The sequence below is a fragment of the Gracilimonas sp. genome (assembly GCF_014762685.1).
Classification (GTDB): Bacteria; Bacteroidota; Rhodothermia; order Balneolales; family Balneolaceae; genus Gracilimonas.
Genome location: NZ_JABURM010000005.1, coordinates 1,326,442 through 1,384,112 on the forward strand (window position 1 = coordinate 1,326,442; position 57,671 = coordinate 1,384,112).

The following is a 57,671-nucleotide window of genomic DNA, read 5'->3' on the forward strand; positions in this document are numbered from 1 at the left end:
CTAATTTAAACGCCACTACTGCCGTTCTTCCATATAGTTTTACCTGAACCTCCTCTGCGTGATATCTGGTACCGGGTTCTTCACTTCGATCTGCCGCCTCACTCATTCCACCCATAATATCTGCCTTGGTGGTTCGACTGCCGCTAGAGCTGGTGTAAATCAGATCTTCCGCCCAAAACCGGTTATGTACTTCAGGATCGTTATAAGAAGCCCCTTCCATAAACTCGTCAAGCAAATTTCTCAACAATTGTTCATCATTTCCGGGTTGAGAAAAAACAAGCATTGGAATAATTAAGAAAATAGAAGAAAGGACAATCGTTCTCATAAAATTGGATTGAATTAAGTGTTAGCATGATTATAGGAAATTTGCCGGGAATAAATGAGGGTTAAAAAATCCTTTAATTCTTTAACTCACGAATTTTAGCTAACACCCTTGGATCCAATTCTTCGCTTAACCGGTTTTTAAGCATCGCCTGAGCATCCTCTTCAGATAAATATTTAACAGCTTGCAACGAAAAATAACGGACTCTTGGGTCACGATCTTCAAACAACATCTCTAATGTTTGCATCCAATAATCTTCGTTCTGCTCATGCTCCATCAATAAAGTCAGTGCTTCTTTTCGTACAGAATAAGGAAAACTTCCCAAGGCATACCGATCTGCGATTGTGATGGACTTGCGGGAAGTATCAGCCGGAGCGGCTATTAGCAGAATCTGGATGGCTTTTCTGCCTCCCCCCTCATTTTGTGAAAATCGCTCAGCTACGGTCACCAATTCATCCGCAGAGGCAATTTGACTATAAGTGTTCAATGCTGCATTAAAAACGGTATCTCGCTCGGCTCTGAGTAATGCGTTTTGTACCGCATACAGCACCCGGTCGTTCTCCGGATAGTTTGACAATGCACGAAGGCCCGATAATTTTACCGAAAGATTATCTGAGTTCAGGTTTTCAAGAAACGTCTCCTCAGTACCTGAAGCATTTTTGGTTAAAAGTGAAAGTGTCTCCATCATTGCAGCCCTTACATCAGGGTTTTCTTCTTCTCTTAACACATCACGAAGGGCAAGCTGTAAATCCGGGTTATCAATGTAGTTTTGAAGCCGTTGAGCAGCCTGAATTTGTTCCTGGGGCTCAGAACTTCGAAGCTGCTTGATCCAAAACATAAAAGGTTTTTCTTCCTCCAGGGTCACATCAATATCGGAAACCGGTGTCAGTGTCACGTAATCGATTCCGGGTGATATATTTAGGTCAACTGCGTCCGAAGCACCGGTAAAGGAAATTTCTGAGCGGGTCGTATCAGTGAAGCTATATTCTCTAACCTCTACGGTGACCAAAGATTGTATTGCTTGTCCCCGGGCTTCAAATTTCAGGGTTAATTTGCCAATCATTTCATCATATACATACTCTACATTGTACACATACGCTTCTTCAACCGGCTCCTCTTCTTCCCGGACCTTAAATTCCGGTAAAACTTCCCAATACATTCCGGTTCTTTCGTACCAAAAGTCAGCATAGTCGCTCCATCCGGTCACTCCTTCAAATCGCTGAACTAATTGCGGTAATGATCCCCGTATTACATCCTTTAAATGATCATTTTCCAAAAACTCAATTCCTTGCTCCCATAAATTCCAGCGGTGCACTGATTGCAACTCATCGGGATTTGATAACTGCTCCGTTCCCGAGGTTCCCGTCACCATCACTTTTAAAAATTCATATTTATTATCCGGTGCATTCAGGTATCGATGATAATTCCCAAACCATTGCTCAGCCAACCCTCTTCGTAATTGAGTAGAAAGCGATCCCAAATTCTGATACAAATAAATGATCCCGGCACCCGATTGTATTTCCTCCCAATGGTTGTCGGGCAGCACTACAATGTTCAGCGATTCGTAGGGAAATTCAAAAGATAGTTTCCGCTCATATTCTTTCAAACTTATCACTGCTATGGAAAGCAAATCATCCCTTACCTCAGGTAAAAGCACATTTTCTGACACATAAAAAGAAACTTCACGCACTCCTGACCGGGCATTTACTCTTGTAAAGTCTCCTGCCGCCAAACTGATCCCTGATACCGGGATTGGATTCTTTACCGTCCACTCCACAACTTTTTCCTCCGTTGAAACAATCTCGTCACTTTGCTTTATCCCATTGAAAACCAGTTCATGCTCAGCCGGGAGGGTAATGGATGCATCCAGTGTAGCTTCTACTTCGGGATGGTCAGGAACAGGAAGCCAGTGATGACGGGCTTTGGGGTTTAAAGAAGTCCATAGGTTTCCGTATGCATCTTTAAGAATTCCATACGGGGATGAACTTCTCCAGGTAATGGTCAATTCAGCGTTTTCTCCGGGAGCCAAATCATTTGCTAATTGAATAATGAGCGAATCCGATGAAACCCGGAATTCAACTCCATTTCCATCAATTGAAATTTCCTGTATCTCCAAATCTGATGTATTAAACACTATTTCGTTAAGTCCCGGGCGGCGAGAGGTAATCAAATACTTCCCCACACCTTCTATAAGCGGCACATCCTTATCGATGTTGAGATCCAGTACTATATGATTGAGAACAAAAGGCAGATCCGGATATGACTCATATTGCCATTCGTCAACGTTATGTTGTGCAATTGCTACACCGGAACTGATTAATAAAACAAGTAGTGTTAGGAATCCTTTCTTCATTTATTTGGTATGTGCGTCAAATATTTCTTTTACTTTCGGAAACAGTTTTTTAGTGGTTGAATATCCATTTCCGGAATGGATGGTTTTACGGCCTTTCATATCGCTAAATACTCCGCCCGCTTCCTGAATCACAGGTAATAACGCGGCCGCATCCCAAATATTCAGTTCGGGATCATACATCAGGTCGGCACGACCGGAGGCCACCATCATATGTCCGTAAGCATCGCCCCAGGTCCGATGAATTTTTGTCCGGCTCAACAATTCCTGAAATAGTTCCTGTTGCCCAAGCTGACGGAACCGATCAATTTCAGTAACTAAAAAAGTGGCTTCTTCCAGCTTATGTATATCCCTAACCTTGCACGGCTTTCCGTTTAATGTGGCACCGTAACCAATAGCCGCTGCACACAATTCCTCCAGGGCCGGAGCATATATTATTCCTATTTGCGGCTCATTGTCAATTAATATACCAATCAAAGTGGTGTAAAATGGGATGCCATGGATAAAAGATTTTGTTCCATCGATTGGATCAAGTACCCACTGAGTATTACTGCCTTCATTGGTTTTTCCATATTCTTCGCCAATAATCCCGTGTTCAGGATATCTTTTGAGTATTTCCTTGCGAATGATCTGTTCGGTTTCGCGATCAGCTATTGTAACAGGAGAGTCGTCTGCTTTTGATATTACTTCAACATCATCCTGTTTAAAATATTTAAGGGTATGGTCTCCGCCAATTTTAGCAATTTCAATTGCTGCATCTAATAATTCTTTTATCATTACCTTTGTATGTTCATCAAATATTTAAACTAATCACGTACCTTCTGCCAAAACTATGAGTATGAAAAATATCCTGCCAAAAATTTTAATACCTGCTTTGTGTGTCATGCCCATGCTTTCGCATGCTCAAAACGACACAGTCCGGCTTAGCAACGAAAGCAAGTTAAGCATTAAAGGAAAATCAAATGTAAATGAATTTCGATGTCAGGCAGAACACGATCTTCAGCAGGATTCTTTAAATTATTCCTATCAGGTAGAAGCAGATACAGTAACCGTTAACGGGGTTTTACTGGCTCTTGAAATCGATCAGTTTGACTGTGGGAAAAGAGCCATTAACCGAGATTTCCGAAGTACGCTCAAATATAAGGAATATCCGTTTATCGAAATCATACTTAATGAGCTGGTATTAGATGAGGCCACCGGTATTGTTCCTCAGGAAGCCAAAGTCACCATCAGAATTGCCGGGGTTGAAAGAAAATACACTGTACCCTTAAATACGTTTTCAAGCAGTGAAGAAGATTTTACCGTAGGCGGTAACAAAGTGCTCTACATGACCGATTTTGGCCTGACTCCCCCTTCCCCTATGCTGGGCCTCATAAAAGTAGAAGATGAACTGGATATTGAATTCGATCTGGTTATTCGGCGGCAGCCCTGATAATAAAACATAGTAAATCTATGTTTTTGCTCAACCCTGCCTAAATAATAAAATTCTGTCTCTCCACGAATTCGAAAAGTTTACACAAATAAAATAGCCGACTGAAAGGTGAGAAACTCATCCATTCCAATCGGCTATAATTTAATACCGGCCAAAAAAAGGGGCGAGCCTTTCACAGCGCACCCCCTTCCTATGAGGTCGGTATATTAGAAGCTAATCACAGCTTCTAACATGATTCCGCTAAATTCGGCTCCGGCATAGTCACCGGTGAAGCCATCATATGATTGTTTCACATATTCTAATTTGGTCATTACGTTTTCAGTCATGAACCAGCCACCGCCAATGTTGATTCTTGAAATATCAATTTCATCACCATTTGGTTCTTCACCAGATACAGTGTTGTAACGTGTACCAAGATAGAAATCTTCACCGGCGCCAAAACGGTAGAGCAATTCTGCACCTAATTGTGTGTATGAACGAGTGTCTTCACCGTTGTCGATAGCACCAGAAGTATTTTCAAATACCCCGTAGAACTCAAGACCCTGGAACTTCACAAATGGGTTGATCATAATAGCTGTCATTTCACCTGCAATTGGGCCACCCGGAGCGCGACTAGAAACGGCAAATGAAGGAGCAAATCGTCCTGATCGGAAGTTGCCTGGCTCAATTACGTTGTAGTAACGGCTACCGGCACGGTCTCCTGAGTACAGGTAAATAGAAGCGTTTTGAGAAACACGGAACATAGAACCGGTTAGTCGTATTCTTAAATCGTCATTTACCTGGCTGTCGTATCCTAATTTAGCTAGGAAAGAAGGCTTGGTATCTACGGCACCTTCAACAGTACTTTGGTTCAATTTACCATTGGTTAAACCAACCATTCCAAAGATGTCACCGGTGTAGTAATAAACTTCAGCACCAACTTCAGTGGTGAAGGAATCCATGATGTAGTTACCTACAAATGGGTTCAAGATGGCTGCACCGTTATCACTGCGACGGAAGTGGTTATCTCCGTAGTTATTTTCCATGTGACCTACTTTAATTCGGATATTGTCGCTGAGACTTGAAAGGAATCCTTCCTCAATAAAGTCAAAACTGTCGATTTGCAGGTATCCGCCTTTCACCCAAGCTTCAGCATGGTGTTGAGAAGAAAGGTAGGTACGTAAGTGCATTCTCATGCCCGGAGCCAATGCTACATCAAAGTCTAAATTTGATGTTGCCAGATTGAAATTAGACTCTAAATCATCCAGGCTGTTAGCATCATTTTCATGACTTAATCCCTGGAATTGCAGGGTATTTGAGCCTCCGATGCGGACATACACTCCGTCGAATTCTACATCAGTAGTAAAAGGGGCTTCAAACACATTCAATCCGGCCTGTGTAGGCGGGGTATAGTATTGTATGTTATTTCGCTCCTGAGCTTGCAAGGTGGTAGCAAAAGCGCCCACAATGAAAGTCATAAGCAGCATAGTGAAATATTTGGTTAGTGATTTCATGACCTTAAGGGTTTAGTATGTTGTTGGTTAGTTAGTTGGTTAAAAAGTGTTGTATTGTTATTGAGCGAATTTGGCGTCGAAAGTCACTTTTACGTCTTCGCCGGCTTTAATGGCTCCGAACATAGCTTTAGGGGGATCGACGTTATAATCCGTCATCTTAATAGGTTGAGTTCCTTTGAAGGAAATGGCGCCATCTGGCAAAACTTCATATTCCACTTCCATCTGGATGGTGTTAGTTACTCCCGAAATGGTAAGTTTACCATTAGCCATAAGAGTATTTGCTTGAATGTCGGTTACTTCGGAAAGCACAAATACGATATTTGGATACTTTTTCTTATTCAAAGCATCATAAGTTTTGCTATCCATGCCTCCTTTACCGCTTTTAATGCCATCTACTACTACATTGAATTCCAATTCTGAAATGGAAATCAACGAATCTTCTTCGATTTCGATGGTTGCTGTTCCTGAGAATTGTTCAGCTTTTGATTCCCAGTCATGAACATTAGATGTACCGTTTATTATAACCTGGCTTTCGTCTGCTACGGTGCTGTAATTTTGAGCATAAAGCACCATTGTACTTAGTGACAAGATTAGTGTGATTAAAATTCTATACATTTTCGACCTCATTTGTTTTCGTTTAATTTGAATTCTTGATTAATGAATTCATTGCTAAGATCCTCTATCTTCATGAAGAAATAATGAAGAAAAAAATAAAATTTTCTATCCTACAAAGTACTTTTTAATAAACACTTATAAAGACTTCTCTTTAATTCATTTGTGAAGAAATAATGAAGATTTACGAACTATTTTTTAACCATAGGTTTTATAAGAAAAGCATACCTATTCGATTCAATCGCTTAAATGAAAACACTGCTGACTTTGTTCCATTAATGAATGATTAATGATCACTTAACAGGCAATCCTTCCATTTCCATAATCTTAAGAGCATTTGTCGTGGGACAGGGACCGGGCTTTATTTTGTATTCGAAACTCATCTTACCCCCTTCTATGGTTTCAGAAAAATGCCAATTGCTGAGTTGAGGAATCTCTTTTTCCAGGGAGGCAAGTTCAAGGTCATGAGTAGATACCATTCCAATTCCATTCTTATCAGCTACGTATTTAAGGAAAGCAGTGCTGCCTCTGAATCGTTCTCGGTTATTGGTTCCTTTAAAAATCTCGTCTACAAAAAAGAACAATGGTAATTCATGTTCTTCCTCCAACTCATTCAGTAATCGGCGCAACCTTCTCACTTCTGCGTAAAAGTGGGAAAGTCCTCCTTCCAGAGAATCCTTTACATTAATACTGGTGAATAACCGGAACAGGTTGGTTTTTAAGGAAGCTGCATATACCGGAGCTCCGGAAAAAGTTAAAGCAAGATTAATGCCTACGGTTCGTAGAAAAGTGCTTTTACCTGCCATATTAGAGCCGGTTATTAAAAAAAGTCCCTTTCCTCTTTCAACCTCAAAATTATTTGTAACCCGCTCTTCATCAGGAATAAGAGGATGCCCCAGATCTTCTGCTTTAAACCAAATTTCTTGATCATTCGTGATCTTTGGAAATTTACATTCGGGATTCAGGTAAGCAAAATTTGCTATGGAATTCAGTGCTTCCAATTCATAAAAATCATCCAGCCATTGTGATAGCTTAGGTTCAAGTTCTGTTTTCAACTCTTCCATTTTCATCGAAAAGTACATATCCCATGGAATTACCATGTTCACAAGCGGCCATAATACCTGGTTGGTTTGAAGTGATGCTGCTCCGGCTAATTTTGCTACTTTCTTCAAATACAGTGAGGGCGATTCATCCGGATTTTTAAGGACTTTGAAAAAGTCTTTCAGCTTCGTCCCCTCCTGAAACTGATACTGTTCTATATATAACAGTATGGAGCCGAAATGACTCATCTGCTTTTCTATTTGATACCCCGCGTCAAATAAACCCGAAATTTTGTGACTGTTAAAATTATAGATTCCTAAATACGCAAGAAAAGTAATTAACACATAAGGCCCGGTGATACCTGCTATAGCAGTTATAAGTAATATGATGTTAGCCAAAGAAAGAGCAGAAAGAGTAATAAGCGTACCCTTAAACTTTACCTTGCGAGAAATTCGCATCCATTTCAGAAGCTGATCCATACTCCAATCTTTATCTGTAATCTGTTTTTTACTCATAAAAGCCTGTACCTGCAAGCGATCTCTAAACCCACCGAGGGGGATCAATTCCTGAACCAACTGCTGACGTTCTTCAATTTCATTTTTTTCAGGATATTCATTTAATAACCAGCCAGCCAAGCGTTTTGAACTTCCTTCATATATTGAAGTATCGAGTAAGTGATGAAGTGAATAATGGCCGTAAATATGAAGGTCTTCTGCAAAAGGATGATTTTTAAAATCTTCTTTGAAATTATAGGCCGGCAAATTTTCCCAGTCCAACTCCATTCGGGCTATATGTTGCTGCTTCTGTTGCTTTAAAAAAGAAAGGCGATCGCGATGATCCGTTACTTTCTTGTGCCGGGAAATCAGGTATATAAACCCCGTTAACAAGGCGAGTAAGGATGTAAAGAAAATTCCGTCGTTTCCGGTTCGGGAAATCAGATATAACACGGCAACTGCTACCATAAAATATCCCAACCGTATATAGGAAAACTGCGTACTTGCTTTACCCAGTCGAATAATCATCTCTCCTAAGCGGCTGACCTGATTATTTAACTGTTCTTTTAAACTTTGTTTTTTAGTATTGTTCATCACTTCGTTTATAGCTCATATTTTATGCCTTAAAGGATACTGAAATCAATAACCAGTTCACAGTAAACTGTTTACAGAATTATGTGTTTAAGTGATTTTTATAAAGACTGCTTCTGTCACTTTCACTCTACCTCAACATTCCCTAATATCCCATCGAACAAAAACAGGAGTTCATGGATTATTTTGCACACGAAACCGCCGTTATTGACCACGGAGCAAACATTGGGAAGGGAACCAAAATCTGGCATTTCACCCATGTGATGCCTGAATCAGAAATTGGAGAAAATTGTAACCTTGGCCAAAATGTAGTGATTTCTCCAAAAGTAAAACTGGGGCGTAATGTGAAAGTGCAGAACAACGTATCTGTTTACACAGGCGTTATTTGTGAAGATGATGTTTTTTTAGGTCCATCCATGGTGTTCACAAATATAGTTAATCCAAGAAGTGCTGTTGTTCGTCGGGATGAATATGTACAAACACTTGTTCGGAAAGGTGCAACAATCGGGGCCAACGCCACTATCATCTGCGGAAATGAATTAGGCAAATACTGCCTGATTGGAGCCGGATCTGTAGTCACAAAACCCGTTCCCTCCTATGCACTTATGGTTGGTAATCCTGCCAGGCAAATTGGCTGGGTAAGTGAATACGGGCATAGATTAGACTTTGATCAAAATGGAAAAGCTATTTGTCCGGAATCAAAGGAAGAATACAAACTCAACAACCAGAAAGTATCTAAACTTTCTTAAGCTCTGCCACGGTTGCTCCCCACCCACTTCTGTCACTGGCCAGACTGTAAGACTCTACATAAGGATTTTTCTCAAGCAAACTGTGAACCGTTCGGCGAAGCACTCCCTTTCCCTTTCCATGAATAATCCGAATGGATGTGATGTCTTTTTCAAGACAAGCTTCTATATAATCCGGAATCAAATCGCCTAATTCCTTAGGATTAAAAAGGTGAAGGTCTAAAACCCCATCAATTGGTATTTCCATCGGTTCCATCTCAGACATAGCGAATTTCCATAACTACTCACTGTTAACAAATCACTTAATATAATCCACAACCCGGCGTTCTTTCACTGCTTTCTTGATGAACGAGACTGCTTTCTGATGATCAGGATGAGCCGCATAAACTTGCAAATCTTTTTCTGATTCACAACTTACCGTCAGTACCACATCACAGATCGCATCACTATCCCCTTCTAAAATATTTATTCCAACTTCTGCTGATTTCAATTCCTCTATCTTTGACGGAAGATCTTCCAACATCTTTTTCATGATTTCTGCATTTTCAGCCTTGGTCTTACCCTCCGCCACATCCTTTAACTTCCACATTACTATGTGTTTGATCATTTTTCTGAGTTCTGAGTTCTGAGTTCTGAGAAATATCTCCAAAGTCATCGAAAATCCCAATCAATGACACTCAAATTTTCAATATCCCTTAATTCAACGTTCAAAGTTCTACCGCTGTCAATTAATCAAAGGAACCCTTAACTTTAGGGTTCTGTTTTAAAGGCACAGGTTAACCCTGTTCTCCATGAAAATAAACCCAGAAATATTAAAAAAATTGGATTTAGATAAAATCACTGCCGAAGAAATCGGCGAAGACCATATAGGTACAGCAGCAGATACTCCTTTGCGCGATGACGCTTTTGATAAAACAGATGAAGAAAAGATTGAAATCATCCAGGAGCATTTTGCCGAAATTATGCATGCATTAGGATTAGACCTGAACGATGACAGCCTGAAAGGAACCCCGCACCGGGTAGCTAAAATGTACGTAAAAGAAATTTTTGAGGGACTTAACCCTAAGAATAAACCTGTAGCTCGTCAGTTCAACAACAACTACGACTATAACGGCATGCTGATCGAAAAAAATATACAGGTAACTTCATTTTGTGAACACCATTTCCTGCCGTTTATTGGAAAGGCGCATGTAGCGTACATTCCGTCTGGGAAAAAAGTAATCGGCCTTTCCAAAATTAATCGAATCGTTGATTATTATTCTCGTCGCCCACAGGTACAAGAGCGTCTTACCCTCCAAATTGCAGACGAATTACAAGAAGCACTTGAAACTGAAGATGTTGCCGTTTTTATAGACAGCAAGCATTTATGTGTTTCCACCCGTGGAATTAAAGACATCAGCAGTACAACGATTACTGCGGAATACCGCGGAGCTTTTAAAGGTGAAGCTACCCAGCAAAAATTCATTGACTACATAAAAACCAACACCGAGATTCAATAATCGCTGTGGCTGATAAAAATAATCAACTTCACGTTTATAATACCCTATCCCGTAAAAAAGAACCCTTTGAGCCGCTTAATCCGCCGCATGTAGGGATGTATGTTTGCGGGCCTACTGTCTATGGAGATGCTCATCTCGGTCATGCCAAAAGCTATGTTTCCTTTGATGTAATCCTACGTTATTTGCGCTACCTTGATTATAAAGTCCGCTATGTTCAAAACATCACTGATGTAGGGCATTTGGTAGATGATGCAGAAGAAGGGGAAGATAAACTTAGCAAACAGGCTCGTATTGAAAAAGTACAGCCCATGGAAATAGCTGAAAAATATACCTATACCTATTTTCGTGACATGGACGCTCTGAATGTGCTTCGCCCGGATATAGCTCCCCGCGCTTCAGGACATATACCTGAACAAATTGCAATGGTCAAAAAATTGATCGAAAATGGCCATGCCTACGAAGTAAATGGCAATGTGTATTTTGATGTCTCTTCAGACCCTGAATATGGAAAGCTAAGCGGACGTAAAACCGAGGATGCTGAATCCGGAACGAGAGTTAAAACGGCCTCTGACAAACAAAATCCGGAAGATTTCGCCCTGTGGAAAAAAGCATCTGCAGAACACATTATGAAATGGGATTCGCCGTGGGGTGTCGGTTATCCCGGCTGGCATATTGAATGTTCAGCTATGAGTACCAAGTATTTGGGTGAAAGCTTTGATATTCACGGCGGTGGCTTGGAAAACCAGTTTCCTCACCACGAATGTGAGATTGCCCAGGCCGAATGTGCCCATGACAAGCAATTTGTGAAGTACTGGCTGCATAACAATATGGTGACGCTGGAAGGGCAGAAAATGGGAAAATCGCTCGGTAATGCGATCAACCTTCATGAGTTTTTTACCGGTGATCACAAGCTTCTGACACGGGCATGGCCTCCGGAAATAATCCGGTTTTTCTTACTTCAAAGTCATTACCGAAGTACCACCGATTTTTCCGAAGAAGCACTTGGAGGAGCAGAATCCGGTTTAAAAAACCTGCACTCCATGATAAATACTATTGAGAATGCGAAAGCCGGTTCCGGTAATACTTTTGATCTGAAAGGACTTAAAAGTGAAGTCGAAGCGGTCATGAATGATGATTTCAATTCAGCTCAGGCTATTGCCATATTATTTGACAAGCTGAAGGAAATCCGCAAACAGATCAACGACAAAAATGCCCCGGAAAACCTGGATGAGATTAAGTCTTTTTTGCATGATTTTGTAGATGGTGTGCTGGGAATTTGGCCCCGAGAAACAGCCGGTGGCAAGGAAGAACTCACAAAAGGATTGATTGAACTTTTGATTGAAATCAGAAAAGAAGCCCGCACCAGTAAAAATTTTGAACTTTCGGATAAAATCCGGGACGATCTTAAGGATTTGGGCGTTCAGCTCATGGATGGAAAAGAAGGTACCTCCTTCGAGATTGAGTAATGAGATGGATAAAAGTCATATTCAGCAAACTCATCATTGGCTTAGTAAAGTTTTACCAAGCTGCCATATCTCCATGGCTGGGTAAAAGTTGCCGATACACCCCTACCTGCTCACAATATATGATTGAAGCCGTGAACGAATGGGGACCATTAAAAGGCTTTTGGCTGGGCATCAAAAGGATCGGAAGTTGCCATCCATGGGGTGGTGAGGGTTACGACCCGGTACCAAGGAGAACATTGAACACGGAACATTCAATATCAAATGATGAACAGGAGACTTCTTCTGACGAATTGATACACGTTCCAAGAGATATTGAATAAAAAACTATAAACTAATTCAGTCATCCTGAGGCTACTGCCGAAGGACCTTCACAGGTAAAATACTTGAAGGTTCTTCGCTTTCGCTCAGAATGACCATATCATTTACAAAACATGTCTAAAATAGCATTCAAACAGAGACTCACCGTAGAACAAGTTGAAGAAGGAACCGACCTGGCTCCAAAATTTCAGAAAGACGGTCTCATTCCCGTTGTAACAACCGATTATGAATCCGGCGAACTTCTGATGCATGGCTACATGAATGAAGAAGCCTTAAAGAAAACCATCGAGATTGGAGAGGCCGTATATTATAGTCGCAGTCGCGAAACCTTATGGCATAAAGGCGCCACCAGCGGACTGGTTCAAACCGTAAAAGAAATGCGTATTGATGATGATCAGGATTGTGTATGGCTGCGGGTTGAAGTTCAGGGCAACGGTGCAAGCTGCCACGTAGGCTATCGCTCCTGCTTCTATCGCAGCGTGCCTGTGAAAGATGAATTTGAGAAAAAAGACGGTGAATTAAATTTCGAAGAAGACGAAAAAGTCTTTGATCCCAAAGAGGTTTATGGGGATGCACCAAATCCTACCAAGTTGTGAATCGCGGATTTAGTGGATTGCACGGATTCTTTTAATCCCGGCAATCCCAAAATCCTGTAAATCAAGGTTCAAAATTTCACGCCTTTCATATGTATCTTGTTCCGCATGCTCTGCGGAGGAAGCTTTTTTAATTACGCAATTCTAAGCCCTCCTTACATTTACAAAATTGGATCTTTAGTCTAAAGCACCTATAATCCCTGAAATTTTTATTCGGGTAATAATTAAAGCTACTTCTATGGATAAGTATAAAAATCTTCATCTGTGGCTGCTCATTCCTTTTTCAATCGCGGTACTGGGGTTTATGAGGAGTTACTATCTCAATTTTACGAACGCTTCCTGGGGAAATCACATTCATGGAATATCGGCGACTATTTGGTTTATGTTTGTGATCATTCAACCATACCTGGCAACCCATGGTCAGCTTAAAAGACACCGATTATATGGCAAGATCGGCATGTTTTTAGCCGGAGCCGTATTTGCTTCTGCCCTTGTAATGATCCCAGAAAACATCCGTTTTGCCCAAACGGATATTGATCCCTGGGTCGCACCAGACTATTTCCTTTATGGAGTCTCCTTCTTTGATTTTGTAGCCATTACCGGGTTCGGAGTAAGTGTCATTATGGCCATCATCAAGTCTAAACAAATAGATGAACACGCCATCTGGATGGTTTCAACGGTACTTTGGGCATTGATGCCGGCACTGGCCCGGTTTGGACTCGTCTTTGTTTTATGGTTTGGCGGGAGTCTGGGTTTTGCTGAAATCGCAATGATCACAACCCCTGCAATTATTATTACCGCTGGCATTATCATGTACAAACTTAAGCGATGGCACCCGGCTATGTTGGCCGTAATTATAGGACACATTGGCGTCTACTTGATCATTCCTTTAGGGAATAATCAAACCTGGATTGACTTTGCTACAGCGCTATTCTCATTCAAACAGTTCTAATTGTTTCATAAAAAAAGCCCAAAACCATTGCTGATTTTGGGCTTCTAATATATTCGGCTTTGCTAAGTATTAAGAATATACTTCAGGACTTCTCTTCTTCTTGATTCTTCCGCCTCTGGATTTACTGAAAGGTTCACTTCCTTTAGACTTCCTATTCCCTTTTTTGGAATTAGATCCACCTTTTCCTTTATATCCTCCGGATGAAGAACCATTAGATGAGGAAGATCCATTGGTATCAGGTTTTGCTAATTCAACGGAAATATCCCGGCCTTCAAATTTAGCGCCGTTCATGGCATCGAACAATTTGTTATCAAATCCTTCTTCCACTTCAAAAAATGAAAAGTTGTTTTGGATATCGATCTTACCAAAATCAGGTTTTTTACCGTTCATCTGTTCGTTAACAACACCCATCAAACGAGCAGGGTTTAAACCGTCTCTTCCGCCTACATTTAGAAAATAGCGGGTAAATCCGGCTTCAGCTACACGGCTGTTGCTGCTATTTCCACCTGAATTTCGCTTCCCTCTGTTTGAGGAAGAATTACGGTTATTATTGTTTTTAGATTTTCCAGCCGTAGCATTAATATCTCCGGCTTGCTCGTAATACTCCAAAATCTGGTTGAATTCCATAGATACGAAGTGCTGAATGAGTTCCTGCCAACCTAAATCTGACAAACGCTCATACACTTCCGGTAAATATTTTTCAATCTGCTTCTGATTTACTTCTGTGGTTCGCAGTTTTTCAACCATATCCATCATGCGAACCCCGCAAACTTCTTCTCCTTTTGGGACGTCTTGCTTGATGAAATTTTTGCCTGACATTTTTTCCAGGGCTTTAATTCTGTTCATTTCACGGGTGTGAATAATAGAGACTGAAATCCCACTATTCCCGGCACGACCTGTACGACCGCTTCGGTGAATATAAACTTCCAAATCATCAGGAAGATTATAGTTGATAACATGAGTTAAACTGTCAACATCAAGTCCGCGGGCGGCAACATCCGTAGCCACTAATAATTGCAATTCTTTATTTCGAAATCGATTCATTACTTCATCGCGTTGAGCCTGAGATAAATCTCCGTTCAACAAATCGGCATTATAACCTTCTTTAGAAAGTTTAGAAGCTACTTCAGAAGTTTCGCGACGTGTTCTGCAAAATATAATTCCATAAATATCCGGGTTTACATCCGCGATGCGCTTCAAGGCATCATAACGATCTTTGGCATTCACCATGTAAAAATGATGCTCCACATTAAGCGCACCGGAATTACGGGCATTCACCTGAATTTCCTCCGGATTGTTCATGTACTTACGCGCCATCTTGGAGATCTGATTTGGCATTGTAGCCGAAAACAGCAGCGTTTGTTTTTCCTTCGGGGTGTCGTGAAGAATGGCATCCAGATCATCCTGAAAACCCATATTCAGCATTTCGTCGGCTTCATCTAAAATCAGAGACCGAACATTGGTTACATCCAGTTTTCTTCTCTTGATCAGATCCAGCATTCGTCCCGGGGTTCCAATAACCACCTGAGCACCATTCTTGAGTCCGCGTATCTGCGTAGAGATATTAGCTCCGCCATATACAGCTAAGGTTTTAATACCTTTTTGATGTTTGGCAAAAGCCTTCAGATCCTTTTCAATTTGGATGGCCAGTTCACGGGTTGGTGAAAGCACCAAAACCTGAACATTGCTTGAGCCGGCATCCACTTGTTGCAATACAGGCATTCCGAAAGCACCTGTTTTCCCGGTCCCGGTTTGTGCCAGGGCAATTAAATCCTGCTGTGAAGCTAAAATAGTAGGAATAGCTCTTTCCTGTACTTCTGTTGGAGTTTCGAAGCCAAGATCTTCTACAGCTTGGCATATTTCGGGCGACAGGCCCAGTTCTTTAAACGTTGACATATAGTATTTTTTAGTCGGTTTAATCCCGTTCAGAAATTTTTTGCTGTACGTTTTCTTGTCCGGAATAAATTTGGGGTGAGCTATGGACAAGAGGCAAGCACGACTGCTTGATTTACAAAGGCCAGCAAGGTTCTATAAACCTGAAAAGTTTAATATTCCAGTCTTATCGCGAACTCACGATTTTTAATAAGCCCTAAAGATACACATAAAAATCTTCTGGTATGAAATCTTTGTGAAATTAATTTCTGATCACCGTAATAGAAAACGCAGGTCCAAAACTCCTGTTTCACAGCTTCTTTATGACCGCACCTAATCGTGAATTTTTCTACCGTTATTTTGTTACTGTAAGAACAAAAGTGTTTGACTATGATTTTTCTTAAAAATTTACTCTTGATATGGTTAGATTTAGACAAAACAAAAAAGTAATTAAATCCTAAAAATGAAGCATATAACCAATCATTATTCTGAAGCTCAACCCCTTTCTTCACTTGAAAAAAGAATTCTTAAGGAATTAGATGAACAAAGTATAAAACCTCGGGATTGTATTTGGGGGACCTCTATCTGCAGTGATGAGGTCAACAACAGCCTTCTTGGATTAAGTAAACATTTTAAAGCTCCGGGACCATTTTTCTTTGGGGGTATTTCAGGTATCCCATTTACGGGAAAGACAGGCTTCAAAGCTTTTTCCAGCCATATTCCTGATGATGGAGGAGCCGTTATCCTTTATGGGCCTCATATCGGACTCAACAAAGAAGGAGTGATTGGCAAGGTACATCGTGAAGGCCAAGAAAATCCCACCTCCTGCTGCGGATCATTAATTGCAGGCCTGAATAATGTGAAAGAAGGGAATGTGCTCACGATTTCCCATGATGATTATCAGCAAGGACAGGTGAATAAAATCCTTATCGAGCATTTTGAACAAATTAAAAAATCTGACACTCCGATTAAGACCACCACCGAAATTGCTTTCAACCAAATTAAAAGAGAGCTCACGGATATTGTCTCGTCTTGTCTTGAACATTTAGGAAGCAGTCCGATTTTACTTATTGGCGGAATTGTCATTAATACTGACTGGAACCAGGAAGACTTTTTTGAAATCAGGGATCTTACCTGGTTTAATCATTAGACTATACGGAATAACATTAATCACCCAACTTCCCCCTCATGCTGAAATACTTTCCCATACTTTTTGTTTTTGGATTTTTGACTGCAAGTTGTACTACAGAGAAATCTGAATCACCCGTTGTTAATTGGAATTCCGTCCAGGATTCTACAAATATTGCCTATACCGTAACGGGATTAGATGGTCCTGAAGCTGTTCGCTATGATCCGGACCAAGACGTCTATTTCATTGCTAACTTTACCGGAGGGGGCAACGATCAGGATTCCACCGGTTTTATTACCAAAGCTGATGCAGAAGGAAATATCATCGAGCGGGAATTCATGATCGGAACGAAAAAAGCGCCACTCCATGCTCCACGTGGCATGTTTTTAGTAAATGAAACATTATGGGCAGTGGATGTTTTGGGGCTTCATGGTTTTAACAAGCAAACCGGAGAACAAACCGATTTTGTAGACTTCAGTGAGTTTGAGATTGGCTTTTTAAATGATGTATCAGCGAATGAGAATGGGATAATCTATGTAACAGATACCGGCAATCCCCGAGTCTATAAAGTGGAAAACGGTGCTGCTTCGATATTTCTTGATTCACTTGAAATTTCACCGAATGGAATTACGCTGGATCCTGAAAACGGAAAATTCGTTTTAGCTCCCTGGAGCGGAGAAACAACATTCTATACTTTTGATACTGAAAAAGATTTAGTGGAATACGATAATATAGCCGGTGGGTATTTTGACGGGTTGGAGTTTCTAAATGGAAAGCTCTTATTGGCAAGTCAACAGGATTCAAGTATTCGTATATTTGACGGAAATGAAAGTTCTATTCTCATTAAAACATCAGGCAGACCGGCTGATATTGGAATTAACACCCAGTCAAATCATATAGCGGTGCCGTATATAGCGTTGGATCGCGTAGAAATTTGGGACTTAACCAACTAATACCGAGACTTAATGTCTGATAATATAATTCCGTTTCCTGAAAATGAATTTGAACGGGTACTCAAAGAAAAGCTTGAAAATCTGTATGAACCACAGGCTCAAAGTAAGTCTATATCCTATGATGTAACCCTTGCCAATGATCATCGGGGGTTTGAATTTCCAAAAAGCAAACTCCTTCAGATTCTTGGAAACCTGATTTCCAATGCTGTTAAATTCACCCCGGAAAACAGATTTGTTCAAGTAGAACTCAATATCAAAAAAACTGACAAAACTCTCAGTGCCATAGTGAAAGACAACGGTGTTGGAATATCCCCCGAACAGATAGAAAAATTATTGAATGATGAGGGTGAAAGTACTCAGGGAACAGGAAATGAAAAGGGTTATGGTTTTGGACTGAAGTTAGCCAAACATCTTGCCGATTCCCTGAATGGAACCTTGCAAATTGAATCTGAAAGAAATAAAGGAACGACCATAACCGTCTCCATTCCTTTTTAGTTTACTTACCCTTTGTTGCCTGAGCCTTTTCTTCTCCTTTTTCGATTACTGCTCTTGGGCTTCACATTATTACGGCTGTTACCGCTGGTCTTTCCTTTAGAGCGGGGTTTTCGGGATGGTCGGCGAGATTGTTGCTTGTCAGGTGCCGCCGGATTATGGTCGACCAAAGGAAACCCGTGCTCATCAATTACAGGGATTTGCTTCCCGATCAGTTTCTCAATATCACGTAAATAAGCTTTTTCCTGGGCATCGCAAAACGAGAGTGCCGTTCCATTTGCCCCGGCCCTTCCCGTCCGGCCGATACGATGCACATAGGTTTCAGGAATATTCGGTATTTCATAGTTAATTACATATTGTAACTCATCTACATCAATCCCCCTGGCAGCAATATCCGTTGCTACAAGCACGCGTGTTTGCTGTTCTTTGAAATTCCCCAAAGCCCGTTGTCGTGCAGCCTGGGATTTATTTCCGTGAATGGCTTCCGCCTGAATATTATTTCCGTTTAGTAACTTCACTACCTTATTGGCCCCGTGCTTAGTTCGGGTAAAGACCAACGCAGATTTAATTCCATCATCCTGCAGAACATCCACCAATAGGTTCCTCTTATTTCCTTTATCCACAAAGTAGATTCCTTGTTTGATGGCATCCACAGTAGGTGATTCGGGGGTGATTTCAACTTTTTCCGGCTTATATAAGATAGAGTTTGAAAGTTGTACGATCTCAGGCGGCATAGTAGCCGAAAAGAATAATGTTTGACGTTTGTTGGGGAGGGCTTTCAGTAATTTCTTTACGTCATGAATAAAACCCATATCGAGCATGCGGTCGGCTTCATCCAATACAAAAATTTCCACATCAGAAAGGGAAATAAATCCCTGGCTCATAAGGTCCAGTAAACGCCCCGGGGTAGCCGTGAGGATATCCACTCCGCGCTTCAGTTTTTTAACTTGACCCTTTTGGTTCACCCCTCCAAATATAACCGCAGTATCTAAATCCGTAAACCTTCCATAGCTTTGAAAACTTTCGTCAATCTGGATGGCCAATTCACGGGTTGGAGTAACAATCAAACTCCGGATTTTCCGATTTTGTCCACGCGATTTATTTGCACTTAATAACTGTATTATTGGAATGGCAAAAGCGGCCGTTTTTCCTGTCCCGGTCTGGGCGCACCCCAGTACATCGGTACCTTTAAGAGCAATGGGTATGGCTTGAGATTGAATGGGTGTGGGGTGAGTGTATCCTTCTTCTTCCAGAGATTTAAGGATGGGCGTACTGAGGTTCAGTGATTTAAAAGACATATAGGGTATTAAATGAAAAAGCCCGGATCTGAGCCGGGCTAAGAAAAGTGAGCCTCAATGTACGCATTAAATTGATGAAGTATTCTAAGAGGTGGTTTTATTGCCACAACATTCGATCAGGTTGCCCGGGTTGGCATTTAGAACCTCAATGTTCGGAATGAAAACAAAGCACTTCAAAATTCAATATTAAATATTCCTCGTTCAATATTCGGGCTTTAGCCCGTGGTTTTCTTATACCGGTTAATCGACACCAGCATCAACACACTCCCCATCCCGATGAGGATGTACACCATAGCCTGTATTTCCTGCCAGCCGGCTCCTTTGAGCAACACCATCCGCATGATTTTGATGAAATAAGCCACAGGATTGGCCAAAGTGATGTTTTGTGCCCATCCCGGCATGCTTTCTATCGGGGTGAACAGTCCACCCAGCAAAATGAAAACCACCATGATGAACCAGGCGATAAACATGGCTTGTTGCTGGGTGTTGGTCATGGTGGAGATGAGTAATCCCATGGACTGAATGACCACAAGGAAAATTCCGCCTACCACTAAAATAGTAGCCAAGCTTCCTAAAAAAGGAATATGGAATCCATATCGTGCCAAAGCCAGTCCTACCAAGAGGTCAAACATCCCGATAATCCAGAACGGCTTGAGCTTGCCAATCATAAACTGGTATTTACGGATGGGGGTAACGTTAAGCTGCTCAATGGTTCCGATTTCCTGTTCGCGGACAATATTCATCCCCGATAAAAACAAACCGATCATGGAAACCAGCACCACCAAAATACCCGGCACCATAAAGGTGATGTAATCCAAATCCGGATTGTACCAATTCTGAGGAATGAGATTGATGGTTTTGGCCTGAACCACTGCCGGTTCAGCCGATTTAATTTTCAACTCAACCTGTTTCTCCGTATTCAAATCATTCAAAATTGAAGCGCTGTAGGATTGAATGAGTCCGGCAGTACTCCCATCCACCGCATCAATGATAAGCTGAACAGGTGCTTCTCTCCCGCCGGTTAAATCTTCTTCAAAATCCGGTGGCACTACAATAATCAGGCTTATGCGTCCCGCATCCAGCCATTCCATCGCCTTATTCCTGTCGAAAGTTTCTGCCTGTAAATTGAAATAACCGGTAGACTGAAATTTAGCCACAAGCTCCCTGGAAACCTGTGACTGATCCATATCAAGGAGGGCAAAATCCACTTCTTTCAATTCGTAAGTGGCCGCAAAGGAAAGGACCAAAAGTTGAATCACCGGCATCACAAAAAGGATCGGCAGCATGGCCTTATTCCGGAAAATCTGAAGAAATTCTTTTCGAAGTAAAAATCGGATGATTCTCATTGCAGCCTCACTTTGAATTTTTTAAGGCTCAGCCCGATAAATCCCAGTGTCATTACCAACAAAACCAAAGTTTCTTTCCAAACTAATATCAGGTCGGAGCCTTTAAGCATAATGTCTCTTACAATGATTAAGAACCATTTTGCAGGAATAATATGAGAAATACATTGCAAAGGAGCCGGCATACTTTCCACCGGGAAAATGAACCCGGAAAGTAAAACAGTTGGAAGCAGCAGTCCGGCCAGCGAGACCATCATCGCCGTTTGCTGATTGTTGGCCGCAGAGGAAATGAACACCCCTAATGCCAAGGCGGCCATAATAAACAATCCCGCCTCCAGGAAGAAGAACAGATATGACCCTTTAAAAGGAACATGAAACACAAACTCAGCAAGCACCAGGATAGTAATTACGTTCACTACCGACAAAACCATGTAGGGCAATACTTTACCGATTATAATATGATAGGGTTTCAACGGTGAAACCAACAGTATTTCCATATTCCCCATCTCCTTTTCGCGAGTGATAGAGATGGACGTCATAAGAGCAGAAACCAGCATGAGGATGACGGCGATGAGTCCCGGCACAAACAGGTTTACACTGCGCAGCTCCGGGTTGTACATCATCCGAACTTGAGGCTGAATTCCGGCTTGCTGCACCTGTGCCTCCCGGTTCAGTCCCTCCACATAATCCCGAACTATATTTGAGGTATATGCCTGTACCAAATTAGCCAGGTTTGGGTCGGTGGCATCGGTTATGATTTGAATATTTGCCACATTTTCGCGAACCAGTTTCTCTTGAAAACCCGGTTCAAATACTACAATTTCCTTGATGTCTCCTTGACGAAATAACCCTTCCACTTCATCATAATTTTCCAACAATGCCATCACCTGAAACGATTCCGAAGCCTCCAGTTTTTGAGTGATAGTCCTTGTCACCTCATCCTTGGAAAAATCAAGGATTCCAATTTGAGCACCACTGATTTCATTCCGGATAGCAAAGCCAAACAACACCATCATGATCATGGGCATGCCGAAAAGCACTACCAGGGTACGCTTATCACGGTAAATCTGCTTGAATTCTTTGGTTACAAATCCTCGAAATGTATTCATCCGTCCCCCCTCGAAGCAGATCGAGCCAGCTTTATAAAGACTTCTTCTATAGAATCTGATGAGAAAGATTCTTTAAGCTCTCCCGGTGTGCCAAGTGCATCAATGCGGCCATCCACCATGATTGAAATGCGATCGCAGTATTCGGCCTCATCCATATAATGTGTGGTCACAAAAACGGTGATTCCCCAATCAGACACTTCGTAGATCTTCTCCCAAAACTGACGGCGTGTAACGGGATCAACCCCACCGGTCGGTTCATCCAAAAACACAATCCTGGGTTCATGCAAAATGGCAATAGAGAACGCCAGTTTCTGTTTCCATCCCAGCGGCAGTGAACGCACCAGTTGTTTTCGAACTGAACCGAGTCCCACAGATTCTATTACTTCATCAATTTTTGGAGATAAATCCCGGTTTGATATGCCATAAATACCGCCATAAAACTGAATGTTTTCTTCGGCCGTCAGATCATCATATAGTGAAAACTTCTGACTCATATAACCGATATTCTTTTTGATGGTTTCCGCTTGGGTATAAACATCATTGCCTGAAACAGTCGCGGAACCGGAACTTGGAATCAACAATCCAGTTAGCATTTTCATGGCGGTGGTTTTTCCGGCCCCATTGGCCCCGAGAAAGCCAAAAATTTCCCCCTGCTTCACATCAAATGAAATGTTATCGACCGCGGTAAAATCGCCGAATTTACGGGTCAGGTTTTCAGTCTGGATGGCCAATTCACTCATAGACTGCCTCCTTTTGGGTATGCATCAACGCCATGAAGCTGTCTTCGATATTTGGCTTTATGGAATTGATTTCAACAGATTCCAAACCCTGATTAATCAAGTATCTCTTCAGGGCATTCAAATCTGGTGTATCATCCTTACCCGTGTAATGAATAAACTCACCAAAGGGATGTACGGAAGCCGCCTTCGGATATTCTTTTAAAACCTGAAGCAGTCTATATTTGTTTTCCGCTTTGATTCCCCATAAAGGTTTCTCAAAAGCTTGCACAATATTCTTTGGCGTATCTATTTGGAGAATTTCCCCTTCCTGCATAAGCGCTACGCGATCGCATAAATTAGCCTCATCCATATACGGTGTGGAAACGACAATGGTAATTCCCTCTTTTTTAAGCACAGACAACATTTCCCAGAATTCCTTTCGGGAAACGGCATCAACCCCGGTTGTGGGTTCGTCGAGGAGCAACAATCTGGGCTTGTGAATGAGTGCACAACTCAGAGCAAGCTTCTGCTTCATCCCTCCTGAGAGAGCACCTGCCAATCGATTTTTAAAGGGCTCCAGCTGACTATAAATCGGTTTTACCAAATCATAATTTTCCTCAATCGTAGTTCCAAATACCGATGCAAAAAACCGGAGATTCTCTTCCACCGTCAAATCCTGGTACAAGGAAAACTTTCCGGGCATATAACCTAAAAGCGGGCGAATTTCTTTGTAATCATCCACCACGTCTTTTCCCAACACTTTAGCTGTTCCTGAATCCGGGACTAACAGTGTATTTATGATCCTGAACAGCGTTGTTTTCCCTGCCCCATCCGGGCCAATCAACCCAAACAATTCCCCGGTATTCACCTGAAAAGAAATTTTCTTTACAGCCTCTACCTTTCCAAAGGATTTGCTCACTTGCGATATGTTTACGATTGATTTCAAATTGATTCCTGGTTTTGTTGATCGTTCATACGGGATCCTTTCCCTGTCCCTTGCCCTCCTGTTCCGGTCACTAAAAATTTACCTCACCCGGCATCCCGATCTTCAATTTGCCATCCGGATTGGGTACCCGCACTTTCACCGCATACACCTGTGTAACGCGTTCCTCTTTGGTCTGAATCATACGAGGGGTGAATTCCGCTTCCGAGGCAATCCAGCTTACCGTGCCGCTCATTACTTCATTCGTTTTTGCATCCTTGTCAACCAGTACTTCTACGTTTTGCCCAAGCGTAACATTCGGTAGTTGTGCACCGGAGATATACACCCGCAATTCCATTTCTTCTAAGTTGGCAATTTCATACAGCGGTTTGCCGGGAGATACCAATTCATTAGGCTCAGCAAAAGCAGAAAGCACTATTCCCTCAAACGGATTTATAATATGAGTTTTTTGCAGTTGGTCTTCTACCTGAGCAATCCGGGTTTGCATGGTCTCAAGCTCCGCATATACCGATTGCTTTTGCACTTCCACCGAGGCAATTTGTTTTCGAAGTACATTTACCTGTCCCTGTGCCTGATCAATTTGCTGCTGGGTGGCGGCGTTGTTTTGCTTCAGATTAATGAACCGCTCCAAATCTTGTTCAGCAGTTTTCAGTTGCTCTTTATACACTTCTGCTTGTGCTGTCAGTTTATCAATATTGGTACGGATGGCCCTGACCGATGCTGATAGTTCATCTTTTTGAAGGGATAACTGAGTAGTATCAACTTGCCCAACTTTGCGGCCTGAACTCAATGTCATCCCTTCTTTCACATCAAAGCTTTTCAGGATGCCTGAAGCTTCGGAAGAAATCGTGGTTTTGTCGGATTCAAACTGCCCGTAAGCGTCCGAAGTCTCCCCATTGCTGCAGGAAACGAGCATAACGCCCAAGCCTATTAATCCGATGATTTGTTTTAATTCCATGAGATTCCTTTTTTGGTTGAATATTCTATGATGCTCTGAATGAGCTGAACCTGACGTATTTCCAGGTTTAATCGGGCCTGACTTTCCGCATTTAATTCCGTGATATATTCGGTAGAAGTAATTACGCCCTGTTCCAGCAGATTTTTCTTTTCCTTCACTACCTGCTCCCGCAGCTTAAGCACCTTTTCATCCAGTTCAATTTGCTCCCTGAGTTGCTCAAGTTTTTTCTCTGACTTGCTGAGTTCGTTTTTCACCCCAAGACGAAATGTTTCTTCATCAGCCTGTATTTTTCGTTTCTGTAATTCCAACACTTCTTCTTTCTTTCCAGAGTTTAACAAGCTCTTTAAGCTCCATTGTGCCTTCAATCCCACAATCCAGAAGGTTTGTAAATCGTTTTCAAATACATTCAGCCCGGGGCGGCCGTACGCCGTTTTCGCAAAAGCGGAAACTTTGGGAAGTTTATCGGAGGCAGTCAGCTCTTGCTGAAGATTTAGGGTATTGGTTTGAACCGAGAACAATTCAAGTTCTGGCCGGGAAATTTCCCGTGGAATAAAACCCATTGCCTGAACCGATGGAATTTCCAGCTCAGTATCCGGTGTAATTTCTTCCCCTATCAATTCACTCAATACCTCATAAGCAGCTTCCAAATCATACCGGACCTGTATACTTTGCTGTTGAACTTTCAGCAACTCTGCTTCTAATACCAATCCGTTTCCCGGCAACAACACTCCATTATCAATTTTGGCCTGAACCGATTCAAGTTGTTTCTCCAGATCTTTGATAAGCACATTTACGGTTTGTGATTGTTTCTGCAAAAACAAAATCCCGAAATATACCTGTTCGGTTTGGCCTCTCACATTCCATAATTCCGTTTTCACCCCAGCATCTTCGACGGCTCTTTGCTCCATTTCCAGCTTTCGCATGGCTCCGGTCCTTCCACCGTCATAAATTGGCTGAGTTACATCCACAGAAACATTATAATGATCTTTGCTTAATTCCGGTGCATTAGCCGCAAATGGCACTTCTGTCACATCCGATTGATAACTGGCACTAGCGCTAAGCTGCACCTCCGGAAAAAGTCCTGATCTTGCAATCCGGTCGTTGAGTTCTGTTATTTTTTTCTGGATTTCAAATTTTTGCGTTATCGGGTATGAAGCCTCGATTTGTTCATAGCAATACTCCAGGGAAATGAATTTCCCGGAATCCTGGGCTAAAATGTATTGTGGAACAAAAGCAAAGAAGAATCCTATAGTTGTTGTTAAAATGAAGTACCGTAAACCGGTCAGGTTTAAAACACGGGGGGCATATTCAATAAAGTTGCCTTGAAACCTGACAGGTTTTGCCATTGTATTTAATTTGAGTATAGTCATGGCTTCACCCCTTTCATAATCAGTTCGGGAATTAGTGTTTTGCGTTCTTTTAGAAACTCTTTGTACTCTTTTTCATCGAACCCAAAAATGACCTGAACCATAGTTTTGGCAATCACCGGCATCATGCACATGCTTACAATATTGATTAAAAACTGTTCAGGCTTGATCTCCATGATTCTTCCTGCGGCAACTTCCTGCTCGACCTGTTCTTTAAATTTCTGAGGTAACTGAATCTGGGTGGAAATGATAAAATCACGAAATCTCTCCGGATGCATATTCATTTCATGAATAACAAAAGCCGGTAAATGCGGATTGACCTTGAATATGTAGTAATAGAAATCCACGATTTGTACTACTTTTTCTTCCAGGGTTTTATCCGATCCCAAAACGCCAAGAAGCTTGGGTAATATCTTCTTAACACCCGCCTGAAAAACCGCCATAAATAATTTGTCTTTACTGCGGTAGTAATAATGCAGCATAGATTTGTTGATCTCTGCCTCATCCGCAATTTCTTGCATTCGCGCACCGTCAAATCCCTTTTTTTGGAATACTTCCTGCGCTGCTGTAAAAATTTTTTCTTCGGTTTCTTTTTCTAAAGCCATAATACTTTTTGTTTGCGTTGATGAAATGATATGTAAATTAACTAAATGTTTCAACCATTTAGTTAAATTATTTGGTTAATTCAATTGTCACACATCCTATATTCAATATAAACTATAAGAAAGAGGGTGTTATTATATTGATGTGATCAGGGAATACAGCTTACTATAATTCAGTTATCTGGCTAATACTTCCCTATGTTTGAGCAACTGTGGGTTCTTTCAAAGATGAACGGGTGATTGTTTCTTACCACTCTCAAAAACAGCATCTATCACTTTAAGATTGGCAATGGCATCCGTTAAGGGAGTTGGGACCGGTTCATCATTCATAATTGATCTGGAAAAAGCATCTCCCTGAAGGGTATAGTGATCCGCCTGTACGGTTTTCTTTTCAAGCAATTCACCTTTATTCCTTAAATATACAGATGTCGCATTTGTATATGGGTTGAAAGGGTTATCCATTTCGATCCGCGCTTCAGTGCCCAAAACAATAAGACTTTGATTTCTGCCGGCTTGGGTTGAGCAAGTAAAAACCGAGGTCCCTTTCGAAAATGTCAATATTCCCGAGGCAAGTCGGTCTATATTAAAATCAGGATCCATATCGACTTCTCCCATCACTTTTAAAGGTTCTTCATCAAATATGTAACGTGAAGCGGAAATGCAATAACAGCCCACATCCAGGAGGCCACCGCCCCCCATACCCTCTTTATTTCTGATATCATCAGGATTGACGTTGTAGTAAGTAAACATTGTTTGTAAGGTTTTAACATCACCGATCTTGCCGGAGTCAACCCAGCCTTTTACCACCTCCCACTGCGGATGAAAGCGATACATGAAAGCCTCCATCACCTTTAGGTGAGGATATTTTTCCGTTTCCTTTTTCAGCCTTTCTGCTTCTTTAGCATTTATCGCAATCGACTTTTCACATAATACATGCTTTCCGGCTTCCAGTGCTTTGATAGTCCACGGTACATGCAGGTGGTTGGGAAGCGGATTATAAATAGCGTCAATTTCTTCATCTGCCAACAGTTCTTCGTAGGACCCATAAGCCCTGGCGATATTAAGAGTATCAGCTGCTTCTTTCGCCCGTTCCGCCGATCTTGATGATATCGCCTGAATATTACAAAGCTCTCCCTTTTGCATTCCCGGAATCACATGTTTCGTTGCAATGTCAGCCGTACTTAAAATTCCCCAGTTTACTTTATTCATCTTATTTGTTTAGGGTTTTGATATTTCACCAACAGAGTAAAAATTTTCTCCGTGAACTTCACAAAATGTTCACATTAGCTGGCGATCTTATAAACGAATTAAACATTTAAGACAAGCATATCCGAAATAACGAGGTCGGTACCGCTTGAAACTTTAAACTAAACAACCATCACTATGAGACTCCTATTATCCATACTCACCATTTTTACACTGGCGTTTACAAGTACTGTTTATGCACAAGACAAAGTCGAAATTACCGTAGAAAGTAATGACCGCATGCAGTTTGATACTGACGAAATTAAAGTTAAAGCCGGACAAACGGTGGTTCTTACTCTAAAACATGTCGGAAAACTTCCGAAAGCAGCCATGGGCCATAATTGGGTGTTACTTACTCAAGGCACCAGCATTCAGGAATTTGGTTCAGCTGCATCTAAGTTTGCAGGTAACGAATATATCCCTGAAGGAACCGATGACGTAATTGTACACACAAAGTTGATCGGTGGCGGACAGGAAACAACGATTGAATTTACAGCTCCTGAAAAAGGAACTTACGACTTCATTTGCAGTTTCCCGGGCCACTATGCCATGATGAAAGGCAAATTTATTGTTGAATAAAAGTAGTTAGTTGCACATCTAACTTACTTATTTATACCCCTCAACCCCGGTACTCTGATCAGTTCCGGGGTTTTTATGTTTGGGAAATACCAGAAATCGCTTCTTTAACTGAATCTTCACCCTGCAGCAAGTCCAGACTTTTACCAAAAGTTACCGGACGGTCGATCAGTTCAGTTACTACAGCCGCTACATCATCCCGGGTGATGGTCCTGCCTTCTATCTCTTCAATGTATTCGGATAATTCAACTTGTCCGGTTCCAGGCTCGTTGGTCAATCGTCCGGGCATCAAAACGGTGTAATCAAGGTCTGTATTTCGAAGATGATTATCAGCCTTTGATTTGGCTTCATAATAATGCCGCATAGACTTTGACCACATCCCGGAATCTCGATTTGCCTTGAGTGCACTTACCATCACAAAGCGGCTGACTCCGGCTTTCTCTGCCTCATCAATGGCTTTAATAGCTCCGTCTCGATCAATGACTTTGGTTTGTGACTTTGGAGTATGCCCTCCGGAACCAGCTGTAAACACCACCGCATCCACTCCTTGATATACATGACTGAAATCTTCCTCCAGATCCCCCAGAACTGTATCTACCCCTTTACTCTTAAATTGGCTGACCTGTTCTTTTTTACGAACCATGGCCTTGGGGGTATGTCCGGCTTCTTTGAGTTGATGAACTAATCGTGTTCCAATTTGCCCGTTTGCACCGATAACTAATACCTTCATTTTGAGCTCAATCTTATTCGTATTCAACATTGTAAAAATACTTATGCAGGAATCGTTTCTTTCTCTTGCGATCAGCAGCCCCTTTTCCCAGGAAAGAAAAATTTATCAAAGTGTTGTATATATGATACTTTCCATGTAAAGAGAAATCAACCTATCGTAGTATGAAAAAAGTACTTGTATCTACCGGAGGCGGAGACTGTCCGGGATTGAACGCTGTGATTCGTGCCATTGTGAAACGAGCCCAGCGAACTCAAGATTGGGAAGTATATGGGAGTATGGAAGCATTCAATGGTGTTTTGCGTTCTCCAAAAGAAATTATTCGACTGGACGATGAAAAAGTAGCAGGCATACACGCCAAAGGTGGTACTATTCTGCAAACCACCAACAAAGGAGGACCCTTTAACTGGCCGGTAAAAAAAGAAGACGGCTCCTGGACCACGGAAGATCGTTCTGATGAAATGATTGATTACCTGAAAAGAGAAGGATTTGAGGCAGTTATAAATATTGGCGGGGATGGCTCTCAAGAAATCAGTTACCAGCTATTCGAGAAGGGATTGAATGTGATCGGAGTGCCCAAAACCATTGACAACGATCTAGCCTGCACCGACTACACGTTTGGCTTCCAAACGGCTGTTGATATTGCAACAGATGCAGTTGATAAACTGGTCACCACAGCGGAAAGTCACCATCGATTGATGATCCTGGAAGTCATGGGGCGTGGCGCCGGATGGATTGCCCTTCATTCAGCCATAGGCGGAGGGGCTGAAGTCTGTCTTATTCCCGAGATCCCTTATGACATTAACAAAGTGTTGGAGCGTCTGAATAGTCGTTACGAAGCAGGGAAAGGATTCGCCATCATTGTAATTGCAGAAGGTGCCAAACCAAAAAAGGGATCGGTAGTAGCTCGTAAAAGTGACGAAACAGGTTATCAGAATGTGCGATTAGGAGGTATTGCTAACCAACTTTCAGACCAATTAAAAAAAGCCGGATTTGATCACGACATAAGGGAAATGGTACTCGGACACTTACAACGCGGTGGAATCCCTATCGCCTACGACCGGGTACTTGCCACACAGTTTGGGGTAAAAGCGATGGAAATGGTGATCAATGGAGAGTATGGCCAAATGGTTTCTTTCCTGCATCATGAAATTACCTCCGTTTCACTGAAAAGAGCAACTGAAGAACATAATTTCGTGGATCCTCAAAGTTTTCTGGTACAAACCGCTAAAGGTGTTGGGATTAGTTTTGGTGATTGAACCCATCATTCCACAAAGCCCTGAAGCTTCATAAAAAGCAGGCTTACCAGCATTGCTAAACCGAAACTTAAAAGGGTACCGATAAGGATATATTCGGTTAGCTTTATCCCCTCTTTCTCCTTCAGGTCTCCGAAACGAAAAACAGATTTCGCGGCTAACAAAAAACCAATACCCGACCAGTTTCCACTTACCACAAACCCAAAAACAAACAGTCTTTCCAGTATTCCGATTAATTTCCCTGCATTAGCCAGCGTTTTCTTTTCCTTACTTTCATTTTCAGGAAGCCATCCGGCGATCAAGATCTTTATGGTAATGGCAGCGGGTTGTGTCAGCATAAAAATGCAAAGCAAGAGCAATAGATTGTACTGAGTGAATAGCATTGAAATCAACACCGAAGCCTCTTTATCGATCCAAAACCAGATACCAAATATCACCAACAGGTGAAAAGACTGATCAGCAAAAAAGAGAATTTGCTCATAAAAGGTATTCCGTTCAAAGCTTTGCGAATCGGTATTCTTCCTCAATACTAGTTTTCCGGCATCAATGATGAAATGAGTGATAAGGATGATCAGGGGAATCCAGAGGTAAAATAGATCTTTACTGATCTCCGGCCACAACAACATCAAAGTGACCACGGCATGAATGACCACATGACCATACAGATAACCTGATCTCAGTCCATATTCGCGCTTATGATCCACCCATTTTTTGAATTGAAGTCCAAAATCACCAATCAGGTGGGCTAATATGAGTTTAAGAAGAAGGATCATATCACAACTCTAATTTTTTTAGCTGTTCTCTATATCGCTCTTCTACGGCTCTTACTTCATCCATATATGCACGCTTATGCCGCTCACTTACCGAAGACTGTGTGATGCCCAGCTTCTTGGCCATATCCTCTTGCTTCAGGTTTCCTGTTAAATTCATACGTACATATTCAGCTGCCTTTGGAGTCCAGTTATCCATTGCAATCAGCAGTAATCGCAGATAAAGATTGATCTCTTCATCAAAATCTGTATCAGGACTCTTCACAATGATATTTTGTTTGGCAGATGATAAGAACTCATATCCTTCTCCCGAGCGAACAAAGGCATCCCCATTCGACTCAGTAATATTGGGAGCGTCAAATGTTTTGTCGCCAATACCGATGCTTAAACGTACGTCTATCCCCTTTACCTGTTTTACCGATGCTTTAATATCAATAACATGTTGAAGGGCATTTTTCGGGTCAGTTATCTCGGCCTGAAAGCTGTCGCCCCGGTAAATTTCCCAGCTTTTCGGGGATGAACCGATCTCATCGAGCGCTTCTTTAAGCGGTTTCAACCACTTTTCAGCTTCCGTGTTCCTTGAATTGATGATATCACCGGTTATTACACTAATCATGCTAGATTATAGGTTATTTAACCGATAAAATCAATTATCGGCTAAAAAGCCTGTATTAAGCTTTATCGGCACTTAAGCCGATATCATTCGCAAGGATGGAAAATGGCTTAATCGATTAACCGTGATTTCAACCAACCCTAAACTTCAATTCCTCAATAGTTGATAGGATATCATCCCGGTCCATTTCACGATAACGCTCAGGAAGCAGTTCTTTGGAAGTACATTCGATCACCGCACTCAGCGTCTGTAATTCAATTTCTTCGGGATAAGTTGGGGGAAGAAAATCATTCAGTGCGAGATCAAGTATTTCAGGGGTAACCTGCTTTTTACCTTCGGCAGCGGCCCGGAACTTGGCGCGGGTTAAAGCAGCTTCCATATCGGCACCGGAAAAGGTTTTTTCGCCTTTCTCAATCATCACTGGGGTATATTCTTCGGTCATTTTTAGGCCGGTCTTTTTGGCCATGGCCTCGAATAATTCCACTCGCTCTTCTTTGGTATGAGGCGGAAATAGGGCCAAATGTTCTTCTGCCCTGCCCTGCCGTTTTAAATCCACCGGCATGAGATCGGGGCGGGCGGTCATCAGAAACCAAACAATACGTCCGCGATTAGCCGTATCACTCATAAAGGTTGCGATCTGCGAGAATACCCGGCTTGAAACCCCACTGTCTCCGCTTGCATCACGGTCACCGAGGTAAGCATCCGCTTCATCTATCATAACAGCCACAGGGGCCATAGCTTTGAGCAGGGAAAGAATTTTCTCGAGGTTTCCTTCGGTCACCCCCTGCCACTGACTGCGGAAGTTTTTGAGTTTCACCATCGGGATTCCAACCTCACTGGCAAAACAGGTTACCATAAAAGTCTTACCGGTTCCAACCGGACCACACACCAAATAACCCATGGGCATCACATCTTGCCGGCCGGCCTTTAAAGCTTTCACTGCCTGACGTAAATGTTTTTTCACATGGGTATGTCCGGCTACGTTATCCAGGGAATATTGAGTTTCCACAAATTCCAGTAAACCATACGCTTCTGCTTCAATCAGCTCCTTTTTAGCTTCGGATAAACCTTCAAAGGTAATCTTCTCCTTGTTTTCCCTAGCATGAGAAAGCACACTGCGGATATTCACAAAATTCAATCCGGCTGTTTGCTGGGCAATGATCTCCGCTTTTACGGATGAGATTTCTTTCCAGGTATCATTAGCTGTTTCAAACTTAATGAAATCCAACCGCTCCCTTTCACCGGGGATATTTATTTTAATATCCGTCGTATACGGATTTTGAACCAACGTTTTGTTGAGATCCGCAAGGTTTTCCGTGATAAGTACGGTGGTGAAATCAGCAGCTAAAAACATGGGATCATGCGCCCATCGTGACAAATATACGAGCGAGGTCCGGTCTTCATTTCCAATGGAAGCGGCATCGCTCATCGGGACGATGGTCTCGGCATAATCAATAATCAAGCCAATGCTTTTCTTTTGATCGAGACGGAGACGAAAGTACTGCTCCAACAGCGACATCACCCGAACGGGGTCTTTGGGCATCTTATTGGCGTAATCGGTTCCAACCAAACTATCCCGCCCGGCTATGGCCTGATTAAAATCAGCCTGAGATTCCTTATCCCTAAAGTAAATACCGGATGCACGATCATAAAAGACTACAAAATCCCGGGCCCCAAAAAACTCTTCTGATAAAAAGGATTTTAACCGGTTAAATTCAGGGCCTTTATCTGTATTCAGAGAAACCAAATCGTGCACGTTGCCATGCAGAATAAATTGATTAATAGTTCTGCTCAGATATTTCCTTGCAAATTCCTGGGACCATTTAGGATAGTGATCAAACATATTTTCTAAGTTTCAAAGTGGACGAGTGACAAAATTACAAAGTGCCCAAATTCTTTGACAATTTGTAACTTTGTCACTCAATTAAAATGAGCTTTACCGTTTCAATGCGACTTGGCGTGGCCTTGCTGATAATAAATTTCTTACCCGCAATCACCACTTCTTCATTTACTTTCGGAATACGCCCTAAATGATTGATTATGAAGCCCGCTACGGTATCATATTCCGAAGGTTCCAGCGGAAGCTGAATTTCTTCAAATTTCTGAGTGAGTTCTTCAATCTCCACATTTCCACTCACTACATAGGTATTCTCAGAAAGACGTTTCATAATTTCATCTTCTACATCATACTCATCCTGAATATCACCAACCACTTCTTCCAGTAAATCCTCAATGGTAACCATCCCTGAAGTACCGCCATACTCATCCAAAACAATAGCTACCGACATATTGGACTGTCGGAATTCTGTTAACAAATCGTTGGATTTTTTACTGGAGGGAACCAGCTTCACCGGCCGGATAATTTCATTCAGTGATTTTGGTTCATGGAAAAAGTCATGAGCAAACACCACACCTATTACATCATCAATAGAATCACGATATACCGGGAGCTTGGAATGCCCGGATTGGATAAACATATTCAGCACATCTTCAATGGGTGTGTCTTTTTCCACAGCCTCAATTTCAATACGAGGAATCATGGAATCCTTTACCCGCTTGTTTGACAGCTCCAGCACATTGTGCAGAATTTCGGAATCATCCTCATCAATATCTTCACTGCCTCCACTATCACGCAGTTCTTTAAATATCAATTCCACATCCTGACGGCGATAATAATTCTCCGGTACTTCTGCGTCTTTTACCAGCCATCTAATCAAAATATTTGAAGAGCCTTTTGATATCTCAATCAATGGCCTGAACAAATAATAGGCGAACCTAAGAGGAACTGAGATTACTGCTATCATATTATCTGCAAGCGCTCTGAATATGGCCTTGGGGAGAATCTCTCCAAACAACATAATAACTACGGCAGCAATTATGGTTTGAATCAACAGTACCTGTAATTCGGTAGGCATTACTCCAAACCAAGCTTCAAAATAAATCTGGACCGGTTCAACCAGAAAAATAGCCATGAATGTCGCATAAAGTACATTCACTATATTATTTCCAACCAGTGTCGTTGTCAGAAAAGTCTCCGGCTTGCGGGTAAAAAACTCAATGGAATTTCCAAGGAAGCTGTTTTTTCTGGATGCCACTTCCAATTTTAATTTATTGGCTGTAACAAAAGCGATTTCTGACCCCGAGAAAAAACCGCTTAACAGAATTGTAACTATAATCAGGAGTAACTCTATCATACGGTTCCTCCGTCAGTATATAATGTAAAAAATAATGTGCTACCCGATGGAGGTTCGTCTTTCATTCAACAATGATTAGTTCTTATTTACCGGAGAAATTAGGTTTTCTCTTCTCAAGAAAAGCGCCGGTGCCTTCCTTAAAATCAGCAGTACCGCACAATTCTCCAAATAGTCTGGATTCAGACTCATATCCATTTTCATTTCCAGCCTCTTTCACAGCCAAAAGAGCATTTTTTATGGCTATAGGGCCCTGCTTTAAAATTTTGCTAAGCATGGATTTGGCTTCATCAACGGCAGAATGATCTGCCACTTGATTCACCAACCCAATTTCAAAAGCCTCTTCGGCTTTTACCTGTCGGCCGGTCATAATTAATTCCAGAGCCTTGGCCTTTCCTGCCAATTGTGTTAAGCGCTGAGTGCCTCCATATCCAGGGATGAGTCCTAAGCTAACTTCAGGTAAGCCAAATGCTGCATTTGTTGAAGCAATACGCAAGTGACAAGCCATGGCCAATTCACAACCTCCGCCCAAGGCATATCCGTTTACGGCAGCAATAACGGGAATGGTAAGATCTTCTATTCTTTGAAAGATGTCCTGCCCTTTTTTGGATATCTCTGCTCCGGTGACGGGGTCGAGCGTGCTTAACTCCTTAATATCGGCTCCTGCTACAAATGCTTTTTCTCCTTCCCCGGTAATGACAAGTGCATTTATCTTATAATTCTTTTTGATGTCATCAACTGCCTCATCCAGCTCTTTTAGCACCTGGTTGTTCAGTGCATTTAACTTGTCGGGACGATTAATGATAAGTGTACAAATGCCCGATTCATCAACTTCGAGAAGCAGCGTTTCGTAAGAGCGGTCCATAAATTATTCTTTGACTTTCTTAGCAGGTTTAATTTCTGTTTCCACCTCGGTCGAGAGTTCATCTAAAATGGAATCGAAATCCAAATCGTTTTCCCACTCGGTGGTGTACTCCGGTAAAATATCCTGATCTAAGTCGTCAATCAATTGTGAAGTTTCTTCAACTTCGGTAAGCAGATTATCCAACTGGAACCCGATCTCTTCGGGGTTACTCATGGTCATAGATTGCTCGTAGATATACCTGACGGCATCTTCTATGGTTTCCAGATGCGTTTCACAAACCAAATATTTTTCTTTGGCAACGCTGAATTTTTTAAGTCGTTTTTGCATGATGGCCACGCGGCGGGCTTTTGTGCGTTTCAACTTCTCAGACTCAAGTTCTTTTATCTCTTCAATCTGGCGAATAACCTCCTCTTTTAAGTTACTTTCCAGAGAGGTATTCAGGTAAACTTCATAGCGTTTAATCAGATCCAACAGTGTGAGATAATTCCCCAACAATTCATCGATTTTCTTACCGATGTTATCCAATAATCCCTGGGAGCTGTATGGCAGTTTTTCGAAATTTTCCTGGACCAATTTGGCCAGGTGCTTTAGTACCAGAAATCGTTTTTGTGATTTATTATCAAGTGACTGAAACAGTTCTTTTTCATTATTGGCCGCATGACGTTCTTTTATTTTCTTCAGCTCCAGCCTTTTCCGAAAACGAGGAAGCTTAGGTACAATACCCAAATACATCAATTCCAAGCCAAAAACTGCAGTGAGTAATAAACTGGAGAAATCACCCAATCCGGTCATAAAAAAGGCCGTTAGAGTGGAAACCAGCAATACTCCCAGGTTAATGGGATTCATGAAGGCTTCGCGGGTATAGTTGATGTTTAATTCGTCACTCATGATTTTTCTTCTGATGAATTATCCGTGTCTTCCGAACCGGGTTTCTTATTACCAATGGTTTTTTCCGTCCGTATTTCGTCTGCATGCTTTTCAATTTCATTATATAGCATGCCCATTTCAGCTTTTACCTGTTTCAGCGTTTGCTTGGCTTTCTGCTTTTTCAGTTCTTCGTCCAGCTCTTCGTTCTTGATTTTGCTCCCTGCAGTTGAAGACTCATCCTCTAAGCTGTCCATAGCTACATCCAGCCGAGCTTCAACATGGGTTACTTTATCACGAACCTTACCAAGAAATTCATCAACGGTTTCAAGCAAATTATCGGTATTCATATTTTGAACGGCTTTCGAAATCTTGCCTTTTTGCTCCGCCCTTTTCAGGCGTTCCTTTGCCTCTTTAATACGCCGATAATGTTCTTTGTATTCTTCTTTGAGACGTTCGCGATCTTGTTCACCTTTGGTACTCATGACATTGTCCTATGAGCTGCTTTTTTCTTTATTACCTACCGTTTTGGAGCTGTCTTTTTCTTTGGCCGGTTTTTCCTCATCAATATTGATGGAACCACTCTTCTCACCCATTTCCATTTTAAACTGCTCAACCAGTGATTTCGCACGGATTTTTTCTGCATTCGCTTCAATCTCCATGGTTTCGGTATCAATGCTGTCAAGCGCAATTTCCATACGGGCTTCGTTTTTAGCGGAGCGTTCGTTCAGACGATTAATCATCTCATCGTGCGTCTGATCTATTCCGCCAATCTCAAATTGCTCCAGCGTATCTGCAATTTTAGCTTGCCATTCGGAGCGTTCGCTTGCGCGAAGGGCTTCTTTGGCTTCCTGAATTTTACGGTCTTTTTCTTTCATGAACACTTTCTTCACCTTCAGTGCCTTTTCATATGCTTTTTCGGCAAATGCCAACTGATCTTTGGTGTGTGAAAGATTTTCTTTGGCTTTCTCTAATTGAAGCGCATATCCCTCGGCAATGTCATCGCGGTCGGCCTGAATAGCAGACTTTACTTTTGCGGTAAGGTCTTGAATCAATTTCTCATTACGGTTCAGCTCTTTTTGGAGCATCAGTAAATTGGCTTTTACCGTAGCAATATTTTCATTCATCTGGGGAATTTGGTCGTTTAATTCCCGAATATTTTGCTCAAGAATGAGTTTTGGGTCTTCCATTGAGCTTATCAAGCCACCGAACATTGATTTTATAGCGCGGATAAATCGTTGAAACATAATACTTTCCTTTATTTTTAATGCCCTGTTATTACTATGAACTAAATTAACCGATTATTAGTGTATTTCAAGCAGTTAAAGCTCAAATGCCCTGCTGCCGTTTTTGTCAATCGTATGACTCACCAAATGCACCTCCTCGGGTTTAGCCTCGGCAATAGTCACTGCCCCGAATAATACATCGCTTGCAGCTTCTATTGTTGATGGCTTGTTCGTATAACCGGTCAATATTGTTTCACCTTTTGAGATTTTATCTCCAATTTTCTTTTTAAGTACAATTCCGGCCTGTGGGTCAACATTATCTTCCTTCTTTTTCCGGCCGGCTCCAAGTTCAACCGAAGCCATGCCGATTTCAAACGAATCCATTGCAGAAACATATCCGTCCCTCGCGGCTTTGATTTCAAATTCATACTCTGCTTGCGTGTATTTTTTGGGGAATTTAATCATCTCAACATCGCCACCCTGTTCTTCTACAATATCCAGCCATTTCTGAAAAGCCGCTCCATTTTCAATTTGCTGCCTGCTAATCTCAATTCCCCCGGAGATATCTTTGGCCTTACCGCCCAGGTAAATCATCGTTCCGGCAAGCAAGTGGGTAATCTCCATAATATCACTCGGTCCTTTTCCGTGCATCGCATCGATACATTCTTCTACTTCCAGCCAATTCCCAATTTTGAAACCTAACGGCTGATTCATATTAGTTACATAGGCAATGGTTTCTTTGTCAAACTGTGTCCCAATCCCAACTAATGCTTCTCCAAGCTTAATGGCATCTTTGGTATTCTTCATAAAGGCGCCGGAACCTGCTTTCACATCCAGAACAAGGGCATCAATGCCTTCAGCCAACTTCTTACTCATGATGCTGCCGGCAATCAATGGAATGGACTCTACCGTAGCGGTCACATCACGAAGGGCGTATAATCTTTTATCAGCAGGGGCAATTTCTTTGGTTTGTCCGGCCAGCACTAAATCGTGCTTACCGATAATTTCTTTGTAGCGGGCCAAATCCATATCAACGGTGAAGCCGGGTATGGATTCCAATTTATCCAGTGTGCCCCCGGTATGCCCTAATCCGCGACCTGAAATCATTGGAACGGGAACTCCTGCTGAGGCTACTATCGGGGCTAAAATCAGCGAGAGTTTATCTCCGACGCCACCCGTAGAATGTTTATCCACTTTTTTCCCGGAAACATGCGAAAGATCCACAATTTCCCCTGAATGCAACATCGATTCTGTCAAAGCAGCTGACTCATCATCATTTAGTCCATTCAGAAATGACGCCATCAAGAAAGCGCTCACTTGGTAGTCCGGGATCTCATCAGCGGTATACTGATCAATGAGATATTTAATTTCTTCTTTCAGGAGGGTTTGTCCGTCCCGTTTTTTGCGTATAATCGAAACTATATTGTATTTTGAGTCCATACATGAAGTATAGGCTTTAAACAGCTTTTTTTCTCACTCAAATCATACTTTTTGATACACATTTTAGCTGACCAAAATTTGCACAAAATTGAGGAGCTTGTTCCTCCTCATGTCCATCTCTCTCTTTACAATCCCACTGACGGCCTGCCTGATCTAAAACAAGCTGATGCGCTTTTGATCCGAACCGTTACCCACCTGAACCCGGAAACAGTTCCAAACCTGCCTGACAAACTTAAATTTATTGGTACAGGGTCTTCGGGCACCGATCATATCGATAACGAATATTTCGAAAGTCACGGCATTACCCTTGCAGATGCAAACGGTTGTAATGCCCGGGCAGTAGCTGAATATGTAATGACCGCACTTTTACTTTGGAAAGAAGATCGTCAACCCGCCAAACCCTTTGGTAAAGTAGGGGTAATTGGTGTTGGAAAGGCGGGATCAGCCGTCGTGAACTTGCTTCAAAATTTTGGGATTGAATGTGTGCAATATGACCCTCCAAGAGAGAAGCGCGATCCTGATTTTACCTCAGCTTCCATGAAAGAAGTATTGAATTGTGAGATCCTGACCTTTCATGTTCCCCTAAACAAAAAAGGCGAACATCCGACTTTTCACTGGCTGAATGAGCAGAAATTGGAGGGACGTCATTTCAAATTGATTATTAACGCAGCCCGGGGCGGGGTGATTGATGAACTGGCATTAATGAAGTTTTATACAAAAGGTTTTGTAGCAGACTACGTACTCGATGTATGGGAAGCAGAACCGGACTTCAATACAAAAGTAGCCAATCATGCTTTTATTGCCACACCACATATTGCTGGCTATTCGGAACAATCCAAAATAAATGCTACCAAAATAATCTGTGATGAATTAGCTGCTTTCTTTGATCTTGAACCCGCTATTCCCAAATATAAAAATGTATCCAGAACCATTGATTTTGCACATATTAAATATGATCTCAGCAAAGTACTCAACCGGCTTCACCCTATAAAAGAATACGATGCCGCATTGAGGGATTTATTTGAACGCCCCGACAAGAAAGTTCTTTTCCGAAACCTGCGAAATGAATGGCCTTATAGATTTGAATATGAATATCTCAGGATCCGAAAGGAACTGACAGATAAATTTCCGGAACTGAGAAAACTAGGGGTGCATCCAATATAAATCTATTTATTCTACATTAGACGCTATAAAATACGCTGCCAGTAACCCACATCAATCCATTTATCAAACTTGTATCCCACCTCCGTGAAATGTGCCACTTTAGTCATCTCAAATTTCTCATGCAGGGCTATACTGGCTTCATTAGGCAATGCAATCCCTCCAATTACAGCATGAATGCCGTTTTCTTTGAGAATACGGAATAACTCAGCATATAACCCGGATCCCACGCCACGTCCCTTTTTATCGGGATCAACATACACAGTACTCTCAACTGAAAATCGGTATGCACAACGGCCTTTCCACTTTGTTGCATAAGCATATCCCAAAATCCGGCTGCCCGTTTCAGCTACTAACCATGGAAGCCCGGCGTTCTTTACTTCTTGTATTCGATCCGTCATTTCTTCCGGTTTTATTTTTTCTTCCTCAAACGTTACCGTTGTATTTAAAACATAGTAGTTATAAATACGAGTTAGCATCTTGCTGTCTTCAATTGTCGCACTTCGGATAGTCACCTTACCTGTCATATCTTTTTTTAAGATTTTACTTCATAAATGAAACCGTCTTCGTAATCAACGCTCCTAAGTCCTCATTACCCTTAACCGTTATTCGGTTCAAAGCTTCACTTTCCGATATATTTTTGGTGAATATGCGCCAGGCTGTGTCGTCATCCATGGATACCTCAGTCCCGGCTGCATCATCGGCTTCAGCCTTATAAAGCTTCCATTCACTTCCTTGATTAACTAAAAGCCAAGTATCGTCAATTACTTCTGTAACATGAATGAGCACACTTTCACCGGAAATATTGCCTGCATGACGATCATAAACAGGAGGAACTCCTCTGATTAAAGTATCAATCAACGGTTCCAGCCACTTTTTTTCGACCAAATTCGGCCTGCCCACCGCTTCCCTTATTTGCTGTTGATGGTGCCATTTTTCGGTGTATTCCCGGGCGATATCAAACCAGTTTTCGGATTGCTCCTCTCCCGCCCAGTCCACACTGAATTTGGCTCTCCCCTTTGGATCAAGATTTTTGAGGTGTTCCATCACTTTTGGTGTCAGAAATTCGGTAAGCTCTATGATCAACTTAGGACTGAGTCGTTTTGCAGCCCGAACCCATTCATTATTTACGGCATTGAGAAAATTTACAAGCGAGGTATAATCTCGGATCGGCTCTTCAGGAGGCGGCAGTTCATGATGATCTCTATGAATAGACAACCGCCTCAAATCCCCATCCAACAAATGTGCCGCAACGTCCTTTACATTCCATTGGGTGCTGATAGTCGGACTGTTCCACTCTTTTTTGGTTAAAGAAGCAAGAAGTTTAATGAGCTCCTGCTGTACTTCTTCAAATATGGGAATGGTGTTTATCAGTTTTAATGGTTGCATTTGGTTTCAAATTTAATTGATTAAAGATTCGACATCCTAATTTAATCAATTTGTGCCTTTATGGTCATGACTTAATACTCTTGTTAATATCTGCTTCCACAATTAGTTTAGTTAAAATTTGAATGGTTGCCTCTTGTTTTCAGTTACTATTATTATATCACCGTAAAATAATTTCAGGAGGTTCGTATGCCATTAAGCAGATTGATAGACTACTTAGAAGAACACAACAAAAAGTACGTAGTTATAAAACATTCCACGGCATTTACGGCACAGGAAGTAGCGGCTTCTGCTCACATACCGGGAAAAGACATGGCCAAAACCGTGATCGTAAAAGTGGACGGAGAGATGAAAATGGTGGTGCTCCCTTCCACCCACAATGTTGACTTCGAAGCAATCAAAGAAGCACTGAATGCAGATGAAGCTGAATTGGCTACCGAACAGGAGTTTGAGGAATTGTTTCCGGAATGCGAATTAGGCGCCATGCCTCCCTTTGGGAACTTCTACGACATGGAAACACTGGTAGCTGAATCATTGACCGAAGACGAAGAAATTGCCTTTAATGCCGGAACGCATAAAGAGTTGGTACAAATGAATTACAGCGATTTTGCAGAATTGGTACAGCCTAAAATTTTACCTGTAGGTGTACGGGCTTAAGCCGGTAATCAATTTTACCAACATAAACACAGTTAGCCGGCATGGAATGAGTAATCAGTTTTGGGTTAAGAAGTCGCTATTACTCTTTTCGAAACGAAAAAAGCATTTTTTCAGTCCGGAGTATTATTCCAGATTATATCATCTTTAGTTACAATAAGATCAAAATAATCGGAATCAGAGACTAAGGAAGTGATGTCTACAGGACCGCTGACTTCCATCATGGGTTCACCCCACAAACCTACTTCTGTGGTGCTAATGCTATGAATATGATATACCCCATTGGCATTTCTGGCATGCATCCCATCATCACTGACCTCATCAGCCGGGAAGTCAATTTTGGAAAAATCGAGCCCTTCAAAACTGCCCCCTCCGCCACCTAATATCAGTGGTTTATGAACGTAACTTTGCACAAAGGCGGATATAGTGACCAAATCCTGACGTACCACATCATGATTCATTGAATTTGATTGGGTGCCAAATACTGAAATGGCGAGCACCGTTGCAATCCCCACCAAAACCATAAGTAATATCACCAGAAATAATTGTTGCTGTCCCATAAGCCTGCCGTATTTTTATTTGACCAATAATATTCAACTATGGGAACCCATGGAATTAGAAATAATTTATAATACGGCTGCATACAACCTGTCACGTTGCTGATCGGATAGAGATGATCGTTTTTTGATGCAAAATAATTTTGAGCCGTATAAATCTAACAACGGCCCATTTTCAGCAGGATTTCTTTGCACGGAGTCAAAGACCTTAAAAGCAACCTCCACTCTTCCCCTTCTCGGACCCACGTACTCATATATTTAAGTGGCCCCCAACGGCCAACCGGCTTCATTATACCATCTATGTCCATTCGGCCCATTACCAAAGCAATGTCGCCATAAAACAGTACTTCTGTCCCCGTTAATTGCACATCAGTTGCGTCCCATGCAGAAAGGCCGGCAATAACCTGAGATTTGTTCTCGATCAGCCCGCCCGGTGCAAGAACCCTGAAATCATCCAGTGCAACTTGCTCAATAAAAGCAGAATCCCGATCAACGATTTGTGAACGGGCGAGTTCCTCATTTAGCCGGAGAAGCTCTTTCTTGTCCACTTCACGTTCATTGCCCGAATCCTGTCCAACTTCATTTGAAACAGATGCATTCTGTGGATACAGGACTCCATCTTTTGCTACCAAGATTATATTGCGAAGAAAATTTATATCCTGCAGAGGATCACCTGAAAGCAACACAAAATCAGCTCGCTTACCCACTTCAAGGGAACCGTGTGTTTCTTCGATTCCAATCGCTCTTGCGTTGTTTAATGTGGCTGCCTTTATAGCATCAAGGGGAGAAACCCCATGTTCTACAAGAGTTTCGATTTCCGACTGAACAGGGACACTTCCATCGGAATCAGTGCCGGCAGCAATGGTTACTCCCGCTTCGTAAGCCTCCCGGGTAGCACCAATGGTCCAGGCTCTTCGGGCAGACATATCGATGTTACGGGCAGCTTCAGCTAAATGTTGGGATTGGCCTGCCTGGCCGGTATCCACCCGTGGGCTTTCCCCTGCAGAAAATGTAGGTTCCAGGATGGTTCCGTTATTGGCCATTAAATGATAGAGAGAATCATAAGGAGCATCTCCGGGATCAGTGGAAAAATCTTGCTTTGGCATCCATTCTGTTATGGCCTCATTAAACCCCGAAGGTAAACCTGAAAATGCTTCCGGATAAAGTCCGCCGCTATGGGAAAGCACATCTGCCCCTGCCGAGACAGCATCGCTTGGCTTACTGGGAAAAATAGTGGCATGGCTCCATACTTTTAATCCTTGCCGGTGAGCTTCATTAGTGATTTGTTTCAACAATCCGGGTTCAATGGCTGAGTAGAGCTTTATTCCTGTTGCTCCGGTACCTTTAGCTTCCGCGATAATCTGGGGCAGATCGGTATGGCCGGTCACTACTCGCATCCAGGGTGCTTCTCCCGGTTTTAAGCCTCTGGCCGCAAAGCGGGTTCTGGGGTCTTGTAAAAATGACGCGCCAAATAAAACAGCTGAATAGTAGATATTGGGAGTTTGAATAGTCCCCAACTTTGCATCCCGCGCAAGTACCGATAAGGTCCGGGCATCCCCTCCCATATCCCGAACAGTAGTTGTACCCGAAGCTAATAATGCTTTCAATCTCTTTTCAGGATCAGGGTTTTTAGTTAAATGAACATGAGCGTCGATCAATCCCGGCAAAACGAAATGTCCGGACATATCCAATATTTTTGATTCTCCAGGTAGCGTTTTCTGACCGGTGGGAAACAGGTCGGAAATGATTTCATTTTTGATTACCAGTGTCATGTTTGGCTGCTGTGCCGAACCGGTACCATCAATAACTGTAATATTGGTTATTGCAATCGTTGGTGCATCAACTTGCTGCGCCCGGGTGGGAAAAATTAAAATAACACTCAGGCAAAGAACTGACAGGTACTGTTTCATAGCAGACCCCTTCAATATTTATAATGGTTGGTATGTTTTTAATGCACAATAAAAACCCCGTGCTTAGCCTCATCAAGTTATTTGGGATAGACTTGCCAAGGTATTATGCTTTAAAAAACGACTAAAAAATTTTAAAAAGCAATCTCAAAGCTCCGCAGTCCCGATCATATGCCCGGCTGAATAGTATGATGCTCAATTTCGATGGTGCATTCCAACGTTAAGCATCGGAACGAGGAGATTAAGAGAGCAAACAAAAAAAATAGTGATGAATACCGCCCGTCACCATTGGTGAAGAACCTCTGTCACCATTGGTGACGAGATAGAATGATGAGTATAAAAAAAGGAAAGGATCTAAATAGCTGTCCGCCCGAGTCCCTTTAACACCTTTCTATTTTCTTCAACAACCCCACCACAGAGTCGGGATAAGAATCCTCAAAAGTGAGGGCAAAATCAGCCGCTGCATGAATCTCATATTCAGAGCTTTGGGCCTGCATTACCATGGCAGTCTGCATGTCAGGATCCAAATAGGGAAACACAAGATCCTCAACGGATTGCCAGTCATGATCAGAACATTGGAAAGATTGGGGTTTCGTGTGAGCGCAGGAAAGACCGATGGCCAGGATCCCGGGTATTGAAAGTTTTAGAAATTTGGTGTACATGTTTTGTTTTAACGATTTAGCGCAACTTTTTTTCATGCGGACAGGGAGGTTCTGAGTGGCGTTCCCAACCGGGAGGTTGGGAACGAGATTATAATGCATCGGTGTCACTTATACGATCAAGTAACTTTCTATATATAAATGCGATGCTCGCCCAAGTGACAGCCAGCAAAACACCTCCGGCTAATGCAGTAAGTGGACCACGCTCACCTCTCATCATGAGGTCTATCACTAGGATAAACTGAGAGAGCCCAACAACTGCGGCGGCTTTGTAGACACTTTTCATGTGTTTCGTTGTCCACACAAAAAGCCATACTCCTAGTATAACGTAAACTAACAACCCTATTGCCGGATGCACTGATATTGTATCATTGTCTGCTTGTGCTATAGGCTGGAAAAATATCAGAACACCCACAAGATTGACCACCACAGAAGTGATCACTGCACCAATAATTGGAATCCAAGTTTTCATATCTGATTTCTATGCTGTATAACGTATGACGAACATTTCGCTTAGCCTGAATGTATATAATTCAGCATTTAGTCGCACATAAAATACTAATAGACTTGAATTTAGCGAAAACAAGTTCAATATCCCGACGGTGGTCGGGACAAATAAATCAGTCTAATAAATCTTTATAGAATTTTAGATTCCGAACAACTCTCTCGCCGTCTCAGTAGTTTTCTCATCCACTTCCACCAAACTCATCCCAAAAATATCCGCCAGTTTCTCTGCCGTAAATTTCATGAAGGCAGGTTCATTTCGTTTGCCACGCTTGGGCGTTGGGGAAAGATAGGGCGCATCGGTTTCCAGCATCATTTTTTCTAAGGGAAGTTGACCCACCGTCTTATCAACCCCTGCGTTTTTGAAGGTTACCACACCTCCAATGCCCAGATGTAATCCCAAATCAATGGCGCGTTTTCCCTCCTCCACCGTTCCGTTGAAGCAGTGCCAGATCCCGGCCAGGTTTCCATCCTGTTCCTGCTCAATGATTTCCAGCATATCCTCCGTACTCTCCCGGTTATGAATGATGACCGGTTTTTGCACTTGCTTGGCTACCTTGCAGTGAATATTAAAGCTTTCTTTTTGCTGCTTCACCAGGTCGGTGCTCCAATAATAATCCAAGCCGGTCTCTCCCACTCCGTAGAAATCATCTTTGGTGCAATATTTCAGCAGCTTGTCTTCGTAACTGCTTGGGAGTTCTTCTTTTACATCGCAGGGATGAATACCTGCCATTTTGTAGAAGGCGATTTCAGGGTGACTCAACTTTTCCATTTGCGCGATGGAACCAAAGTCGATGGCCGGCATAAAGATGGCTTCCACCCCGGCTTCCACGGCTCGCCGGAACACTTCGTCCCGATCTTCATTAAATTGGTCAAGGTAAATATGAGAATGCGTATCAATCATAGGTTATTTTCAAATTTTATGTAGATTCTTACAGGTTGTATCTTCATGATCGCATGAGTGTAAGGTACAGTCAATTTCCATCAAATTAATTGAGAAAACTCCTTTATGTCTTCCATTATTACCGCGGAATATCATCAGTTTGAAAAAATCCCTACCAGTATTTTTAGTGATGCCGCTGAAGCTTCCTTGTATGTAGCCCGTGAAATAGCCGAAACTATCCGGGCGAACAACGCCGAAGATACACACACCGTACTTGGACTCGCAACCGGTTCTACCCCAACCAACGTATATGATGAGCTGGTGAGGCTCCATAGAGAAGAAGGCCTGGATTTCAGTAAGGTAATTACTTTTAATCTGGACGAATATTACCCGATGGAGCCGGATTCCCTGCAAAGTTACGTGCGATATATGGATGAGTATTTATTTAACCATATCAACATTCCCCGGGAAAATATACACATCCCCGATGGCACGCTGAGCCGGGAGGAAGTCATTCCTTTTTGCAAAGAATATGAGCGGAAAATTGACAAATTCGGTGGACTCGACATCCAAATTCTGGGCATCGGCCGGACGGGACATATCGGATTTAACGAGCCCGGGTCTTCAGTGAATTCCAAAACCCGTCTTATTGCACTCGACAGTCTCACCATCCTGGATGCCGCCAGCGGGTTTTACGGCACAGAGAATGTCCCTCGCCGTGCCATTACCATGGGTGTCGGCACCATTCTGAATGCTGAACGGTTGCTGCTTATGGCGTGGGGAGAGGGGAAAGCCCCTATTATTAAGGAAACGGTGGAGGGTGATATCACCGGACAGGTGCCGGCTACTTATTTGCAAAATCACAACAACGCAGAAGTCATCCTTGATAATGGAGCATCTGCAGAACTTACCCGTGTTAAAACCCCCTGGCTGATCGGGCCCATCAAATGGACGGATGAGCTCATCAGGAAAGCGGTCGTCTGGCTGAGTTTAAAGTTGGAAAAGCCTATCCTGAAGCTAACCGATCAGGATTACAGCGAGCATGGAATGAACGACATCCTGATTGATTTTGGCAGTGCCTATACCATTAATATCCGCGTATTTAATGAGATTCAGCACACCATCACCGGATGGCCGGGCGGTAAACCCAATGCTGATGATACCACCCGCCCGGAACGTAAAGAGCCCTACCCCAAAAGAGTGCTCATCTTCAGCCCTCACCCTGATGACGATGTCATCTCCATGGGCGGCACCTTTATCCGTCTGGCCGATCAGGGGCATGAAGTACATGTAGCCTATCAAACATCGGGCAACATTGCCGTTTTTGATGAAGAAGCCTTAAGGTTTGCCGACTTTGTCACAGATTACAATGAAGCATTTGGCCTGAAAGATCAAAATGTGATGGATTTATTTGAAGAAGCCCGGGCTTTTATAAGTCAAAAAACGCCCGGTGAAATTGATTCAGAAAAAATAAAAACCATTAAGAGTTTAATCCGGCGGGGTGAAGCCAAGGCTGCGTGCAGGTATGTGGGCATTCCGGATGAGCATATCCATTTCCTGGATTTACCTTTTTACGAAACCGGTAAAATCCGCAAAAAACCGATCGGCAAAGAGGATATCCAAATTGTTAAAAACCTGATAGAAGAAATAAAACCGCATCAGATTTATGCTGCCGGAGATCTTTCTGATCCCCACGGCACCCACCGGGTCTGCCTCAATGCCATTTTTGAAGCGCTGGATGAACTTAAGGGTGAATCGTGGATGCAAGACTGCTGGACCTGGTTATACCGCGGGGCTTGGCAGGAATGGGATATAGACGAAATTGAGATGGCGGTACCTTTAAGTCCTGAAGAAAAAAACCGCAAGCGAAGTGCCATCTTCAAACATCAGTCCCAAAAAGACCGCCCTCTTTTCCCGGGGACCGACAAAAGAGAATTTTGGCAGCGGGCGGAAGAACGCAATCAACGTACGGCCCGGCTTTACGACCAGCTTGGATTGGCCGAATACGAAGCGATAGAAGCTTTTGTCCGGTATATACCTTAACCTGAATTACCTTGAGAAGTAAAGTAAAGGGCGATATGTTCAATGGGGCTTCGAACCACCGATTTCACTTCGAGACCCATTTGCCTGGCACAAGCACGAAGTTCGGCTTCATAAACAGAAGCGATGGAGCCTACAAAACCCAATTCATTTTTTTTGATTTCATCCGGAAAAGTTTCAATTACCTTCTCAAAAAAAGCCTCAAACCCGGAGTATAAAATTTGCTGCATCTGTGGATAGTGTGATTTAACCCCCATTATTTTACATACATCAGCGGCAAACAGTTTGCCTTCTTTTGTCTTTTTGAACATCAGGTTAAGTTTATCTGTGTCCGTTTCTATTTTCTGATCCAGATATACTTTCAAATCCTTATGAATTTTACCGGACAGATACAGCTGCAGTATCCTTTTACCGATATCACTTCCACTGCCTTCATCTCCATCGGGATACCCTACAGATGGCATTTGTCTCACAACTTCCCCATTGCTGTAAAACCCCGCACCGGATCCGGTTCCCATGATACAGACAATCCCTTCTTTTTGCCCAAATAAAGCCAGACCGGCCCCATCCAAGTCGGTATTTACCTCCACCTCGGTAAATTCAAAAATCTCACTCAAATAAGCGGCTACTTCTTTTTTCTTTTGGGGCAAACCGCACCCGGATCCATAGAAATAAATTTTAGAAACGGCTTTCCCCAATAAATTGGGCTTCAGTTCTTTAGTCAATACATTCATAAATTCAACAGCCGTAACCAGATGCGGATTAAGCCCTTCGGTCTGAATGAATTGAGGGCGTTCTTCACTCAATAAAACCCAATCGGTTTTCGAAGCTCCGCTATCTGCTATTAAAATATTCATAAGCCAATAGTAAAGAAAAATTCTGAACTTGGTAACTGTGATAAAAACAAGACATAGCAAAACAATGTCGATCTAAGTATTATCCAAGCGAATCAAACATTGATTGATCATGAGCCTGACTTACACCAACTATCTAAAAATTGATGAGCTGACGAATCTGCAACAGCTTAAATCAGATCCGCCTGAACACGATGAAGTACTGTTTATCATCATTCATCAAACCTATGAACTTTGGTTCAAACAGATTCTGCATGAGTTTGGGAAATTACGGAAAGACCTTGAAGCCGGGAAAACCTGGGGTTCTCTCAAAACCATGCGGAGAATTCTGACTATCCTTAAAACCATGGTTTCTCAAATTGATATCCTTGAAACCATGACTCCGCTCGAATTCAACAGCTTTAGAGAATTTCTTGGTCAATCCAGCGGGTTTCAATCCCTGCAGTTCCGCGAAATGGAAATTGTGTGCGGACTTCGGTTTCCCCTCATGAAAGAAGCTCACAAAGATCAGCCCGAACACCTTAAGATATTAGAATTCCGAATGGAAGAATCCACACTGTGGGAAAGCTTTTGTTCATACCTGAGAACACGCGGTTACGAGGTTCACCCCAAACGGGAAAATGAAAAGGGACTCATTCACAATCCCTCAGAAGAAATTCAGGAAATGTTGGTAAGTGCCATGAAAAATGATCCTGAAGCGGCCCTGATAGCCGAGCTTTTTGTGGATTATGACGAAGGACTTCAGGAATGGCGATACCGGCATGTAAAAATGGTGGAGCGCACTATTGGCACTAAAAAAGGTACAGGGGGCTCGGATGGAGCAAAATATCTGCACAAAACTCTGAACAACCCTATTTTCCCGGATCTTTGGGCTATTCGATCTAAATTTTAAAATGAACAAATTAGCTTGTTATTCAGTTACTGTAACCAAACCAACTCATAAGGCTCTTGATGTCAGACATTGATTTTTTAGCAAACAAACTTGCCCCTCACTATTCCCGTTTTCGGGTTTCCGAACGGCTTCTCTTCACCGGACATTCCCACCAGGCCTGGCCCGATGTAGCCCGTGAAGGCCAAATAGAGTACTTCGATGTATGCGCCCGTGATGTAGACAATAAATGGGAAGCTGCATTCGAAAAGACGGATATCTTACGCAATTATCTCCGGGATTTTTATGATGATCCGGACGGATTCTATTGCCGCGAGGAAAGCACGCATATTCTGTTTGTAAGTTGGATGAGTAGTCTCGACCTGAAGAATAAGCCTAAAATCATTTCCACCGATGGCGAATTCCATTCCCTTTTTAGGCAACTGCACCGCCTGGAAGAAGAAGGCCTGGAATTCATTCAGGTTCCTGTCAATCCAGATAACACCTTTGCTGAGCGTATAATCAGTGAAATGGATGACCGAACTTCTGCCGTAATGCTGTCCCGGGTTTACTTTGAAACTTCTTTGATCAATACCCATCTCACCGAAATTGCAGCTGCGGCCCGAAAACAAGGAATCCCGGTTTTAATTGATGACTACCATGGAACTAACGTTGTTCCTCTTTCCATTCGGGATGCCGGATTGGAAGATTGTTTTATTCTGATCGGGGGCTATAAATATTTGCAGTGGGGTGAAGCGAATTGTTTTCTGCGTTTCCCTAAAGATTGTGAATACCGCCCAGCCATCACCGGATGGTTTGCTTCCTTCAGCACGCTCGATAAACCCCGTACTGACGATCCCGTCGAATATGACCACGACAACCAGCGTTTTGCCAGCGGCACCTATGATCCCTCCTCTCAATTCCGGGCAGCAAAGGTGGTGGAATTTTTCCGGGAGCAAGGGTTGACACCCGAGGTTTTGAGGAGTCAATACAAAGTCCAGGTGGATTTATTAAGAAAACAATTTCTCTCCAGGAATTTTGATGCATCGGTAATCCGGCTCACCCATAAAGAACCGCTGGAAAGAAATGGAGGGTTTTTGTCTCTGACATCACCCCACGCCCGCGACATTCGTGCACAACTAATGGAAGATGGAGTGTTCACCGATGCCCGTGGGGAGATCCTTCGATTCGGCCCGGCTCCCTATATCACCACCTCCCAAATAGAACAAGCTATGAATGCATTGGAGAAGGTGGTTGGCGGAATTTGAAGAATATTTGTGCCATCCCTGCGGGATTTTGATACTTATCTAACATATACCCCGGATTAAAATCCGGGGCTACACTCTACCGCCCCTGCCGGGACTGGAGTTCCGAGATCAAACATTATTGACCTGATAAAATCCCAGAGGGTTGACAGAATATAGCCGCGGGATTCAACCCGTGGATAGAAGATCATATACATGTTAAGTCCCAGCCGGACGGCACAAAAGAAGAACAATGATATAATTGATAATCAATTCAGTCCCTTCGGGACTATCACTTTTTTTAAAAAATTTTGTAAGGAATTTCATTTTCACCCCTCTTACTATATAAACAAAAAATTCTTGGGGAAATATGAAATTCGTTCAAAAGACATTTGTCTATCACATATATTGAACATATATTGAATGCGATGCAAAAAAGGGTGACACAGACTGACACCTACGTACTTTATATTTGCCTAAAACAAATTCACAAAAGGAAAGAATCATGGCAGACTCGAACGATAGAATGAAAGCCCTCGACATTGCCGTAGGGCAAATTGAAAAACAACATGGCAAAGGAACCATCATGAAACTGGGAGCTGAGGCCATTCAGGATATTGATGTAATATCCACCGGTTCCATCATGGTAGATTATGCACTTGGGGTACAAGGAATTCCACGCGGACGTGTAACCGAAATTTACGGCCCGGAGGCCAGCGGTAAAACTACACTCGCCCTTCAGGTAATTGCTCAGGCACAAAAAAATGGCGGATATGCAGCCTTTATTGATGCAGAACACGCTTTTGATCCGCGCTATGCCAAAGCACTGGGCATCAATGTAGAAGAATTACTTGTTTCTCAGCCTGATAATGGGGAGCAAGCCCTTGAAATTACCGAAACCTTAATTCGCTCTGGTGCCCTTGATGTAATTGTGGTCGACTCCGTAGCCGCTCTGGTGCCTCGTGCCGAGTTGGAAGGTGAAATGGGAGATTCTCACATGGGCTTGCAGGCTCGCTTGATGTCGCAGGCCATGAGAAAAATCACCGGTATTATTAATAAGAGCCGCACTTCCTGTATTTTCATTAATCAGGTTCGTGAGAAAATCGGTGTGATGTTTGGTAACCCCGAAACTACAACTGGCGGGCGGGCCCTTAAATTCTACTCATCCGTTCGGTTGGATATCCGGCGTATCGGTTCCATCAAAAAAGGAGATGAAGTGGTCGGGAACCGAACCAAAGTGAAAGTTGCAAAAAACAAGGTGGCCCCTCCTTTCAAAGTAGTAGAATTCAACATTATGTACGGAAAAGGAATCTCGCGCATCTCTGAGATACTGGATCTGGCTGTAGAATACGACATTATTGAGAAACGAGGCAGTTGGTTTCGTTACGACGGTGAACCGATTGGACAAGGCTCAGATGCTGCCATGCAATTCCTGGAAGAAGATCCTGAATTGGCCGGAAAAATTGAAAAGAGCGTACGCGCCAAGTTAATGGGAACACTGGAGGACGAAGAGCCGCAACAAAAAGACGAGAAGAAAAAGAAAGATAAAGAAGCCGTTGAAGCAGAAAGCTAACTATCAGCAAAATTCGGAAAAAGCACTTGAGCTTCTTCCGGAACCTATCTCTGAGATCCGGGTTCAAAAAAAGAATACCACCCGGTATTCACTTTTTGTGGACCATCAGTTTTTGATTGGGGTCTCAGAAGCCACACTTACTAAGTTAAATCTAAAGAAAGGCGTTGAAATAACGCCTTCTTTGTTTCATCAAATAGAGGAAGCGGAAAACCAATGGGCGGCAAGAGAGTATTTTTTCCGGATATTGTCGCGGCGTGATCATTCCCGAAAAGAGCTTAAAGACAAAGCTTATAAAAAAGGTTACTCGGACAGTTTTGTCGATGAGATTCTGGATGAGTTTGAGCAAAAAGAATACATTGACGATCAAAAATTTGCCCGGAAATATGTGACGGAAAAATTTGAATTTAATAATTGGGGCCCTTATAAAATTCGTACACAACTGTTTAAAAAAGGAATTTCAAAACAAGTAACCGAACAAATCATAAAAGAGGTATTCGGAGATGACGCCATCAAAGAAAGCATGCTTGCACTTGTTGAGAAAAAGAAACAGCGCTACCGGCGTGAACCGGAAGAAAAAAGACGAAAGAAAGTATTCGATTTTTTGATGAGAAAAGGGTACGATTCAGAGAATATTTTAAAAAATATAGATGAACTCTTAGCACTAATTGCACAATGAGAAATATCACGCTGGATCGTGTTGTACGCTTTATTATTGGGCTTGCTGCTTTAGCAGTTAGCTTGGTCATCTTATACAATTATTCAAATCTGGTTGTTTTCCTGGTTTTAGCCATGATCCTCAGCTATATATTGGACCCTTTTGCCAACCGGTTGCAATCCATGGGGCTGAACCGGACTTTTGGGATCACCATTATCCTGGCAACGGTAATTTTAATTCTGGTATTCATTTCAACCAGTGTCATACCAATAATAGCCAACCAGATGGCAGAACTCACTGCACAATTAAACATTGAAAATATCCGGCAGATTGCCGTAAAAGTTGAAAACCAATTAATCAATAAATTTGATTTTCTGCCTGAAGGTTTTCTTGAGGAAAATATTACTATCGTCTTCAACGAGCTTTTTAACGTAAATCAAATTTCCTCTATCGTCAGTGATGCACTAAGTATTTTCACCAACATATTCTCAGCAGTATTGGTAGTGCCTTTTGCTGCATTTTTCTTTTTAAAAGACGGGAGTAAAATTCGCCGCGACTTACTTCAGCTTGTTCCAAACAAATATTTTGAAACCACTTTAACGGTCATTGATAAAATTGAAAAACGACTTGGCCTGTATTTTCGAAGTGTTTTATTCCAAAGTTTTTTAGTGGCCTTATCATCATGGACCACACTTAGTATTGCCGGCTTAGACAATTCAATGTCGGTAGGTATTGCCGTTGGACTGGCGAATACCATCCCGTACTTCGGCCCTATATTGGGATATTTCCTGTCAATTATCGTATCCATTATCGAAACCGGTAATTTTTCGATGGTAGCCGCTTGTGTGCTTGCAATATTTATAGTACAAATGCTGGACAACATCGTTTTCCAACCCATGCTTTTCTCCCGATCGGCCGATATGCATCCGGTAGCCATTTTATTTATCATTCTCGTTGGCGCCGAAACGGCCGGTATTTTGGGGATGCTCATTGCCATTCCACTGGCAACCGTAATTAAAATTATGATTACACAGTTAAGCTGGAGCTTTAATAATTACCAGGTTTTCAGGCGGGACGTAACCGGTTTACCGGGCCCTGACTGACAGAATTAATTCTTCATAACACCCAAACATTTACTATCTTTTCCGCCCAATCAGGCACTGCAAAATTCTAAGCTCTTTTGAAGAACATCGTTGTTTTTGCCTCCGGCTCTGGCACTAACTTTCAATCAATTATTGATGCTATAAACCGCGGAGAAATTAATGCAAACATTTCCGGGCTTATCACCAATAAGAATGGGATTGGTGCTCTCAAAAAAGCTGAAGATAACAACATTCCCACTCGCGTCATCTCTCCGGAGAATTATATAACAGAAGAAGATTTTGCAAACGAATTATCGGTTCAGCTCCAAGAATGGAAAACCGACCTGATTGCTTTGGCAGGATATTTGAAGAAGATTCCTTCTTCAATCATTCAAGAATATGAAAATTGTATTTTAAACATTCATCCCTCCCTTTTACCAAAATTTGGAGGTAAAGGATTTTACGGAATGAATGTACACCGGGCAGTGATTGAAGCAAATGAAAAAGAATCCGGCTGTTCAGTTCATATCGTTACCGATGAATTTGACCAAGGGCCGATAATTGCCCAAACTAAAGTTGAAGTTAAACAAAACGACAGCCCGCAAGAACTTGCTGAGCGTATTTTAAAAGAAGAGCATCTGCTTTATCCTAAAGCAATACAAAAACATCTCAAAACTTTATAAAAAACCTAACTCGTGTCTCTAAAACCTCTTTCATCCCTACCCACCACCCCGTTAAGAATTAACCGTGCACTTATATCCGTTTCTGATAAGTCAGGGCTTCCCCAATTAGCGAAAGCTTTACATAAATCGGGAGTAGAAATTATTTCAACGGGAGGTACCGCAAAAGCTATCGAGGCTGAAGGGATTCCGGTGAAAGATGTGTCTGAAGTTACCGGGTTTCAGGAATGCCTGGATGGCCGCGTGAAAACACTTCACCCTAAGGTGCACGGCGGTATTTTAGCCCGGACATCTTATGATGCGGATATGGAAGAAATCAAAGACCTTGACATTACACCTATTGAGCTGGTGGTTGTAAATCTATACCCATTCAAAAATAAAGTAAGCACATCCGGTGTGACCGCTGCAGAAGCTACTGAGTTTATCGATATTGGCGGGCCAACTATGATCAGAGCTGCCGCAAAAAACTTTGCTCACGTTTCTATTCTAAGCTCTCCGGACCAATACAATGGTTTTATTGAAGAACTTGAAGAGAAGTTAGCTATTTCATTTGATACCCGAAGGCAATTAGCCAAAAGTGCTTTCGCCCATACGGCCGACTATGATTCCGCCATTTCAAATTATTTCACTAAGCTAATTGAAGAAGAACCGGCCAAACAGTTCAACATCTCTCTCCCGATCTCACAAGAATTACGCTATGGTGAAAATCCTCACCAAAAAGCCGCTGTCTACGGCAATCAAAATGACTTCATTGATTGCTTCCATGGAAAACAGCTCAGTTATAACAACTACCTGGATGTGGACGCGGCATTGAATATCATCTCCGATTTTGATGCCAATGAGCCTGCTTGTGCCATCATAAAGCACACTATCCCCAGCGGAGTTGGAGTGGATGAAAACTTAACGGAAGCCTATAAAAAGGCCTTCAGCACCGACCGCGTCTCTCCTTTTGGTGGAATTGTTGTTGTGAATCAAGAGCTGGATCTGGACACCGCCAAAACCATTGATGAAATTTTTACGGAAATCATCATCGCACCGGAATACAGTGAAAAAGCACTGGAGCTTTTGACTCAGAAAAAAAATCGCCGATTAATCAGGATCAAAAAGTCTGTTCGAGAAGTACAAGCATCTTCATTTAGATCTATTTTTGGAGGCATGTTAAACCAGGAAGCTGATTTAATCCCTTCAAACCCGGATGAATTTAATATTATAAGTAAGCGAAAGCCTACAGATCAAGAAATGAAGGACCTTATGTTTGCATGGAAAGTGGTGCGGCATGTGAAATCAAATGCTATTGTATATGCTAAAGATGGAAGAACTCTGGGAATCGGCTCCGGACAAACCAGCCGGGTAGTTTCTTCAGAAATAGCCGTAGCAAAGGCCGGGAATGAAGGGCTTGATTTAAAAGGATCCGCCATCGCTTCAGATGCGTTTTTCCCGTTTGCAGACGGTGTGGAAGCAGCGGCCAAGGCCGGAGCAAAAGCTGTTATTCAGCCC

General features: G+C 42.3%; 58 protein-coding genes (2 of these 58 only partly in view). 22 read left to right on the forward strand and 36 right to left on the reverse strand.

Going from position 1 to position 57,671, the window contains the following annotated elements:
• From HUJ22_RS05940 to hisN, 3 genes are all read right to left on the reverse strand, one after another.
• Nucleotides 1-325, reverse strand: the 5' portion of a protein-coding gene (locus HUJ22_RS05940; protein ID WP_290875207.1) for a nuclear transport factor 2 family protein. It extends 122 nt beyond the left edge of the window; the window shows 325 of its 447 coding nt (coding positions 1-325); it begins with the start codon at nucleotides 323-325; the stop codon falls past the left edge of the window.
• 73 nt (nucleotides 326-398) lie between these two features.
• Nucleotides 399-2,675: a hypothetical protein gene (locus HUJ22_RS05945; RefSeq protein WP_290875210.1), complete on the reverse strand. Its 2,277-nt coding sequence runs from the start codon at nucleotides 2,673-2,675 to the stop codon at nucleotides 399-401.
• Nucleotides 2,676-3,449, reverse strand: coding sequence for a histidinol-phosphatase (gene hisN / locus HUJ22_RS05950; RefSeq protein ID WP_290875212.1), 774 nt, complete (start codon nucleotides 3,447-3,449; stop codon nucleotides 2,676-2,678).
• Nucleotides 3,450-3,510: 61 nt separating this feature from the next.
• Between hisN and HUJ22_RS05955 the strand changes: the two genes are divergently transcribed.
• Nucleotides 3,511-4,104: a YceI family protein gene (locus HUJ22_RS05955; RefSeq protein ID WP_290875214.1), complete on the forward strand. Its 594-nt coding sequence runs from the start codon at nucleotides 3,511-3,513 to the stop codon at nucleotides 4,102-4,104.
• Between the two features lie 206 nt (nucleotides 4,105-4,310).
• On the opposite strand, the gene HUJ22_RS05960 is transcribed toward HUJ22_RS05955, so the two are convergent.
• From HUJ22_RS05960 to HUJ22_RS05970, 3 genes are all read right to left on the reverse strand, one after another.
• Nucleotides 4,311-5,597 carry a hypothetical protein gene (locus tag HUJ22_RS05960; protein ID WP_290875216.1) on the reverse strand — a complete coding sequence of 429 codons (1,287 nt, stop codon included), beginning with the start codon at nucleotides 5,595-5,597 and terminating at the stop codon, nucleotides 4,311-4,313.
• 57 nt (nucleotides 5,598-5,654) lie between these two features.
• Nucleotides 5,655-6,212 (reverse strand): YceI family protein, encoded by a 558-nt coding sequence (locus HUJ22_RS05965; RefSeq protein ID WP_290875218.1) that lies wholly within the window; start codon nucleotides 6,210-6,212, stop codon nucleotides 5,655-5,657.
• Nucleotides 6,213-6,502: 290 nt separating this feature from the next.
• Nucleotides 6,503-8,338, reverse strand: coding sequence for a hypothetical protein (locus HUJ22_RS05970; protein WP_290875220.1), 1,836 nt, complete (start codon nucleotides 8,336-8,338; stop codon nucleotides 6,503-6,505).
• A gap of 173 nt (nucleotides 8,339-8,511) precedes the next feature.
• Here HUJ22_RS05970 and HUJ22_RS05975 point away from each other — a divergent pair, with 173 nt between their 5' ends.
• Nucleotides 8,512-9,084 (forward strand): acyltransferase, encoded by a 573-nt coding sequence (locus HUJ22_RS05975; RefSeq protein WP_290875222.1) that lies wholly within the window; start codon nucleotides 8,512-8,514, stop codon nucleotides 9,082-9,084.
• Here the strand turns inward: HUJ22_RS05975 and HUJ22_RS05980 are convergent.
• Together HUJ22_RS05980 and HUJ22_RS05985 are read right to left on the reverse strand one after the other, a co-directional pair.
• A complete protein-coding gene (locus HUJ22_RS05980) occupies nucleotides 9,071-9,346 on the reverse strand; it encodes a Smr/MutS family protein (RefSeq protein ID WP_290875224.1) in 276 nt (91 codons plus the stop codon). The genes HUJ22_RS05975 and HUJ22_RS05980 overlap by 14 nt on opposite strands.
• Before the next feature lie 33 nt (nucleotides 9,347-9,379).
• Complete coding sequence (locus HUJ22_RS05985) at nucleotides 9,380-9,688, reverse strand: Dabb family protein (RefSeq protein WP_290875226.1); 309 nt, start codon at nucleotides 9,686-9,688, stop codon at nucleotides 9,380-9,382.
• 184 nt (nucleotides 9,689-9,872) lie between these two features.
• Here HUJ22_RS05985 and folE point away from each other — a divergent pair, with 184 nt between their 5' ends.
• From folE to HUJ22_RS06010, 5 genes are all read left to right on the forward strand, one after another.
• On the forward strand, nucleotides 9,873-10,580 hold the full coding sequence (gene folE, locus HUJ22_RS05990) for a GTP cyclohydrolase I FolE (protein WP_366870878.1): 708 nt from the start codon (nucleotides 9,873-9,875) through the stop codon (nucleotides 10,578-10,580).
• Between the two features lie 5 nt (nucleotides 10,581-10,585).
• Nucleotides 10,586-12,046 carry a cysteine--tRNA ligase gene (gene cysS, locus HUJ22_RS05995; protein WP_290875230.1) on the forward strand — a complete coding sequence of 487 codons (1,461 nt, stop codon included), beginning with the start codon at nucleotides 10,586-10,588 and terminating at the stop codon, nucleotides 12,044-12,046.
• On the forward strand, nucleotides 12,046-12,366 hold the full coding sequence (gene yidD, locus HUJ22_RS06000) for a membrane protein insertion efficiency factor YidD (protein ID WP_290875232.1): 321 nt from the start codon (nucleotides 12,046-12,048) through the stop codon (nucleotides 12,364-12,366). The genes cysS and yidD overlap by 1 nt, the downstream gene beginning before the upstream one ends.
• A gap of 111 nt (nucleotides 12,367-12,477) precedes the next feature.
• Nucleotides 12,478-12,960, forward strand: coding sequence for a phosphoribosyl-AMP cyclohydrolase (hisI, locus tag HUJ22_RS06005; protein WP_290875234.1), 483 nt, complete (start codon nucleotides 12,478-12,480; stop codon nucleotides 12,958-12,960).
• Between the two features lie 235 nt (nucleotides 12,961-13,195).
• Entirely contained in the window at nucleotides 13,196-13,909 is a 714-nt protein-coding gene (locus HUJ22_RS06010) for a hypothetical protein (RefSeq protein WP_290875236.1), read from the forward strand.
• Between the two features lie 69 nt (nucleotides 13,910-13,978).
• Here HUJ22_RS06010 and HUJ22_RS06015 read toward each other — a convergent pair whose 3' ends face one another.
• Nucleotides 13,979-15,805 carry a DEAD/DEAH box helicase gene (locus HUJ22_RS06015; protein ID WP_290875238.1) on the reverse strand — a complete coding sequence of 609 codons (1,827 nt, stop codon included), beginning with the start codon at nucleotides 15,803-15,805 and terminating at the stop codon, nucleotides 13,979-13,981.
• Nucleotides 15,806-16,244: 439 nt separating this feature from the next.
• Between HUJ22_RS06015 and HUJ22_RS06020 the strand changes: the two genes are divergently transcribed.
• The 3 genes from HUJ22_RS06020 to HUJ22_RS06030 are packed head-to-tail and all read left to right on the forward strand — an operon-like array spanning nucleotide 16,245 to nucleotide 18,358.
• Entirely contained in the window at nucleotides 16,245-16,931 is a 687-nt protein-coding gene (locus HUJ22_RS06020; RefSeq protein ID WP_290875240.1) for a hypothetical protein, read from the forward strand.
• 38 nt (nucleotides 16,932-16,969) lie between these two features.
• On the forward strand, nucleotides 16,970-17,863 hold the full coding sequence (locus HUJ22_RS06025) for a hypothetical protein (RefSeq protein ID WP_290875242.1): 894 nt from the start codon (nucleotides 16,970-16,972) through the stop codon (nucleotides 17,861-17,863).
• A 12-nt stretch (nucleotides 17,864-17,875) separates the two neighbouring features.
• A complete protein-coding gene (locus HUJ22_RS06030) occupies nucleotides 17,876-18,358 on the forward strand; it encodes an ATP-binding protein (protein WP_290875244.1) in 483 nt (160 codons plus the stop codon).
• 5 nt (nucleotides 18,359-18,363) lie between these two features.
• On the opposite strand, the gene HUJ22_RS06035 is transcribed toward HUJ22_RS06030, so the two are convergent.
• From HUJ22_RS06035 to HUJ22_RS06075, 9 genes are all read right to left on the reverse strand, one after another.
• Entirely contained in the window at nucleotides 18,364-19,653 is a 1,290-nt protein-coding gene (locus HUJ22_RS06035; RefSeq protein WP_290875246.1) for a DEAD/DEAH box helicase, read from the reverse strand.
• Nucleotides 19,654-19,868: 215 nt separating this feature from the next.
• The gene (locus tag HUJ22_RS06040) at nucleotides 19,869-20,999 is read right to left on the reverse strand and encodes an ABC transporter permease (RefSeq protein ID WP_290875248.1); all 1,131 of its coding nucleotides are present in this window, start codon (nucleotides 20,997-20,999) and stop codon (nucleotides 19,869-19,871) included.
• Nucleotides 20,996-22,105 (reverse strand): ABC transporter permease, encoded by a 1,110-nt coding sequence (locus HUJ22_RS06045; RefSeq protein ID WP_290875250.1) that lies wholly within the window; start codon nucleotides 22,103-22,105, stop codon nucleotides 20,996-20,998. Before HUJ22_RS06045 ends, HUJ22_RS06040 begins: the two co-directional genes overlap by 4 nt.
• The gene (locus tag HUJ22_RS06050; RefSeq protein ID WP_290875252.1) at nucleotides 22,102-22,845 is read right to left on the reverse strand and encodes an ATP-binding cassette domain-containing protein; all 744 of its coding nucleotides are present in this window, start codon (nucleotides 22,843-22,845) and stop codon (nucleotides 22,102-22,104) included. Before HUJ22_RS06050 ends, HUJ22_RS06045 begins: the two co-directional genes overlap by 4 nt.
• Entirely contained in the window at nucleotides 22,838-23,743 is a 906-nt protein-coding gene (locus HUJ22_RS06055; protein ID WP_290875254.1) for an ABC transporter ATP-binding protein, read from the reverse strand. The genes HUJ22_RS06050 and HUJ22_RS06055 overlap by 8 nt, the downstream gene beginning before the upstream one ends.
• 97 nt (nucleotides 23,744-23,840) lie before the next feature.
• Nucleotides 23,841-24,725, reverse strand: coding sequence for an efflux RND transporter periplasmic adaptor subunit (locus HUJ22_RS06060; RefSeq protein WP_290875256.1), 885 nt, complete (start codon nucleotides 24,723-24,725; stop codon nucleotides 23,841-23,843).
• Nucleotides 24,716-26,095 carry a TolC family protein gene (locus tag HUJ22_RS06065; RefSeq protein WP_290875258.1) on the reverse strand — a complete coding sequence of 460 codons (1,380 nt, stop codon included), beginning with the start codon at nucleotides 26,093-26,095 and terminating at the stop codon, nucleotides 24,716-24,718. Before HUJ22_RS06065 ends, HUJ22_RS06060 begins: the two co-directional genes overlap by 10 nt.
• A complete protein-coding gene (locus tag HUJ22_RS06070) occupies nucleotides 26,092-26,697 on the reverse strand; it encodes a TetR/AcrR family transcriptional regulator (protein ID WP_290875260.1) in 606 nt (201 codons plus the stop codon). Before HUJ22_RS06070 ends, HUJ22_RS06065 begins: the two co-directional genes overlap by 4 nt.
• Before the next feature lie 219 nt (nucleotides 26,698-26,916).
• A complete protein-coding gene (locus HUJ22_RS06075; protein ID WP_290875262.1) occupies nucleotides 26,917-27,903 on the reverse strand; it encodes a Gfo/Idh/MocA family oxidoreductase in 987 nt (328 codons plus the stop codon).
• A 174-nt stretch (nucleotides 27,904-28,077) separates the two neighbouring features.
• Here HUJ22_RS06075 and azu point away from each other — a divergent pair, with 174 nt between their 5' ends.
• On the forward strand, nucleotides 28,078-28,518 hold the full coding sequence (azu, locus tag HUJ22_RS06080) for an azurin (protein WP_290875264.1): 441 nt from the start codon (nucleotides 28,078-28,080) through the stop codon (nucleotides 28,516-28,518).
• A 73-nt stretch (nucleotides 28,519-28,591) separates the two neighbouring features.
• Here the strand turns inward: azu and HUJ22_RS06085 are convergent, their stop codons facing one another.
• Entirely contained in the window at nucleotides 28,592-29,245 is a 654-nt protein-coding gene (locus tag HUJ22_RS06085) for an SDR family oxidoreductase (protein WP_290875266.1), read from the reverse strand.
• Nucleotides 29,246-29,406: 161 nt separating this feature from the next.
• On the opposite strand from HUJ22_RS06085, the gene HUJ22_RS06090 reads away from it, so the two are divergent.
• Entirely contained in the window at nucleotides 29,407-30,501 is a 1,095-nt protein-coding gene (locus HUJ22_RS06090; RefSeq protein WP_290875268.1) for an ATP-dependent 6-phosphofructokinase, read from the forward strand.
• A 5-nt stretch (nucleotides 30,502-30,506) separates the two neighbouring features.
• Here the strand turns inward: HUJ22_RS06090 and HUJ22_RS06095 are convergent, their stop codons facing one another.
• The 9 genes from HUJ22_RS06095 to HUJ22_RS06135 all read right to left on the reverse strand — a co-directional run bounded on the left by HUJ22_RS06095 (nucleotide 30,507) and on the right by HUJ22_RS06135 (nucleotide 39,467).
• Nucleotides 30,507-31,271, reverse strand: coding sequence for a DUF3307 domain-containing protein (locus HUJ22_RS06095; protein ID WP_290875269.1), 765 nt, complete (start codon nucleotides 31,269-31,271; stop codon nucleotides 30,507-30,509).
• 1 nt (nucleotide 31,272) lies between these two features.
• A complete protein-coding gene (locus HUJ22_RS06100; protein WP_290875271.1) occupies nucleotides 31,273-31,884 on the reverse strand; it encodes a SatD family protein in 612 nt (203 codons plus the stop codon).
• Nucleotides 31,885-32,011: 127 nt separating this feature from the next.
• Nucleotides 32,012-33,724, reverse strand: coding sequence for an AAA family ATPase (locus HUJ22_RS06105; protein WP_290875274.1), 1,713 nt, complete (start codon nucleotides 33,722-33,724; stop codon nucleotides 32,012-32,014).
• 73 nt (nucleotides 33,725-33,797) lie between these two features.
• The gene (locus tag HUJ22_RS06110) at nucleotides 33,798-35,075 is read right to left on the reverse strand and encodes a hemolysin family protein (RefSeq protein ID WP_290875276.1); all 1,278 of its coding nucleotides are present in this window, start codon (nucleotides 35,073-35,075) and stop codon (nucleotides 33,798-33,800) included.
• 82 nt (nucleotides 35,076-35,157) lie between these two features.
• Nucleotides 35,158-35,937 (reverse strand): enoyl-CoA hydratase-related protein, encoded by a 780-nt coding sequence (locus HUJ22_RS06115; protein ID WP_290875278.1) that lies wholly within the window; start codon nucleotides 35,935-35,937, stop codon nucleotides 35,158-35,160.
• A 3-nt stretch (nucleotides 35,938-35,940) separates the two neighbouring features.
• Complete coding sequence (locus tag HUJ22_RS06120; RefSeq protein ID WP_290875280.1) at nucleotides 35,941-36,825, reverse strand: hypothetical protein; 885 nt, start codon at nucleotides 36,823-36,825, stop codon at nucleotides 35,941-35,943.
• On the reverse strand, nucleotides 36,822-37,286 hold the full coding sequence (locus HUJ22_RS06125; protein ID WP_290875282.1) for a hypothetical protein: 465 nt from the start codon (nucleotides 37,284-37,286) through the stop codon (nucleotides 36,822-36,824). Before HUJ22_RS06125 ends, HUJ22_RS06120 begins: the two co-directional genes overlap by 4 nt.
• 9 nt (nucleotides 37,287-37,295) lie before the next feature.
• The gene (locus tag HUJ22_RS06130) at nucleotides 37,296-38,048 is read right to left on the reverse strand and encodes a PspA/IM30 family protein (protein ID WP_290875284.1); all 753 of its coding nucleotides are present in this window, start codon (nucleotides 38,046-38,048) and stop codon (nucleotides 37,296-37,298) included.
• A 75-nt stretch (nucleotides 38,049-38,123) separates the two neighbouring features.
• Nucleotides 38,124-39,467, reverse strand: coding sequence for a thymidine phosphorylase (locus HUJ22_RS06135; RefSeq protein ID WP_290875286.1), 1,344 nt, complete (start codon nucleotides 39,465-39,467; stop codon nucleotides 38,124-38,126).
• Between the two features lie 78 nt (nucleotides 39,468-39,545).
• Here HUJ22_RS06135 and HUJ22_RS06140 point away from each other — a divergent pair, with 78 nt between their 5' ends.
• The gene (locus tag HUJ22_RS06140; RefSeq protein WP_290875288.1) at nucleotides 39,546-40,631 is read left to right on the forward strand and encodes a 4-phosphoerythronate dehydrogenase; all 1,086 of its coding nucleotides are present in this window, start codon (nucleotides 39,546-39,548) and stop codon (nucleotides 40,629-40,631) included.
• A gap of 23 nt (nucleotides 40,632-40,654) precedes the next feature.
• Here HUJ22_RS06140 and HUJ22_RS06145 read toward each other — a convergent pair whose 3' ends face one another.
• A complete protein-coding gene (locus HUJ22_RS06145; protein WP_290875290.1) occupies nucleotides 40,655-41,155 on the reverse strand; it encodes an arsinothricin resistance N-acetyltransferase ArsN1 family B in 501 nt (166 codons plus the stop codon).
• Nucleotides 41,156-41,171: 16 nt separating this feature from the next.
• A complete protein-coding gene (locus HUJ22_RS06150; RefSeq protein WP_290875292.1) occupies nucleotides 41,172-42,017 on the reverse strand; it encodes a maleylpyruvate isomerase N-terminal domain-containing protein in 846 nt (281 codons plus the stop codon).
• A 186-nt stretch (nucleotides 42,018-42,203) separates the two neighbouring features.
• Between HUJ22_RS06150 and HUJ22_RS06155 the strand changes: the two genes are divergently transcribed.
• Nucleotides 42,204-42,671, forward strand: coding sequence for an aminoacyl-tRNA deacylase (locus tag HUJ22_RS06155; protein ID WP_290875294.1), 468 nt, complete (start codon nucleotides 42,204-42,206; stop codon nucleotides 42,669-42,671).
• A 110-nt stretch (nucleotides 42,672-42,781) separates the two neighbouring features.
• Here the strand turns inward: HUJ22_RS06155 and HUJ22_RS06160 are convergent, their stop codons facing one another.
• The 5 genes from HUJ22_RS06160 to HUJ22_RS06180 all read right to left on the reverse strand — a co-directional run bounded on the left by HUJ22_RS06160 (nucleotide 42,782) and on the right by HUJ22_RS06180 (nucleotide 47,199).
• On the reverse strand, nucleotides 42,782-43,228 hold the full coding sequence (locus HUJ22_RS06160) for a hypothetical protein (RefSeq protein WP_290875295.1): 447 nt from the start codon (nucleotides 43,226-43,228) through the stop codon (nucleotides 42,782-42,784).
• Between the two features lie 155 nt (nucleotides 43,229-43,383).
• The gene (locus HUJ22_RS06165) at nucleotides 43,384-45,135 is read right to left on the reverse strand and encodes an amidohydrolase family protein (RefSeq protein WP_290875298.1); all 1,752 of its coding nucleotides are present in this window, start codon (nucleotides 45,133-45,135) and stop codon (nucleotides 43,384-43,386) included.
• Between the two features lie 377 nt (nucleotides 45,136-45,512).
• Nucleotides 45,513-45,794: a hypothetical protein gene (locus tag HUJ22_RS06170; protein ID WP_290875300.1), complete on the reverse strand. Its 282-nt coding sequence runs from the start codon at nucleotides 45,792-45,794 to the stop codon at nucleotides 45,513-45,515.
• An 88-nt stretch (nucleotides 45,795-45,882) separates the two neighbouring features.
• The gene (locus tag HUJ22_RS06175; RefSeq protein ID WP_290875302.1) at nucleotides 45,883-46,077 is read right to left on the reverse strand and encodes a hypothetical protein; all 195 of its coding nucleotides are present in this window, start codon (nucleotides 46,075-46,077) and stop codon (nucleotides 45,883-45,885) included.
• Between the two features lie 360 nt (nucleotides 46,078-46,437).
• On the reverse strand, nucleotides 46,438-47,199 hold the full coding sequence (locus tag HUJ22_RS06180) for a TatD family hydrolase (protein ID WP_290875304.1): 762 nt from the start codon (nucleotides 47,197-47,199) through the stop codon (nucleotides 46,438-46,440).
• Nucleotides 47,200-47,304: 105 nt separating this feature from the next.
• Here HUJ22_RS06180 and nagB point away from each other — a divergent pair, with 105 nt between their 5' ends.
• On the forward strand, nucleotides 47,305-49,221 hold the full coding sequence (gene nagB / locus HUJ22_RS06185) for a glucosamine-6-phosphate deaminase (RefSeq protein ID WP_290875306.1): 1,917 nt from the start codon (nucleotides 47,305-47,307) through the stop codon (nucleotides 49,219-49,221).
• Here nagB and HUJ22_RS06190 read toward each other — a convergent pair.
• Nucleotides 49,218-50,075, reverse strand: coding sequence for a hypothetical protein (locus HUJ22_RS06190; protein ID WP_290875308.1), 858 nt, complete (start codon nucleotides 50,073-50,075; stop codon nucleotides 49,218-49,220). The genes nagB and HUJ22_RS06190 overlap by 4 nt on opposite strands.
• Nucleotides 50,076-50,184: 109 nt before the next feature.
• On the opposite strand from HUJ22_RS06190, the gene HUJ22_RS06195 reads away from it, so the two are divergent.
• The 7 genes from HUJ22_RS06195 to purH all read left to right on the forward strand — a co-directional run.
• A complete protein-coding gene (locus HUJ22_RS06195; RefSeq protein ID WP_290875310.1) occupies nucleotides 50,185-50,964 on the forward strand; it encodes a tryptophan 2,3-dioxygenase family protein in 780 nt (259 codons plus the stop codon).
• A gap of 59 nt (nucleotides 50,965-51,023) precedes the next feature.
• Nucleotides 51,024-52,208, forward strand: a complete 1,185-nt coding sequence (locus HUJ22_RS06200; RefSeq protein WP_290875312.1) for a hypothetical protein — start codon at nucleotides 51,024-51,026, stop codon at nucleotides 52,206-52,208.
• 481 nt (nucleotides 52,209-52,689) lie between these two features.
• The gene (gene recA, locus HUJ22_RS06205; RefSeq protein WP_290875314.1) at nucleotides 52,690-53,757 is read left to right on the forward strand and encodes a recombinase RecA; all 1,068 of its coding nucleotides are present in this window, start codon (nucleotides 52,690-52,692) and stop codon (nucleotides 53,755-53,757) included.
• Nucleotides 53,741-54,433 carry a RecX family transcriptional regulator gene (locus tag HUJ22_RS06210; RefSeq protein WP_290875316.1) on the forward strand — a complete coding sequence of 231 codons (693 nt, stop codon included), beginning with the start codon at nucleotides 53,741-53,743 and terminating at the stop codon, nucleotides 54,431-54,433. The genes recA and HUJ22_RS06210 overlap by 17 nt, the downstream gene beginning before the upstream one ends.
• Nucleotides 54,430-55,515, forward strand: coding sequence for an AI-2E family transporter (locus tag HUJ22_RS06215; protein WP_290875318.1), 1,086 nt, complete (start codon nucleotides 54,430-54,432; stop codon nucleotides 55,513-55,515). Before HUJ22_RS06210 ends, HUJ22_RS06215 begins: the two co-directional genes overlap by 4 nt.
• 77 nt (nucleotides 55,516-55,592) lie before the next feature.
• Nucleotides 55,593-56,177, forward strand: coding sequence for a phosphoribosylglycinamide formyltransferase (gene purN / locus HUJ22_RS06220; protein ID WP_290875320.1), 585 nt, complete (start codon nucleotides 55,593-55,595; stop codon nucleotides 56,175-56,177).
• A gap of 12 nt (nucleotides 56,178-56,189) precedes the next feature.
• Nucleotides 56,190-57,671, forward strand: partial view of a bifunctional phosphoribosylaminoimidazolecarboxamide formyltransferase/IMP cyclohydrolase gene (gene purH / locus HUJ22_RS06225; protein WP_290875322.1) — the 5' portion only. Its footprint extends 93 nt past the window's final position; the window shows 1,482 of its 1,575 coding nt (coding positions 1-1,482); its start codon is at nucleotides 56,190-56,192; its stop codon lies beyond the right edge, outside the window.

Bases quoted from the DNA above. Each gene is read 5' to 3' on its own strand.
- HUJ22_RS05945 (WP_290875210.1), bottom strand. From the start codon at position 2,675: ATGAAGAAAGGATTCCTAACACTACTTGTTTTATTAATCAGTTCCGGT.
- hisN (WP_290875212.1), bottom strand. From the start codon at position 3,449: ATGATAAAAGAATTATTAGATGCAGCAATTGAAATTGCTAAAATTGGC.
- HUJ22_RS05955 (WP_290875214.1), top strand. From the start codon at position 3,511: ATGAAAAATATCCTGCCAAAAATTTTAATACCTGCTTTGTGTGTCATG.
- HUJ22_RS05960 (WP_290875216.1), bottom strand. From the start codon at position 5,597: ATGAAATCACTAACCAAATATTTCACTATGCTGCTTATGACTTTCATT.
- HUJ22_RS05965 (WP_290875218.1), bottom strand. From the start codon at position 6,212: ATGTATAGAATTTTAATCACACTAATCTTGTCACTAAGTACAATGGTG.
- HUJ22_RS05970 (WP_290875220.1), bottom strand. From the start codon at position 8,338: ATGAACAATACTAAAAAACAAAGTTTAAAAGAACAGTTAAATAATCAG.
- HUJ22_RS05975 (WP_290875222.1), top strand. From the start codon at position 8,512: ATGGATTATTTTGCACACGAAACCGCCGTTATTGACCACGGAGCAAAC.
- HUJ22_RS05980 (WP_290875224.1), bottom strand. From the start codon at position 9,346: ATGTCTGAGATGGAACCGATGGAAATACCAATTGATGGGGTTTTAGAC.
- HUJ22_RS05985 (WP_290875226.1), bottom strand. From the start codon at position 9,688: ATGATCAAACACATAGTAATGTGGAAGTTAAAGGATGTGGCGGAGGGT.
- folE (WP_366870878.1), top strand. From the start codon at position 9,873: ATGAAAATAAACCCAGAAATATTAAAAAAATTGGATTTAGATAAAATC.
- yidD (WP_290875232.1), top strand. From the start codon at position 12,046: ATGAGATGGATAAAAGTCATATTCAGCAAACTCATCATTGGCTTAGTA.
- hisI (WP_290875234.1), top strand. From the start codon at position 12,478: ATGTCTAAAATAGCATTCAAACAGAGACTCACCGTAGAACAAGTTGAA.
- HUJ22_RS06010 (WP_290875236.1), top strand. From the start codon at position 13,196: ATGGATAAGTATAAAAATCTTCATCTGTGGCTGCTCATTCCTTTTTCA.
- HUJ22_RS06015 (WP_290875238.1), bottom strand. From the start codon at position 15,805: ATGTCAACGTTTAAAGAACTGGGCCTGTCGCCCGAAATATGCCAAGCT.
- HUJ22_RS06020 (WP_290875240.1), top strand. From the start codon at position 16,245: ATGAAGCATATAACCAATCATTATTCTGAAGCTCAACCCCTTTCTTCA.
- HUJ22_RS06025 (WP_290875242.1), top strand. From the start codon at position 16,970: ATGCTGAAATACTTTCCCATACTTTTTGTTTTTGGATTTTTGACTGCA.
- HUJ22_RS06030 (WP_290875244.1), top strand. From the start codon at position 17,876: ATGTCTGATAATATAATTCCGTTTCCTGAAAATGAATTTGAACGGGTA.
- HUJ22_RS06035 (WP_290875246.1), bottom strand. From the start codon at position 19,653: ATGTCTTTTAAATCACTGAACCTCAGTACGCCCATCCTTAAATCTCTG.
- HUJ22_RS06040 (WP_290875248.1), bottom strand. From the start codon at position 20,999: ATGAGAATCATCCGATTTTTACTTCGAAAAGAATTTCTTCAGATTTTC.
- HUJ22_RS06045 (WP_290875250.1), bottom strand. From the start codon at position 22,105: ATGAATACATTTCGAGGATTTGTAACCAAAGAATTCAAGCAGATTTAC.
- HUJ22_RS06050 (WP_290875252.1), bottom strand. From the start codon at position 22,845: ATGAGTGAATTGGCCATCCAGACTGAAAACCTGACCCGTAAATTCGGC.
- HUJ22_RS06060 (WP_290875256.1), bottom strand. From the start codon at position 24,725: ATGGAATTAAAACAAATCATCGGATTAATAGGCTTGGGCGTTATGCTC.
- HUJ22_RS06065 (WP_290875258.1), bottom strand. From the start codon at position 26,095: ATGACTATACTCAAATTAAATACAATGGCAAAACCTGTCAGGTTTCAA.
- HUJ22_RS06070 (WP_290875260.1), bottom strand. From the start codon at position 26,697: ATGGCTTTAGAAAAAGAAACCGAAGAAAAAATTTTTACAGCAGCGCAG.
- HUJ22_RS06075 (WP_290875262.1), bottom strand. From the start codon at position 27,903: ATGAATAAAGTAAACTGGGGAATTTTAAGTACGGCTGACATTGCAACG.
- azu (WP_290875264.1), top strand. From the start codon at position 28,078: ATGAGACTCCTATTATCCATACTCACCATTTTTACACTGGCGTTTACA.
- HUJ22_RS06085 (WP_290875266.1), bottom strand. From the start codon at position 29,245: ATGAAGGTATTAGTTATCGGTGCAAACGGGCAAATTGGAACACGATTA.
- HUJ22_RS06090 (WP_290875268.1), top strand. From the start codon at position 29,407: ATGAAAAAAGTACTTGTATCTACCGGAGGCGGAGACTGTCCGGGATTG.
- HUJ22_RS06095 (WP_290875269.1), bottom strand. From the start codon at position 31,271: ATGATCCTTCTTCTTAAACTCATATTAGCCCACCTGATTGGTGATTTT.
- HUJ22_RS06100 (WP_290875271.1), bottom strand. From the start codon at position 31,884: ATGATTAGTGTAATAACCGGTGATATCATCAATTCAAGGAACACGGAA.
- HUJ22_RS06105 (WP_290875274.1), bottom strand. From the start codon at position 33,724: ATGTTTGATCACTATCCTAAATGGTCCCAGGAATTTGCAAGGAAATAT.
- HUJ22_RS06110 (WP_290875276.1), bottom strand. From the start codon at position 35,075: ATGATAGAGTTACTCCTGATTATAGTTACAATTCTGTTAAGCGGTTTT.
- HUJ22_RS06115 (WP_290875278.1), bottom strand. From the start codon at position 35,937: ATGGACCGCTCTTACGAAACGCTGCTTCTCGAAGTTGATGAATCGGGC.
- HUJ22_RS06120 (WP_290875280.1), bottom strand. From the start codon at position 36,825: ATGAGTGACGAATTAAACATCAACTATACCCGCGAAGCCTTCATGAAT.
- HUJ22_RS06125 (WP_290875282.1), bottom strand. From the start codon at position 37,286: ATGAGTACCAAAGGTGAACAAGATCGCGAACGTCTCAAAGAAGAATAC.
- HUJ22_RS06130 (WP_290875284.1), bottom strand. From the start codon at position 38,048: ATGTTTCAACGATTTATCCGCGCTATAAAATCAATGTTCGGTGGCTTG.
- HUJ22_RS06135 (WP_290875286.1), bottom strand. From the start codon at position 39,467: ATGGACTCAAAATACAATATAGTTTCGATTATACGCAAAAAACGGGAC.
- HUJ22_RS06145 (WP_290875290.1), bottom strand. From the start codon at position 41,155: ATGACAGGTAAGGTGACTATCCGAAGTGCGACAATTGAAGACAGCAAG.
- HUJ22_RS06150 (WP_290875292.1), bottom strand. From the start codon at position 42,017: ATGCAACCATTAAAACTGATAAACACCATTCCCATATTTGAAGAAGTA.
- HUJ22_RS06155 (WP_290875294.1), top strand. From the start codon at position 42,204: ATGCCATTAAGCAGATTGATAGACTACTTAGAAGAACACAACAAAAAG.
- HUJ22_RS06160 (WP_290875295.1), bottom strand. From the start codon at position 43,228: ATGGGACAGCAACAATTATTTCTGGTGATATTACTTATGGTTTTGGTG.
- HUJ22_RS06165 (WP_290875298.1), bottom strand. From the start codon at position 45,135: ATGAAACAGTACCTGTCAGTTCTTTGCCTGAGTGTTATTTTAATTTTT.
- HUJ22_RS06170 (WP_290875300.1), bottom strand. From the start codon at position 45,794: ATGTACACCAAATTTCTAAAACTTTCAATACCCGGGATCCTGGCCATC.
- HUJ22_RS06175 (WP_290875302.1), bottom strand. From the start codon at position 46,077: ATGAAAAGTGTCTACAAAGCCGCCGCAGTTGTTGGGCTCTCTCAGTTT.
- HUJ22_RS06180 (WP_290875304.1), bottom strand. From the start codon at position 47,199: ATGATTGATACGCATTCTCATATTTACCTTGACCAATTTAATGAAGAT.
- nagB (WP_290875306.1), top strand. From the start codon at position 47,305: ATGTCTTCCATTATTACCGCGGAATATCATCAGTTTGAAAAAATCCCT.
- HUJ22_RS06190 (WP_290875308.1), bottom strand. From the start codon at position 50,075: ATGAATATTTTAATAGCAGATAGCGGAGCTTCGAAAACCGATTGGGTT.
- HUJ22_RS06195 (WP_290875310.1), top strand. From the start codon at position 50,185: ATGAGCCTGACTTACACCAACTATCTAAAAATTGATGAGCTGACGAAT.
- HUJ22_RS06200 (WP_290875312.1), top strand. From the start codon at position 51,024: ATGTCAGACATTGATTTTTTAGCAAACAAACTTGCCCCTCACTATTCC.
- recA (WP_290875314.1), top strand. From the start codon at position 52,690: ATGGCAGACTCGAACGATAGAATGAAAGCCCTCGACATTGCCGTAGGG.
- HUJ22_RS06215 (WP_290875318.1), top strand. From the start codon at position 54,430: ATGAGAAATATCACGCTGGATCGTGTTGTACGCTTTATTATTGGGCTT.